General features: G+C 65.5%; 52 protein-coding genes, 1 other RNA gene and 3 pseudogenes (1 of these 56 cut by a window edge). 34 read left to right on the forward strand and 22 right to left on the reverse strand.

Translation table 11 applies throughout. The features are described from left to right. Positions 1-396: 396 nt before the first annotated feature. Both ACVWY5_RS02445 and ACVWY5_RS02450 read right to left on the reverse strand, forming a co-directional pair. On the reverse strand, positions 397-1,425 hold the full coding sequence (locus tag ACVWY5_RS02445) for a peptidoglycan -binding protein (RefSeq protein ID WP_028332799.1): 1,029 nt from the start codon (positions 1,423-1,425) through the stop codon (positions 397-399). A 27-nt stretch (positions 1,426-1,452) separates the two neighbouring features. Further along, positions 1,453-2,439, reverse strand: a complete 987-nt coding sequence (locus ACVWY5_RS02450) for a hypothetical protein (protein ID WP_028332800.1) — start codon at positions 2,437-2,439, stop codon at positions 1,453-1,455. 544 nt (positions 2,440-2,983) lie between these two features. On the opposite strand from ACVWY5_RS02450, the gene ACVWY5_RS02455 reads away from it, so the two are divergent. From ACVWY5_RS02455 to ACVWY5_RS02465, 3 genes and pseudogenes are all read left to right on the forward strand, one after another. Beyond that, the gene (locus tag ACVWY5_RS02455; RefSeq protein ID WP_152977667.1) at positions 2,984-4,189 is read left to right on the forward strand and encodes an efflux RND transporter periplasmic adaptor subunit; all 1,206 of its coding nucleotides are present in this window, start codon (positions 2,984-2,986) and stop codon (positions 4,187-4,189) included. A 6-nt stretch (positions 4,190-4,195) separates the two neighbouring features. Continuing rightward, a pseudogene (locus ACVWY5_RS02460) lies at positions 4,196-7,352 on the forward strand (multidrug efflux RND transporter permease subunit). Positions 7,353-7,459: 107 nt separating this feature from the next. After that, a complete protein-coding gene (locus ACVWY5_RS02465; RefSeq protein WP_028332803.1) occupies positions 7,460-8,605 on the forward strand; it encodes an AAA family ATPase in 1,146 nt (381 codons plus the stop codon). Between the two features lie 14 nt (positions 8,606-8,619). Here the strand turns inward: ACVWY5_RS02465 and ACVWY5_RS02470 are convergent, their stop codons facing one another. From ACVWY5_RS02470 to tkt, 8 genes are all read right to left on the reverse strand, one after another. Next, the gene (locus ACVWY5_RS02470) at positions 8,620-9,414 is read right to left on the reverse strand and encodes an inositol monophosphatase family protein (RefSeq protein ID WP_028332804.1); all 795 of its coding nucleotides are present in this window, start codon (positions 9,412-9,414) and stop codon (positions 8,620-8,622) included. A 228-nt stretch (positions 9,415-9,642) separates the two neighbouring features. Then, positions 9,643-10,725, reverse strand: a complete 1,083-nt coding sequence (locus ACVWY5_RS02475; RefSeq protein ID WP_028332805.1) for an SEL1-like repeat protein — start codon at positions 10,723-10,725, stop codon at positions 9,643-9,645. Between the two features lie 7 nt (positions 10,726-10,732). Continuing rightward, positions 10,733-11,422 (reverse strand): thiamine phosphate synthase, encoded by a 690-nt coding sequence (locus ACVWY5_RS02480; RefSeq protein WP_028332806.1) that lies wholly within the window; start codon positions 11,420-11,422, stop codon positions 10,733-10,735. After that, positions 11,423-12,463: a class I fructose-bisphosphate aldolase gene (locus ACVWY5_RS02485; protein ID WP_028332807.1), complete on the reverse strand. Its 1,041-nt coding sequence runs from the start codon at positions 12,461-12,463 to the stop codon at positions 11,423-11,425. A gap of 190 nt (positions 12,464-12,653) precedes the next feature. Continuing rightward, entirely contained in the window at positions 12,654-13,721 is a 1,068-nt protein-coding gene (fba, locus tag ACVWY5_RS02490) for a class II fructose-bisphosphate aldolase (protein ID WP_028332808.1), read from the reverse strand. A 42-nt stretch (positions 13,722-13,763) separates the two neighbouring features. Then, positions 13,764-14,960, reverse strand: coding sequence for a phosphoglycerate kinase (locus ACVWY5_RS02495; RefSeq protein WP_028332809.1), 1,197 nt, complete (start codon positions 14,958-14,960; stop codon positions 13,764-13,766). A gap of 143 nt (positions 14,961-15,103) precedes the next feature. Continuing rightward, positions 15,104-16,111, reverse strand: coding sequence for a type I glyceraldehyde-3-phosphate dehydrogenase (gene gap / locus ACVWY5_RS02500; RefSeq protein WP_028332810.1), 1,008 nt, complete (start codon positions 16,109-16,111; stop codon positions 15,104-15,106). A 160-nt stretch (positions 16,112-16,271) separates the two neighbouring features. Further along, a complete protein-coding gene (gene tkt, locus ACVWY5_RS02505; protein ID WP_028332811.1) occupies positions 16,272-18,254 on the reverse strand; it encodes a transketolase in 1,983 nt (660 codons plus the stop codon). A 335-nt stretch (positions 18,255-18,589) separates the two neighbouring features. Between tkt and ACVWY5_RS02510 the strand changes: the two genes are divergently transcribed. The 5 genes from ACVWY5_RS02510 (at position 18,590) to ACVWY5_RS02530 (ending at position 21,289) form a co-directional block, all read left to right on the forward strand. After that, positions 18,590-18,910: a DUF4164 domain-containing protein gene (locus ACVWY5_RS02510; protein WP_018269681.1), complete on the forward strand. Its 321-nt coding sequence runs from the start codon at positions 18,590-18,592 to the stop codon at positions 18,908-18,910. Next, complete coding sequence (locus tag ACVWY5_RS02515; RefSeq protein WP_028332812.1) at positions 18,907-19,290, forward strand: cell division protein ZapA; 384 nt, start codon at positions 18,907-18,909, stop codon at positions 19,288-19,290. The genes ACVWY5_RS02510 and ACVWY5_RS02515 overlap by 4 nt, the downstream gene beginning before the upstream one ends. 264 nt (positions 19,291-19,554) lie before the next feature. Next, a non-coding RNA gene (gene ssrS, locus ACVWY5_RS02520) (6S RNA) lies at positions 19,555-19,715 on the forward strand. Between the two features lie 168 nt (positions 19,716-19,883). Beyond that, positions 19,884-20,462 (forward strand): 5-formyltetrahydrofolate cyclo-ligase, encoded by a 579-nt coding sequence (locus ACVWY5_RS02525; RefSeq protein WP_028332813.1) that lies wholly within the window; start codon positions 19,884-19,886, stop codon positions 20,460-20,462. Between the two features lie 2 nt (positions 20,463-20,464). Next, positions 20,465-21,289, forward strand: coding sequence for a TIGR00282 family metallophosphoesterase (locus tag ACVWY5_RS02530; RefSeq protein ID WP_028332814.1), 825 nt, complete (start codon positions 20,465-20,467; stop codon positions 21,287-21,289). 50 nt (positions 21,290-21,339) lie between these two features. Here the strand turns inward: ACVWY5_RS02530 and ACVWY5_RS02535 are convergent, their stop codons facing one another. Then, entirely contained in the window at positions 21,340-22,764 is a 1,425-nt protein-coding gene (locus ACVWY5_RS02535) for a methyl-accepting chemotaxis protein (RefSeq protein WP_028332815.1), read from the reverse strand. Between the two features lie 197 nt (positions 22,765-22,961). Beyond that, positions 22,962-24,728, reverse strand: coding sequence for a methyl-accepting chemotaxis protein (locus ACVWY5_RS02540; protein ID WP_028332816.1), 1,767 nt, complete (start codon positions 24,726-24,728; stop codon positions 22,962-22,964). A gap of 213 nt (positions 24,729-24,941) precedes the next feature. Between ACVWY5_RS02540 and ACVWY5_RS02545 the strand changes: the two genes are divergently transcribed. The 8 genes and pseudogenes from ACVWY5_RS02545 (at position 24,942) to ACVWY5_RS02580 (ending at position 31,085) form a co-directional block, all read left to right on the forward strand. Further along, entirely contained in the window at positions 24,942-25,688 is a 747-nt protein-coding gene (locus ACVWY5_RS02545) for a YebC/PmpR family DNA-binding transcriptional regulator (protein ID WP_028332817.1), read from the forward strand. A 214-nt stretch (positions 25,689-25,902) separates the two neighbouring features. After that, complete coding sequence (gene ruvC, locus ACVWY5_RS02550; RefSeq protein WP_028332818.1) at positions 25,903-26,430, forward strand: crossover junction endodeoxyribonuclease RuvC; 528 nt, start codon at positions 25,903-25,905, stop codon at positions 26,428-26,430. After that, positions 26,427-27,044: a Holliday junction branch migration protein RuvA gene (gene ruvA / locus ACVWY5_RS02555; protein ID WP_028332819.1), complete on the forward strand. Its 618-nt coding sequence runs from the start codon at positions 26,427-26,429 to the stop codon at positions 27,042-27,044. The genes ruvC and ruvA overlap by 4 nt, the downstream gene beginning before the upstream one ends. Further along, a complete protein-coding gene (ruvB, locus tag ACVWY5_RS02560; protein WP_028332820.1) occupies positions 27,041-28,090 on the forward strand; it encodes a Holliday junction branch migration DNA helicase RuvB in 1,050 nt (349 codons plus the stop codon). The genes ruvA and ruvB overlap by 4 nt, the downstream gene beginning before the upstream one ends. A 235-nt stretch (positions 28,091-28,325) precedes the next feature. Then, positions 28,326-29,244 (forward strand): annotated as a pseudogene (locus tag ACVWY5_RS02565) (metallophosphoesterase). A gap of 67 nt (positions 29,245-29,311) precedes the next feature. Then, positions 29,312-29,761, forward strand: coding sequence for a tol-pal system-associated acyl-CoA thioesterase (gene ybgC, locus ACVWY5_RS02570; RefSeq protein ID WP_028332822.1), 450 nt, complete (start codon positions 29,312-29,314; stop codon positions 29,759-29,761). A gap of 181 nt (positions 29,762-29,942) precedes the next feature. Next, a complete protein-coding gene (locus ACVWY5_RS02575; protein WP_028332823.1) occupies positions 29,943-30,410 on the forward strand; it encodes a nuclear transport factor 2 family protein in 468 nt (155 codons plus the stop codon). A 390-nt stretch (positions 30,411-30,800) separates the two neighbouring features. Further along, a complete protein-coding gene (locus ACVWY5_RS02580; RefSeq protein ID WP_321176655.1) occupies positions 30,801-31,085 on the forward strand; it encodes a hypothetical protein in 285 nt (94 codons plus the stop codon). An 87-nt stretch (positions 31,086-31,172) separates the two neighbouring features. On the opposite strand, the gene ACVWY5_RS02585 is transcribed toward ACVWY5_RS02580, so the two are convergent. Continuing rightward, a complete protein-coding gene (locus ACVWY5_RS02585; RefSeq protein WP_028332825.1) occupies positions 31,173-31,817 on the reverse strand; it encodes a glutathione binding-like protein in 645 nt (214 codons plus the stop codon). Between the two features lie 93 nt (positions 31,818-31,910). On the opposite strand from ACVWY5_RS02585, the gene ACVWY5_RS02590 reads away from it, so the two are divergent. Further along, positions 31,911-32,570 carry a TetR/AcrR family transcriptional regulator gene (locus ACVWY5_RS02590; protein WP_028332826.1) on the forward strand — a complete coding sequence of 220 codons (660 nt, stop codon included), beginning with the start codon at positions 31,911-31,913 and terminating at the stop codon, positions 32,568-32,570. 90 nt (positions 32,571-32,660) lie between these two features. Next, positions 32,661-33,314, forward strand: a complete 654-nt coding sequence (locus ACVWY5_RS02595) for a dihydrofolate reductase family protein (protein ID WP_028332827.1) — start codon at positions 32,661-32,663, stop codon at positions 33,312-33,314. 204 nt (positions 33,315-33,518) lie between these two features. Here the strand turns inward: ACVWY5_RS02595 and ACVWY5_RS02600 are convergent, their stop codons facing one another. Next, complete coding sequence (locus ACVWY5_RS02600; RefSeq protein ID WP_028332828.1) at positions 33,519-34,484, reverse strand: 2-hydroxyacid dehydrogenase; 966 nt, start codon at positions 34,482-34,484, stop codon at positions 33,519-33,521. Between the two features lie 530 nt (positions 34,485-35,014). Between ACVWY5_RS02600 and ACVWY5_RS02605 the strand changes: the two genes are divergently transcribed. From ACVWY5_RS02605 to ACVWY5_RS02630, 6 genes are all read left to right on the forward strand, one after another. Then, on the forward strand, positions 35,015-35,383 hold the full coding sequence (locus tag ACVWY5_RS02605) for a YciI family protein (protein ID WP_028332829.1): 369 nt from the start codon (positions 35,015-35,017) through the stop codon (positions 35,381-35,383). Further along, positions 35,380-36,660: an RNA polymerase sigma factor gene (locus ACVWY5_RS02610; RefSeq protein WP_028332830.1), complete on the forward strand. Its 1,281-nt coding sequence runs from the start codon at positions 35,380-35,382 to the stop codon at positions 36,658-36,660. The genes ACVWY5_RS02605 and ACVWY5_RS02610 overlap by 4 nt, the downstream gene beginning before the upstream one ends. Positions 36,661-36,859: 199 nt before the next feature. Next, positions 36,860-38,377, forward strand: a complete 1,518-nt coding sequence (locus ACVWY5_RS02615; RefSeq protein WP_038377289.1) for an arylsulfatase B — start codon at positions 36,860-36,862, stop codon at positions 38,375-38,377. A gap of 181 nt (positions 38,378-38,558) precedes the next feature. Further along, entirely contained in the window at positions 38,559-38,969 is a 411-nt protein-coding gene (locus ACVWY5_RS02620; RefSeq protein ID WP_028332831.1) for a DoxX family protein, read from the forward strand. 33 nt (positions 38,970-39,002) lie between these two features. After that, positions 39,003-39,539, forward strand: a complete 537-nt coding sequence (locus tag ACVWY5_RS02625) for an SRPBCC family protein (RefSeq protein WP_028332832.1) — start codon at positions 39,003-39,005, stop codon at positions 39,537-39,539. Between the two features lie 118 nt (positions 39,540-39,657). Beyond that, on the forward strand, positions 39,658-40,068 hold the full coding sequence (locus tag ACVWY5_RS02630) for a VOC family protein (RefSeq protein ID WP_028332833.1): 411 nt from the start codon (positions 39,658-39,660) through the stop codon (positions 40,066-40,068). A 202-nt stretch (positions 40,069-40,270) separates the two neighbouring features. On the opposite strand, the gene ACVWY5_RS02635 is transcribed toward ACVWY5_RS02630, so the two are convergent. From ACVWY5_RS02635 to cobT, 3 genes are all read right to left on the reverse strand, one after another. Beyond that, positions 40,271-40,693 carry a S49 family peptidase domain-containing protein gene (locus tag ACVWY5_RS02635; RefSeq protein ID WP_028332834.1) on the reverse strand — a complete coding sequence of 141 codons (423 nt, stop codon included), beginning with the start codon at positions 40,691-40,693 and terminating at the stop codon, positions 40,271-40,273. A 114-nt stretch (positions 40,694-40,807) separates the two neighbouring features. After that, positions 40,808-41,038 carry a hypothetical protein gene (locus ACVWY5_RS02640; protein WP_410712141.1) on the reverse strand — a complete coding sequence of 77 codons (231 nt, stop codon included), beginning with the start codon at positions 41,036-41,038 and terminating at the stop codon, positions 40,808-40,810. Positions 41,039-41,269: 231 nt separating this feature from the next. Continuing rightward, entirely contained in the window at positions 41,270-42,283 is a 1,014-nt protein-coding gene (cobT, locus tag ACVWY5_RS02645) for a nicotinate-nucleotide--dimethylbenzimidazole phosphoribosyltransferase (protein ID WP_028332835.1), read from the reverse strand. A 178-nt stretch (positions 42,284-42,461) separates the two neighbouring features. On the opposite strand from cobT, the gene cobS reads away from it, so the two are divergent. Then, entirely contained in the window at positions 42,462-43,214 is a 753-nt protein-coding gene (cobS, locus tag ACVWY5_RS02650) for an adenosylcobinamide-GDP ribazoletransferase (RefSeq protein WP_038377290.1), read from the forward strand. Between the two features lie 67 nt (positions 43,215-43,281). Beyond that, a complete protein-coding gene (locus tag ACVWY5_RS02655; protein WP_028332837.1) occupies positions 43,282-43,848 on the forward strand; it encodes a histidine phosphatase family protein in 567 nt (188 codons plus the stop codon). 234 nt (positions 43,849-44,082) lie between these two features. Here the strand turns inward: ACVWY5_RS02655 and ACVWY5_RS02660 are convergent, their stop codons facing one another. Next, positions 44,083-44,871 (reverse strand): SDR family oxidoreductase, encoded by a 789-nt coding sequence (locus ACVWY5_RS02660; protein WP_028332838.1) that lies wholly within the window; start codon positions 44,869-44,871, stop codon positions 44,083-44,085. Between the two features lie 317 nt (positions 44,872-45,188). After that, a pseudogene (locus tag ACVWY5_RS02665) lies at positions 45,189-46,860 on the reverse strand (methyl-accepting chemotaxis protein). 519 nt (positions 46,861-47,379) lie between these two features. Between ACVWY5_RS02665 and ACVWY5_RS02670 the strand changes: the two are divergent. The 8 genes from ACVWY5_RS02670 (at position 47,380) to ACVWY5_RS02705 (ending at position 52,732) form a co-directional block, all read left to right on the forward strand. Further along, positions 47,380-48,045, forward strand: a complete 666-nt coding sequence (locus ACVWY5_RS02670) for a glutathione S-transferase family protein (protein ID WP_028332840.1) — start codon at positions 47,380-47,382, stop codon at positions 48,043-48,045. A gap of 144 nt (positions 48,046-48,189) precedes the next feature. Further along, the gene (locus ACVWY5_RS02675; protein WP_028332841.1) at positions 48,190-48,561 is read left to right on the forward strand and encodes a nuclear transport factor 2 family protein; all 372 of its coding nucleotides are present in this window, start codon (positions 48,190-48,192) and stop codon (positions 48,559-48,561) included. 134 nt (positions 48,562-48,695) lie between these two features. After that, positions 48,696-49,112 carry a YciI family protein gene (locus ACVWY5_RS02680; RefSeq protein WP_028332842.1) on the forward strand — a complete coding sequence of 139 codons (417 nt, stop codon included), beginning with the start codon at positions 48,696-48,698 and terminating at the stop codon, positions 49,110-49,112. Positions 49,113-49,330: 218 nt separating this feature from the next. Next, on the forward strand, positions 49,331-49,756 hold the full coding sequence (locus ACVWY5_RS02685) for a YciI family protein (protein ID WP_028332843.1): 426 nt from the start codon (positions 49,331-49,333) through the stop codon (positions 49,754-49,756). A gap of 87 nt (positions 49,757-49,843) precedes the next feature. Then, positions 49,844-50,209, forward strand: a complete 366-nt coding sequence (locus ACVWY5_RS02690) for a YciI family protein (protein ID WP_028332844.1) — start codon at positions 49,844-49,846, stop codon at positions 50,207-50,209. Positions 50,210-50,490: 281 nt separating this feature from the next. Continuing rightward, positions 50,491-51,192 carry a TetR/AcrR family transcriptional regulator gene (locus tag ACVWY5_RS02695; RefSeq protein WP_028332845.1) on the forward strand — a complete coding sequence of 234 codons (702 nt, stop codon included), beginning with the start codon at positions 50,491-50,493 and terminating at the stop codon, positions 51,190-51,192. Positions 51,193-51,322: 130 nt separating this feature from the next. Beyond that, positions 51,323-51,814, forward strand: coding sequence for a DUF2852 domain-containing protein (locus ACVWY5_RS02700; RefSeq protein ID WP_026192213.1), 492 nt, complete (start codon positions 51,323-51,325; stop codon positions 51,812-51,814). A 153-nt stretch (positions 51,815-51,967) separates the two neighbouring features. After that, the gene (locus tag ACVWY5_RS02705; protein WP_028332846.1) at positions 51,968-52,732 is read left to right on the forward strand and encodes a serine acetyltransferase; all 765 of its coding nucleotides are present in this window, start codon (positions 51,968-51,970) and stop codon (positions 52,730-52,732) included. A gap of 34 nt (positions 52,733-52,766) precedes the next feature. Here the strand turns inward: ACVWY5_RS02705 and ACVWY5_RS02710 are convergent, their stop codons facing one another. From ACVWY5_RS02710 to ACVWY5_RS02720, 3 genes are all read right to left on the reverse strand, one after another. After that, positions 52,767-53,537: a haloacid dehalogenase type II gene (locus ACVWY5_RS02710; RefSeq protein WP_456671641.1), complete on the reverse strand. Its 771-nt coding sequence runs from the start codon at positions 53,535-53,537 to the stop codon at positions 52,767-52,769. A 240-nt stretch (positions 53,538-53,777) separates the two neighbouring features. Then, positions 53,778-54,851 (reverse strand): tartrate dehydrogenase, encoded by a 1,074-nt coding sequence (locus ACVWY5_RS02715; RefSeq protein WP_028332848.1) that lies wholly within the window; start codon positions 54,849-54,851, stop codon positions 53,778-53,780. A gap of 17 nt (positions 54,852-54,868) precedes the next feature. Further along, positions 54,869-55,729: the 3' portion of an MFS transporter gene (locus ACVWY5_RS02720; protein ID WP_028332849.1), read on the reverse strand. It continues 453 nt past the right edge of the window; 861 of the gene's 1,314 nt are visible here — the last part of the coding sequence; its start codon lies beyond the right edge, outside the window; its stop codon occupies positions 54,869-54,871.

Genomic DNA, 55,729 nt, shown 5'->3' on the forward strand with positions numbered 1-55,729 from the left:
ATCTCAATTGTTGCGCGACGCTGGGGCCGCGGTCCCGTTCATCATCAAATGCGGTGGTTATGGGTCCTTGCTTTCGCCAGGACGACGATCGTGTGTGTGGCATCCGCACTGTAATCGCTCGGCTCGCCGCCTCCGCATGCGCGGGTGATGACACCGCGTGGTGTGAGACGATGAATCGAGAACCATCCTCATCGTCGTCCCGGCGAAGGCCGGGACCCATAACCACCGATGCGAATTGTTAAGTGCGATTGCAACGACGAGTCCCACCTACAATACCCGCCGCGGCGTATGGGTCCCGGCCTTCGCCGGGACGACGGCGGTACGTGCGGCGCGACTTCAGCCTGTCGTCTCGCCGGGATAAGCCTGGCAATGACGGATTCCACGCCGACATGCGGATCATTTTTCCGTCAGCTTCAGCTCGATGCGGCGGTTGCGCTTGTAGGCCTCTTCGGTCTGCGCGGCGTCGAGCGGCTGGAATTCGGCAAAGCCGGCGGCGACCAGACGCTGCGCCGGCACGCCGAGCGAGACCAGGTACTGCACCACCGAGATCGCGCGCGCCGAGGACAATTCCCAGTTCGACTTGAACAGCGGGCTGTTGATCGGCCGTACGTCGGTGTGGCCGTCGACGCGAAGCACCCAGGCGATCTCGGCCGGAATCTGCTTGTCGAGATCGATCAGCGCGCTCGCGACCGTTTCGAGTTCGGTCTTGCCCTCGGGTAGCAGCGTTGCCTGGCCGGTGTCGAAGAACACTTCCGACTGGAACACGAAGCGGTCGCCGACGACGCGGATATCGGGACGGTTGCCGAGGATCGCACGTAGCCGGCCGAAGAATTCCGAGCGGTATTTCGATAGTTCCTGCACCCGCTGCGCCAGCGCGACATTGAGGCGCTGGCCGAGATCGGCGATGCGGTTCTGCGATTCCTTGTCGCGTTTTTCGGAGGCGTCGAGCGCCTCCTCGAGCGCGGCGAGCTGGCGGCGCAGCGCGCTGATCTGCTGGTTCAGCAGCTCGATCTGCGCCAGTGCGCGCGACGATACGGCCTTCTCGGACTCCAGCGCCTTGTTGAGCTCGTTGGCGCGGCCCTGCGCGTCGCTGCCGGAACTCGCGAGCCCCTCATAGAGCCCCTTGATGCGGTCGCGCTCGCCTTCGGCGGAGGCGAGGCCGGCGCGCAGCTGCGCCACCTGGTCGTCGAGCGTCAGCTTGGAGAGCTTCTCCAGCGACAACAGGTCGTTGAGCTGGGCGATCTTGGCGGTGAGCTGTTCCAGCGCTTTGTCCTTGCCCGTGACCTCCTGCGACAGGAAGAACTGCACGACGAGGAACACCGAGAGCAGGAACACGATCGACAGCACCAGCGTCGACAATGCGTCGACAAAGCCGGGCCAGTAGTTGAAGCCGGATTCGCTGCGGCGCGAGCGGGCGAGGGCCATGGGTCTCTCCTTGGGCTTACTCCCCGGCTAGCTCTTCTCGGGTTGGCGGGCGAGGCGTTCGAGCAGCCGCTTGATCTCGCGGTTCTGCTCGCCCTGGCCGTCGGCCCATTCCCGGATCATCTGCTGCTCGGTGCGCATATGCGCGACCAGCCCCTGGATCGCCTCGGCAAGATTGGCCATCGCGGCCGTGGTGCTGCGGCCGCCGCCGCCTTCCTCCAGCGCGGTGCGGAGCCGGTCGATCGCGCCCTGCATGTCGCCGGAGACGCCGGCTTCATCGCCGGAAATGCCGCGCACGGTGCCGGCGAGCCAGTCCTCGAGGTCGGTGTAGAAGCGGTTCTGGGCCTGGCTCGACTGCAGGTCGAGGAAGCCGAGGATCAGCGAGCCGGCAAGGCCGAACAGCGAGGACGAGAACGAGATGCCCATGCCGCCGAGCGGCGCGGCGAGGCCCTCCTTCAGCGTATCGAACAACGCGCCGGCGTCGCCGCCGACCTTGAGCCCGTCGATCACCTTGCCGACCGAGCCCACCGTCTCGATCAGGCCCCAGAACGTGCCGAGCAGGCCGAGGAACACCAACAGGCCGGTCATGTAGCGCGAGATGTCGCGGGCTTCATCCAGGCGGGTTGCGATCGAATCGAGCAGATGCCGCATGGTCTGCTGCGAGATCGACATCCGCCCCGAGCGCTCGCCGCCGAGGATCGCGGCCATCGGGGCAAGCAGCGTCGGGCGGCGCTCGATCGCAAGGCCGGGATCGGCGATGCGGAAATTGTTGACCCAGGCGACCTCGGGATAGAGCCGGATCACCTGGCGGAACGCCAGGATGATGCCGATCAGCAGCACCGCCCCGATCAGGGCGTTCAGTCCCGGATTGGCAAAGAAGGCGGTGACGATCTGCTTGTACAGCACGACCCCGACCAGGCCGCAGAGCACCAGGAACACCAGCATCCGCACCAGGAAGATCCGGGGCGAGGACAGCTTGCTCAATTCGATCTCCATGTCGGAGCGGGAAGGAGGCATTGCCGGGTCATCCGTTCGCGAAGGCCGCATCTGCGAGCAATATGGCACAGCGGCGGAGTGAGGAAAGCCGATTCCAGGGGCAGCAAACAGGACCTTGGGTTGGAATCTCGTGGGCCGTTGCCGCTTTGCACGGCTTTCCGACCGGTCGGCGCATCACCATCCACAGAGCTGCATACCCCACCCGCAGATCGCGAGATGAGGTCGGTTTGCACGCATCCTTGGGTGGGACCAGCGCGACGCAGGGTGATTCGGTCCGATTGTCTCGGTGTCGCGAGGTGCGGCATTCCGCGCAGGGTAAAATGGCCGGATTCCCGTGCACGCAGTCCTTAATGCATTCCCACAGCTTGCGATGGAACCTGCTCACAATGCAGTGAGTCGATAAAACATGCCGAAAAATCAGGGTGATAGGTTTGTGTGACAATGAGCCGCCCGACAAACGCTTTGCGTCGCAGCAAACGGGTTCTATTTTCCACGCAGCAAAACGAGCGGTGTCGCAGTGACATCGCTGTTCGTTTCTTCAAACCAATCAGGGGCGATCATCTCAATGTCTGGACTTCGCGCGCAATCGGCATGCATTGCATTGATGCTGGCTGCCCTCGCGCCAATGCTTGCTGGCTGCGACGAGCCGAACACCGCAACCGCCGCCGTACAAGCACCCGAGCCGGACGTCAGTGTCGTCACCGTGAGGCCGCAGTCGCGCGCGATGGTGCGCGAACTGCCGGGCCGCATTGCGCCGACCCGTGTCTCCGAGGTGCGCCCGCGCGTCTCGGGCATCATCGTCAACCGCATGTTCCATCAGGGCAGCGAGGTGAAGGTCGGCGATCCCCTGTACCAGATCGATCCGCGCCCGTTCGAAGTCGAATTGCAGTCGACCGAGGCGGCGCTGGCGCGCGCCAAGGCCGTGCTCGAGCAGGCCGCGCTGCAAGCTCGCCGTATCGCCACCCTGACCAGCCAGCGCGCCGCGCCGGAAGCCGAGAATGAAAAGGCGATCGCGACGCTGAAGGGAGCCGAAGCCGACGTTCAGGGCCGCGAGGCCGATGTTGCCCGCGCCAAGCTCAACCTGGATTACGCAACCATTCGTGCGCCGATCGACGGCACCATCGGTGCTGCGCTGGTCAGCGAGGGCGCCCTCGTCGTGCAGAACGACGCCGCGAGCCTTGCGACCATCCAGCAGCTCGATCCGATCTACGCCGACTTCCAGCAGTCGGTGACCGAGATGAACCAGCTCCGCCGCGCCTTCGAGAGCGGCGACCTCGACCGCATCGCGCCCGACGCGATGAAGGTGCGCCTCGTGCTCGACGACGGCTCGATCTACCCGCTGCCGGGCAAGCTGCTGTTCTCCGACGCCAAGGTCGACGCCTATACCGGGCAGGTGACGTTGCGCGGCGAGTTCCCGAACCCGCATCGCATCCTGCTGCCGGGCATGTATGTGCGCGTGCTGATCGAGCAGGGCATCGACAGCGATGCGATTGCCGTGCCGCAGCAGGCGATCCAGCGCAATGGCGGCGGCGGCAGCGAGGTGTTCGTCGTCAAGGCCGACAATCACGTCGCGGTGCAGCCGGTGCGCACCGGCTCGCTGCAGGGTGGTTCCTGGTTCGTGACCGACGGCCTGAAGGCCGGCGACAAGGTCGTCGTCGAGGGGTTCCAGAAATTCGCCGCCGGCGACAAGGTCCGGCCGCAGGCCTGGCGCGAGGTCGACGCAGCTGCAGCACCGACGGATTCGCACCAGACCGCGCACGCAGTGCGGTGATCCGAAATGCCTAGCTTCTTCATCGACAGGCCGATCTTCGCCTGGGTCGTCGCGCTGTTCATCTGCCTGATCGGCGCGATCTCGATCCCGCTGCTCGCGGTCGCGCAATATCCGATCATCGCACCGCCCTCGATCTCGATCTCGACCAGCTATCCCGGCGCGTCGCCGGAGAACCTCTACAACAGCGTGACGCGGCTGATCGAGGAGGAGCTCAACGGCGCCGCCAACATCCTGAACTTCGAATCGACCTCCGACTCGCTCGGCCAGGTCGAGATCATCGCCAACTTCAAGCCGGGTACCGACACCAGCCAGGCCTCGGTCGAGGTGCAGAACCGCCTCAAGCGCGTCGAGGCGCGGCTGCCGCGCGCCGTGATCCAGCAGGGCATCCTGGTCGAGGAAGCCTCATCTGCCGTGCTGCAGATCATCACGCTGAACTCGACCGACGGCAGCCTCGACGAGGTCGGCCTCGGCGACTTCATGATCCGCAACGTGCTGGGCGAGGTGCGCCGCATCCCCGGCGTCGGCCGCGCCACGCTGTATTCGACCGAGCGGTCCTTGCGGATCTGGATCGATCCGGCCAAGCTGGTCGGGTACGGCCTGTCCGCCGACGACGTCAACAAGGCGATCACGGCGCAGAACGCCCAGGTCGCCTCCGGCAGCATCGGCGCCGAGCCGAGCACCGATACGCAGAAGATTTCCGCGCAGGTGCTGGTGAAGGGCCAGCTGTCCTCACCCGATGAATTCGGCGCCATCATCCTGCGCGCCAACAATGACGGTTCGACGGTCCGCCTGCGCGACGTCGCGCGGATCGAGGTCGGCGGCCTCAGTTACCAGTTCAACACGCGCCTGGACGGCAAGCCGACCGCCGGCCTCTCGGTGCTGCTGTCGCCGAAGGGCAATGCGCTGGCGACCGCGAGCGCGGTCGAAGCCAAGATGAAGGAGCTGTCGCGCTTCTTCCCGGCCAACATCTCCTACGAAATCCCCTACAACATCACGCCGGTGGTCGAGGCTTCGATCAAGAAGGTGTTGACGACGCTGGTCGAGGCCGTGGTGCTGGTGTTCGTCGTGATGTTCCTGTTTCTGCAGAACATCCGCTACACCATCATCCCGACCATCGTGGTTCCGGTGGCGCTGTTGGGCGCCTGCGCCACGCTGATGATCGCAGGCTTCTCGATCAACATGCTGACCATGTTCGGCATGGTGCTGGCGGTCGGCATCCTCGTCGACGACGCCATCGTCGTGGTCGAAAACGTCGAGCGCATCATGGCGGAGGAAGGCCTGCCGCCGAAGGAAGCCACCAAGAAGGCGATGTCGCAGATCACCGGCGCCATCATCGGCATCACGCTGGTGCTGATGGCGGTGTTCGTGCCGATGGCGTTCTTCCCCGGCTCGGTCGGCATCATCTACCGGCAGTTCTCGGTCACCATGGTGGCGGCGATCGCGTTCTCGGCGCTGCTCGCGCTGTCGCTGACGCCGGCGCTGTGCGCGACCTTGCTCAAGCCGGTCAAGAAGGGCCACGGCCACGCCAGCAAGGGCGTGTTCGGCTGGTTCAACCGCGTGCTCGACACCAGCCGCGCGGGCTACACCCGCACCGTGCAGGGTTCGCTGAAGCGCACCGGCCGCCTGATGCTGATCTACCTCGTGTTGTTCCTCGGCGTCGCCTACGGCTTCGTGCGGTTGCCCGGCGGCTTCCTGCCGGTCGACGACCAGGGCTTCATCACGACCGACGTGCAGACGCCGTCGGACTCGTCCTATGCCCGGACCGAAGCCGCGGTCGAGCAGGTCGAGAAGTACCTCAAGGACCGCGCAGGCATCGAGAACGTCACGTTCCTCACCGGATTCAGCTTCCTCGGCCAGGGTATGAACACCGCGCAGGCCTTCATCACCCTGAAGGACTGGTCGGAGCGCGGCCCGAAGGATTCCGCCGCCGCCATCGTTGCCGACATCAACCGCGACTTGTCGTCGATCCGCGACGCCAGGATCTCGGCGTTGCAGCCGCCGCCGATCGACAACCTCGGCAACTCCTCGGGCTTCTCGTTCCGCCTGCAGGACCGCGGCCAGAAGGGCTATTCGGCGCTGATCGCCGCATCCGATCGCCTGATCGCGGAGGCCAATGCCAGTCCTGTGCTGCAGAAGGTCTATGTTGAAGGCCTGCCGCCGGCGCCGCAGGTCAATCTGATGATCGACCGCGAGAAGGCGGGCGCGTTCGGCCTCACCTTCGAGGACATCAACAACACGATCTCGACCAATCTCGGCTCGAACTACATCAACGACTTCCCGAACCGCGGGCGCATGCAGCGCGTCATCGTGCAGGCCGACAAGACCAGCCGCATGAACGCGGACGATATTCTCAACTACAACGTCAAGAACAGCCGCGGCCAGCTGGTGCCGTTCTCGGCCTTCGCCACCATCGAGTGGACGAAGGGGCCGACGCAGATCGCGGGCTTCAACTACTATCCGGCGGTGCGCATCTCCGGCGAGGCGCGGCCGGGCTTCACCTCGGGCGATGCGATCGCCGAGATGGAGCGGCTTGCCGACAAGCTGCCGCGCGGCTTCGGCTATGAATGGACCGGCCAGTCGCTGCAGGAGAAGCTGTCGGGCTCGCAGGCGCCGTTCCTGCTCGCGCTCTCGGTGCTGGTGGTGTTCCTGCTGCTCGCCGCGCTCTATGAGAGCTGGACCATTCCGCTCGCGGTGCTGCTCACCATTCCGCTCGGCATTCTCGGCGCGGTGGTGGCGGCGACGATGCGCGGGCTCTCCAACGACGTCTATTTCACCGTCGGCCTGATCACCATCATCGGTCTTGCGGCGAAGGATGCGATCCTGATCATCGAGTTCGCCAAGGACCTGCGCGCGCAGGGCAAGCCGCTGGTCGAGGCGACCATCGAGGCGTGCAGCCTCAGATTCCGCCCAATCCTGATGACCGGTCTCGCGTTCGTCTGCGGCGTGCTTCCGATGGCGATTGCGACCGGCGCCGGTGGTGCCAGCCAGCAGGCGCTCGGCACGTCCGTGATGGGCGGCATGATCGCAGTGGTGATCCTTGCGCTGCTCCTGGTGCCGGTGTTCTTCGTCAGCGTGCAGCGCGTGCTGGCCGGCCGACCGGGAGAAGGCCGCGGAGAATGCCGAAGTCTACGGCCCGCCTGCGCCGGCAAGGGGAGGCCGCTGATGTCCGTCGGCGGCGCCCCCGGCTTGCTTTTCCAGCATAGTCAATCCAGATTGCAGCTCTGGATTGAACGGGGAGCGGTCGGGCAACCCGGAGATTGAGAGCATGCGATGCGGCCGAGCGATATTGCGATCTCGAACTATCGCTCGATCCGGCGGCTCTCGATGGCCATTCAACCGCTGTCGGTCTTCGTCGGCGAGAACGGCGTCGGCAAATCCAATCTCTACAAGTCGCTGTCGCTGCTGCGCGACGCGGCGACCGGCCGGATCACGCGCACGATCGCCGACGAGGGCGGATTGAACTCGGTCTGCTGGTCAGGCATGCGCCAGCGCGGCGAGGACGGGCGGCTGCGGTTGGCGGCCAGATTCGACAACATCAAATACGCGATCGAGCTCGGACATCCCGGCCCGGTCGAGGCGGCATTTCCCGGCGAGCCGATGATCAAGTCCGAACGCATCGAGGCGTTCCACGGCAAGCGGAAAGTCCTGATGATGGAGCGGACGAATTCACATGTCAGCGTTCGCGGCGAGAGCGGCGCCTGGAGCGAGCACAAGAATGCGGTGTTGCCATCGGAAACCGCGCTCGCCGATTTCCTCGACGGCCAGACATGTCCCGAAGTCGGCTTGATCAGGAACGCCTTGCAGAGCTGGCGCTTCTATCACGATTTCCGCACCGATCCGGCGTCGCCGATCCGCAAGCCCTGCCTCGCGATCACGACGCCGTCGCTGAGCGCCGATGGCAGCGACCTGGCTGCCGTTTTGGCAACGCTCTACGCGATCAGGGAGGATGCGGCCGACCTGCAGGATGCGATCGAGGATGCATTCCCGGGTGCCGAGCTCCGGGCATGGGAAGCAAACGGGCGCTGCGAATTCGAGTTGCGGCAGGCGGACATGCCGCGCCCGTTCAAGGCGCACGAACTATCCGACGGCACGCTGAAATATATCTGCCTGCTCGCCGTGTTCATGGGCTATCGCCTGCCGCCGTTCATCGCGCTGAACGAGCCCGAGACCAGCCTGCATCCATCGCTGTTGGCGCCATTGGCGAGGTTGATCGCCAAGGCGTCGCGCCGCGCCGACATCTGGATCGTCACCCATTCGGAACAACTGATGGAGGCACTGCGCAGCGAGAGCTCGGTGCCGCTGCGCCGGGTGATCAAGGCGAAGGGCGCCACCACCATCGAGGGCCTGACCGCTGGCGGTGAATTTCGTGACCGGGAAGACGACCAGGATGACGATGACGATGATGACGACGAATAGATCGCGCCGTCGCGCTACTGCCCGAGCGGCTTCAGGATCTTGATCAGCTCGCCGTGCACGAACTCGTTGCCGCAGACCACGTGGCCGGTCTGCAGCGGGTCGTCATTACCTTGGATGCCGGAGACGGTGCCGCCGGCTTCGCGGACCATCAGCAGGCCGGCCGCGACGTCCCAGGCCTGCAGATTGCGCTCCCAATAGCCGTCGAGCCGGCCGGCGGCGACGAAGGCGAGGTCGAGCGAGGCGGCGCCGAAGCGGCGGAAGCCCGCGACCTTGGTCTGCAGCGCGGCCATCTCCTGCAGCGCCAGCTGGTGGTTGCCGCGGCCGATATGCGGCAGGCCGCAGGCGACCACGCATTCGTTGAGCTGGCGGCGGCCGGCGACGCGCAGCCGCTGGTCGTTCAGGAAGGCGCCCTTGCCGCGCTCGGCGATGTAGAGCTCGTCATTGGCCGGATTGTAGATCACGCCGGCGATCACGGTGTCCTCGCGCTTGAGCCCGATCGAGATCGCGAATTGCGGGATGCCGTGCAGGAAGTTGGTGGTGCCATCCAGGGGATCGACGATCCAGGTGTGGCTCTTGTCGCTGCCTTCGCGCTTGCCGCCTTCCTCGCCGAGGAACCCGTAGCCGGGCCGGGCCTTCTCGAGGTCGGTGTAGAGCATCTCCTCGGCGCGCTTGTCGGCGAGCGAGACGAAGTTCGCCGGCCCCTTCAGCGACACCTGGAGATGTTCGATCTCGCCGAGGTCGCGCTTGAGGCTGCGGCCGGCGCGGCGCGCGGCCTTGACCATGACATTGATGAGAGCGGAATAGAGCATGATGGAAGCTGGTGGCTTTCGAGCGTTGGAAATCGATCGGGCAGCGTAGCAAGACCCTGCCCGTCATCCTGAGGAGCGCGGAACGCGCGTCTCGAAGGATCGACGGCCCGGTCCGGGGCCGTCGATCCTTCGAGGCTCGCTCCGCTCGCACCTCAGGATGACGGGAAACGGCCTGTGGCGCCCTTGGTTTCGGACTGGGTGCCCTCTGGAAGTGGCGCCGTCAAGGCGTCATTTGACGTTGTTTCCGATCCATTTTCGCGCGGCTGCCTCGCCCTTGGCGCGGTCTTCCGGGCTCATATCGGCAAGGATGTCGTCGAGATCGGGGTCGCCCTTGCCGGCGGTCTTGGCGACCGTGTGCCATTTCAGTGCCTCGACCTTGTCCACCGGGGCGCCGGCGCCGGTCGCCAGCACATGGGCGAGGCGGTTCTGCGCGATCGCGCTGTTCTGCCGGGCCGCCTTGCGCAGCAGCGCCACCGCCGCCGGCACGTTCCGCGGCGTGCCCGAGCCGTTGTAGAGCGCGATGGCATATTCGACCTCGGCATCGACATTGTCGGCCAGCGAAGCGGCCTGCAGCAGCCGCGCCGCCTTCTCGAGGTCCTTCGGCACGCCGGTGCCTTCCTTGTAGAAGGTCGCGAGCGCGTATTGCGCCTCGGGGCTGCCGGCGTCGGCGGCCATGCGCAAGAGCTCGGCGGAGCGGCGGAGGTCCTGCGGCAGGGTCTGGCCGTCGAGATAGAGCAGCGCGAGATTATAGGCCGCCTTCGGCTCGCCGAGCTTGGCCGACGACGCCAGCAGCTTGACCGCGGCATCCTTGTCGACGGTGCCGCCGCGACCCGCGATCTTCATCATGGCGAGCGCGAACATCGCCTCGCGGTCGCCGGCATCGGAGGCGCGCTTGTACCACTCGTCGGCCTTGACGTAGTCGCGCTTGACGCCGAGCCCATTGGCATAGAGCTCGCCCAGCATCGTCATGGCCTTGGCATCGTTGTTGTTCTGCGCGCGCGCGGTCGCGAGATCGAACGCGGTCTTGTACATGCCGCGCTGATAGGCGCCGTAGACGAGGTCGACATTGGGATCGTCGACGGCCTGGGTCGGGGTCGGCGAGGGAGTCGGAGATGCGGCAGGCTTCGGCGTCGCGGAGGCGGCGGGCTTGGGCGTCGGCTTCTTCGCGACCGGCGAATGCACCTTCGGCTTCGGAGCCTCCTTCTTCGCGGGCGGCGTCTGTGCCGGCGGCGTGATCGAGAGCTGCGCCATCGCGCCGCTCGCCAGCATCGTGCAGCCGAGCGCAACACCTATCGGACGCAGGCATTTCATTCCGGCGTCATCCCTCGGCCTTTCCGTCGGCCTTGGCCTTGCCGAATGTGCCGGCATGCGCCCGCGCAATCGCGTCGCCGATCTCGACAAGCGCCGCCTTGGCGCCGCGCGGATCGGACCAGATGAAGTCTCCGGCCAGCACGAAATCCGCACCGGCCGCCGCGAACGCCTCGGCTTCCTCGCGCGAGGTTGCAAAGCCGACGCAGGGCGGCTCGAACAATTCGTCCCACCATTCCAGCCGCTCGGCGATGGCCTCGCGCGAGGGCCGCTGTCCGTTGGCGTCGGGCTCGCCGAACAGCACATAGTCAGCACCGGCTTCGCCCGCGGCCATGGAATCGTGGCGGGTCGCGAGCCCGCCGACGCCGACAATGCGGTCGGGTTTCAGCGACGGCATCGCCTCTTCCATCGCGGCGATGCCGGTCAGATGCGCGCCGTCGGCGCCGGCGCGGGCCACGATATCGGGCTGGCCGTCGATCAGCAGCGCCGCGCCGGCGTTCTGGATCGCAGGCGCCAGCGCCTTGATGGTGGAGATCATGCTGCGCAGATCGCTCTCGCGCAGCCGCACCAGCACGGCCGCGACATCGGCCGCGGCAAGCAGCTCGGTGAGCTCGGCCGCAAGCCGCGCAGGCTCATCGACCGCCGGCGTTGCCAGATAGAGACGCGGTGCCGGCCGCGGCGGAACGGGCTTGGTCGCCAACTACGCCGCCTGTTTCTCGAGGTCGGCTTCCCAATTGCCGGTGCTCGCGAGCCCGTTCATCCGGGCGCGATGCGAGAAGGCGCGCTGGCCCGCGGGGACGTTGTCGGGCTTGCCGGACCACGCCTTCTGCGGCGCCGCTTGCAGCGCACGGCCGTAGGAGAAGGTCAGTTTCCAGGGCAAATTGCCGATCTTGTTCATGGCGTCGAGGTGGGCGGTTGCTTCCTCGTCGCTCTGTCCGCCAGAGAGGAAGGCGATGCCGGGCACCGCCGCGGGTACGCAGCTCTTGAGCAGGCGGATGGTCTTCTCGGCGACTTCCTGCACCGGCGCCTGCTTGGGGCACTTCTTGCCCGAGATCGCCATGTTCGGCTTCAGGATCATGCCTTCGAGCGCGACGCGCTGCACCCGCAATTCCTGGAAGGTGCGGTTCAGCACGCGCTGCGTCACCTCGTAGCAGCGGTCGATGTCGTGATCGCCGTCCATCAGCACTTCCGGCTCGACGATCGGGACGATCTGCGCGGCCTGGCACAGCGCGGCATAGCGCGCCAGCGCATGGGCGTTGACGCGGATCGCGGTCATGGTCGGAATGCCGTGGCTGCCGGCACCCGAGCCGATGTCGATCACGGCGCGCCATTTCGCAAAGCGCGCACCGCGCTCGTAATATTTCTTCAGCCGCTCGGCGAGCTTGTCGAGGCCGACGGTGACGAGTTCGCCCGGGCAGTTCGGCAGCGCCTGCGTGCCCTCGTCGACCTTGATGCCGGGGATCGCGCCGGCCTGCTCGATCAGCTTGACCAGCGGCGTGCCGTCCTTGGCATTCTGCCAGATCGTCTCGTCGTAAAGGATGACGCCGGAGATGTACTTGCTCATCGCCTCCTGCGAGCGGAACAGCATCTCGCGGTAGTCGCGGCGATTGTCCTCGGTCGAATCGACCTTGATGGCGTCGAACCGCTTCTTGATGGTGCCGGAGGATTCGTCGGCGGCGAGAATGCCCTTGCCCGGGGTGACCATGGCAAGCGCGATTTTGTTCAGGTCGGAGAGGTTCATCGGGGCGTCCTCCAGAGCCATTGCCTTTGCAAACCAAAATAGGCGGTTCTCGGGCAAATGCCTAGAAAACGTTCGTCGCGGCCGGTGTTTGTCGCAGCCGGCGATCAAGCCCTCGGGACACCGTTTCCGACTGCGCCGGAGCCGGTGTCCCGCCGTAATGTTTCAGGCGATATGTTGTCAAGCAACCTTGTCAGGCGACCTTGGGGTCGAGCTGGCCCGCGGCGTAGCGCTTGGCCATCTCCGCCGTGGTCAGCACCTTCTTGATCTTGCTTGCCTGGCCCGCGGTGTTGAACTCCTGCAGGCGCTGCTTGCACAGCTTGGTCATCGCCTCCATCGCGGGCTTCAGGTACTTGCGCGGATCGAACTCTTCCGGATTGTCCTTCAGCACCTTGCGGATCTGGCCGGTCATCGCCATCCGGTTGTCGGTGTCGATGTTGATCTTGCGCACGCCGTTCTTGATGCCGCGCTGGATCTCGGCGACCGGCACGCCCCAGGTCGGCTTCATCTTGCCGCCATTGGCGTTGATGATCTCCTGCAGCTCCTGCGGCACCGACGAGGAGCCGTGCATGACGAGATGCGTGTTCGGGAGCTTGCGATGGATTTCCTCGATCACGTTCATGGCGAGGATGTCGCCGTCGGGCTTGCGTGTGAACTTGTAGGCGCCGTGCGAGGTGCCCATCGCGATCGCCAGCGCGTCGACCTTGGTTTCCTTGACGAACTTCACGGCCTCGTCCGGATTGGTCAGCAGCTGGTCGTGCGACAGCTTGCCCTCCGCGCCATGGCCGTCTTCCTTGTCGCCCATGCCGGTCTCGAGCGAGCCGAGCACGCCGAGCTCGCCTTCCACCGAGATGCCGCCGAGATGGGCCATGCCGGTCACGGTCTTGGTGACGCCGACATTGTAGTCCCAGTCGCCGGGGGTCTTGCCGTCGGCCTTCAGCGAGCCGTCCATCATGACCGAGGTGAAGCCGGCCTGGATCGCGGTCATGCAGGTGGCGGGCTCGTTGCCATGATCGAGATGCACGCAGACCGGGATCTGCGGGTAGATTTCGGTGACGGCATCCATCATGTGCTTGAGCATGACGTCGTTGGCGTAGGAGCGCGCGCCGCGCGAGGCCTGGATGATGACGGGCGCGTCGACCTCGGAGGCTGCCGCCATGATCGACAGCGCCTGTTCCATGTTGTTGATGTTGAAGGCAGGTACGCCGTAATCATGCTCGGCCGCGTGGTCGAGCAGTTGCCGCAACGTAATGCGAGCCATTCCATTTCTCCCTGTAGTGCAAGTTCGCGGATGTGACCTAAATCAACTTTTTTTCAAGACTTCGACGCCTGGCAGCGGCTTGCCTTCCATCCATTCAAGAAACGCGCCGCCCGCGGTCGAGACGTAGGAAAAATCGCCGCCCACGCCCGCCTGGTTCAGCGCCGCGACGGTATCGCCGCCGCCGGCGACCGAGATCAGCTTCTTCGTCTTGGTGCGTTCGGCGGCATGTTTGGCCGATACCACGGTGCCGCGGTCGAACGGCGTCAGCTCGAAAGCGCCGAGCGGGCCGTTCCAGACCAGCGTCGCCGCGTCGTCGATCGCGGCATGGATGCGCGCGATCGATTGCGGACCGACGTCGAGGATCATGCCGTCGGCCGGGATCGCATCGAGGCCATAGGCGTGCGACGGCGCATTGGCGGCAAACTGGTTGGCGACGACAGCGTCGACGGGGAGGATGATCGCACAGTTGGCGGCGTTGGCCTTCTCCATGATCCGCAGCGCGGTCGGGGCAAGATCCTTTTCGGCGAGCGACTTGCCGACGGCGACGCCCTGCGCGTGCAGGAAGGTGTTGGCCATGCCGCCGCCGATCACCAGCGCGTCGACCTTGCTCACGAGGTTTTCCAAGAGGTCGATCTTGGTCGAGACCTTGGCGCCGCCGATGATCGCGATCACCGGCTTGGTCGGCGCTTCCAGCGCCTTGCCGAGCGCGTCGAGCTCGGCCTGCATGGTGCGGCCGGCATAGGCCGGCAGCTTGTGGCCGAGGCCCTCGGTCGAGGCGTGGGCGCGATGCGCGGCGGAGAAGGCGTCGTTGACCCAGATGTCGCCGAGCTTGGCGAGCTCTGTAACGAAGCCGGCGTCGTTCTTCTCTTCCTCCTTATGGAAACGCGTGTTTTCCAGGCAGAGGATGTCGCCGTCCTTGAGGGTCGCGACAGCGGCGGCCGCGGGCTCGCCGATGCAGTCCTCGGCGAAGGCCACCGGGCGCTTGATCACTTTCGACAGCGCGTCGGCGACCGGCTTCAGCGATTCCTTGGGATCGCGTCCCTTGGGGCGGCCGAAATGGGCGAGCAGGATCACCTTGCCGCCCTTGTCGGAAATTTCGGTGATGGTGGGGGCCACGCGCTCGAGCCGGGTGGCGTCGGTGACGCGACCATTTTCCATGGGGACGTTGAGGTCGACGCGCAGCAGCACGCGCTTGCCCTTCAGGTTGACGTCGTCGAGGGTGCGGAACGATTTTGTCATGAGCGTTTCCTGTGCGGCCGGACACCGCCGTCCGACGGACGGCGTCGCTTTCGCTTGCCGATGTCGCGGCCGTTGAGGTCGCGAACGCGGGGGGCAAACACGCAGATGCCCGGCGGTGAGCCGGGCATCACGAACAGTCGAACTTAAACCAGCTTGCCGATCGCGACGGCGGTGTCCGCCATACGGTTCGAGAAGCCCCACTCATTGTCGTACCAGGACATCACGCGCACGAAGTTGCCGTTCTGCACCTTGGTCTGGTCCATGTGGAAGGTCGACGAGTGCGGATCGTGGTTGAAGTCGATCGAGACGTTCGGCGCGGTGGTGTAGCCGAGGATGCCCTTGAGCTGCTGCTCGGACGCACGCTTCATCGCCTCGTTGATCTCCTTGGCGTCGGTTGCGCGCTTGGCGACGATCTTGAGGTCGATCACGGAAACGTTCGGGGTCGGAACGCGGACCGAGACGCCGTCGAGCTTGCCCTTCAGCTCGGGCAGCACGAGGCCGATCGCTTTCGCGGCACCGGTCGAGGTCGGGATCATCGACATCGCCGCGGCGCGGCCGCGATAGAGATCCTTGTGCAGGGTGTCGAGCGTCGGCTGGTCACCGGTATAGGCGTGGATCGTGGTCATGAAGCCGGTCTCGATGCCGACGGTGTCGTTCAGGACCTTGGCGACCGGCGCGAGGCAGTTGGTGGTGCAGGAGCCGTTCGAGACCACCAGGTGATCCTTGGTCAGCGTGTCGTGGTTGACGCCGTAGACGATGGTGGCGTCAGCACCGTCGGCGGGCGCCGAGACCAGCACGCGCTTGGCGCCGGCGGTGAGGTGCGCGGAGGCCTTGTCCTTCGCGGTGAAGATGCCGGTGCATTCCAGCGCGACGTCGACGCCGAGCGCCTTCCACGGCAGCTTGGAGGGATCGCGCTCGGCCGAAACCTTGATCTTGTTGTCGCCGAGGCTGATCGTGTCGCCGTCGACCGTGACGGTGCCGGGGAAGCGGCCGTGCACGGAATCGAAGCGCAGCAGGTGTGCGTTGGTCTCGACCGGGCCGAGGTCGTTGATGCCGACCACCTCGATGTCCTTGCGGCCGGACTCGGCGATGGCGCGCAGAATGTTGCGGCCGATACGCCCAAACCCGTTGATCGCGACGCGGATTGCCATGCTCGTCTCCTCTAATGCTGTTGTCAGCCCCGCGGGAGCGCTCCCACGAGGTTTTTACGGCGGAACGCCCGGTTCGGCCGGGCGCGTACGGAAAAGATGGAGCTTAGGTAATCCTTTTTTGCGACAAGCTCAACCTTGGCCCGCGGGTGTCAGGCCAGCGTCAGACGCGCTTGGCGGCAGCGTTAACGACGGCTTCAGCAGTAATGCCGAAATGCCGGAAAAGGTCCTTCGCCGGCGCGCTGGCGCCAAATCCGTGCATGCCGATGAATTCGCCGTCATGGCCGATCACGGCATCCCAGCCCCAGCGCACCGCGGCCTCGATCGCGATCTTGACCGGAGCATTGCCGATAATGGCATTTTGCCGCTCGGCGGGCTGTGCCAGCAGCAATTCCAGCGACGGGACCGAGACCACCCGCGTCGCGATGCCGCGTCCGGCGAGCTGCTTCTGCGCCTCGACCGCGATCTGGACCTCGGAACCCGACGCGAACAATGACACTTTTGCGTCACCCTGCGCCGCGACCAGCTCATAGGCGCCGTGGCTGCACGGGTTGTCGTTCGGCGCCGTGGTGCGGAGCTGCGGAAGGTTCTGGCGGGTCAGCGCCAGCACCGTCGGTCCGTCGACGCGGTTGAGCGCCAGTTCCCAGCACTCGGCGGTCTCGACCGCGTCGCAGGGGCGGAACACGCGCATGTTGGGCATCGCGCGCAACGCGGACAGATGCTCGACCGGCTGGTGCGTCGGGCCGTCCTCGCCGAGGCCGATCGAGTCATGGGTCATGACATAGACGACACCGGTGCCCATCAGCGCCGACAGCCGCATCGCGCCGCGCGCGTAGTCGGTGAACACCAGGAAGGTGGCGCCGTTCGGCGCGAAGCCGCCATGCAGGAAGATGCCGTTGAGGCACGCCGCCATGCCGTGCTCGCGGACGCCGTAATGGATGAAGCGGCCCTTCGGCGTCTTGGCACCGAACGCCGTCGCCGACTTCGCCTTGTTGTTGTTGGAGCCGGTGAGGTCGGCGGAGCCCGCGACGAATTCCATCGGCATCGCAGCCGCAATCACCTCGATCGCGGCTTCCGACGATTTGCGGGTCGCGACGTTGAGCGGATTTTCCAGGAGCCCCTTCTTGAAGGCGCGCAGCCCCTTGGCGAGCGACTGCGGCCGCTCGTGGCGAATGCGGCGTTCGAACTCGGCGCGCTTGCGGCTGCCGAGCTGCGCGAACTGCTCGTCCCAAGCCTTGTGCTCGGCGGCGCCGCGGGCGCCTGCCTCGCGCCAGGCCTTCAGCACATCGTCGGGCACCGAGAACGGCTCGAGCGAGATGCCGAGCTTCTCCTTGGCCGCCTTGAGCTCGTCGGCGCCGAGCGCCTCGCCATGCGCCTTGGCGGTGCCGGCCTTGTGCGGCGCGCCGTAACCGATCGTGGTCTTGCAGGCGATCATCGAGGGCTTGTTGGATTTCTGCGCGCGGGTGATTGCAGCGGCGATCGCCTGCGGATCGTGGCCATCGATCAATTCGGCGGCCCAGCCTGCAGACTTGAAGCGCTTCACCTGATCGACGGAATCGGAGATCGAGGTCGGGCCGTCGATCGAGATGCCGTTGTCGTCGTACAGCACGATCATCTTGTTGAGCCGCCAGACACCGGCGAGCGCGATCGCTTCCTGCGAGATGCCCTCCATCAGGTCGCCGTCGGAGGCGAGCACATAGGTGTGGTGGTTGACGATCTTCTTGCCGAACTCAGCGGCCAGCATCTTCTCGGCGAGCGCCATGCCGACCGCGGTCGCGATGCCCTGGCCGAGCGGACCGGTGGTGGTCTCGATGCCCTTGGTGTGGAAGTTCTCCGGGTGTCCCGGCGTCAGCGATCCGAGCTGGCGGAAATGCTTGAGCTGGTCGAGCGTCATGTCCTTGTTGCCGGTGAGGTACAGCAACGAATAGAGCAGCATCGAGCCATGGCCGGCCGAGAGCACGAAGCGGTCGCGATCGGGCCACGCCGTGTCGGCCGCATCGAATCTCAGGAATTTTGTGAACAGGACGGTCGCGATGTCGGCGGCGCCCATCGGCAGGCCGGGATGGCCGGAATTCGCCTTTTCGACGGCGTCCATGGCAAGGCCACGGATCGCATTGGCCATACGGGTGTGATCGACCTGCGTCATGATGAAAAGTCCGCCTAAAATGAGGAGCTGATTGCTGGACGGATCGGGGCGGGCAGCCGCGATACGCGCGTGGATGGCCTTACGGGTTGGGGGTGGATTAGCACCTCAATTCCGCAAGTCCAAGGCGATGAAACGCCTCAAAACGGGGAAAAGTGGCCCGAAATCGCCCTATTTCATTCAACGGTGCATAGTTCTGCGCCGCCGTTGCGCTGGGCTCGCTTGCCACGTAAATTTCGTCCCGTAAACGCTTGCCGAACCGCCAGTTTTGCCGTGCGGCAGGCCTGTCTTCCGCAGGCCACCAAGCCAACCGACTTGAAAGGTCCACGCCGCGTGTCATGAGTGATCGTCTCGCCAACGGGTCTGGCAATACCGAGGCACCGCTTGCCGATATCGATGCTGCGACAAAGCGGCTGATGGCAGCGCTCGATGCGCTGGAGAGCTCGGTGGAGCGGCGTCGCGAGGCCGACCGCGACGAGAACGAATTGGCGAGCCGCATCCAGGCGCTCGGCGCCGATCGCTCCAGGCTTGCAGACGAGCTCGACGGATCGCTGGTGAAGACGCGCAAGCTCGAGCGCGCCAATCGCGAAATCGCGGAAAAACTCGACGCGGCGATCGGCAGCATTCGCGCCGTGCTCGACGGCGGAGACAGCAGATGAGCCACATCAACGTCACCATCAATGGCCGGCAATACCGGATGGCCTGCGAGGAGGGCCAGGAGGTGCGGCTCCTGAAGCTCGCGGAAAATCTCCAGCAGCGCGTGGAATCGCTGCGCGGCAAGTTCGGCGAAATCGGCGATGCGCGGCTGACGGTGATGGCGGCGCTCACCGCCTGCGACGAACTGGTCGACGCCAGCGCACGCATCCGCAGCCTTGAGGAGGAGGTCGAGCAGCTGCGCAATGCGCGCGTCGCCGCCATCGACCGCGCCCGCGCGACCCAGACCGCGGTCTCCAACGCGCTCAACGCTGCCGCGGAGCGGATCGAGCGCACCACGCAGGTGCTCAACCGCACCATCGGCGGCGGCATCGCGATCGGGTGATTTATATTTTCCGGCATCGGGTGATCTTATCCTCCCCTGGAGGGGGAGGATCGACGCTCATGAAATGAGCGGCGAGGTGGGGTGACTGTCTTTCCACACGCGCAGTGCCGCGTTGAGAGATCACCCCACCCCGGTTCGCATTCCGCTACGCTTCATGCGTACCGACCCTCCCCCTCCAGGGGAGGGTGGAGAGAAGTGCATGAGTCTCGGCTGCGTCTTCCTTACCGCTGGCGGATTGGGGCAACGATGGCTAGATTAGCCCCCGCGAAGCTGCGTCGTGCGTCAGGAGCCATATATCCCCGGGGCCTTATCGATCCTTTAGGGAACTGTCCCTGGCCGGGTCCGTGGACCCGGACATATGGTGCCCACCTACTTTCGTAGGGAACTCCGGGATCGAGCGCTCCAACGGCCTCTGCGGCTTCGCACTGATTTTTGCTGTTGCCTTGTCGTCGCGCTGCGGCGGTTGAATTGTCTAGTGTTGTGCCCCGCGATACGGGGCGTCCAGCGCGCCGCGGCCTGGCCTTAACGAAAGCTAGCGTCTCTGGAATGATGGATCGTCCGTTGTCGCGGACGACGACAGCGGAAGATGGATCATGCACGCATCTCCATCGAAGGCCGAGCTCCGGGCACTTGCCCTCGCCAAGCGCGATGCGCTGAGCGACGAGCAGCGCGCGACGGCTGCCGAAGCGCTCGCCAAGCGCGGCGCGCCGTTCGAGATCGCGCAGGGCATGATCGTCTCAGGCTATGCGCCGATCCGCAGCGAGCTCGATCCGGCGCCGTTGATGAAGAAGCTTGCCGACAAGGGCGCGCGGCTCGCGCTGCCGTGCATCAACGCGCGCGGCCAGTCGCTGACCTTCCGCAGTTGGTCGCCGCAGGATCGGCTGATGCTCGGGCCGCTCGGCATTCCCGAGCCGTCGCCGGCCGCCGCCGAGGTGCATCCGGACGTGATGCTGGTGCCGCTCGCGGCATTCGACAAGCTCGGTCACCGCATCGGCTACGGCGCCGGCTATTACGACTATACCTTCGCGCATCTGCGCAAGGCCAAGCATGTGATCGGGGTCGGACTTGCCTTTGCTGCACAGGAAACCAAGGCGATTCCGGCGCTGTCGCACGACGTCCCGCTCGATTATGTGCTAACGGAGCGCAAGACGTTCGATTTCCGGAGTAGCTAGCCTTGCGAATTCTCTTCGTTGGTGACGTCGTCGGCAGGACCGGCCGCACCGCCATCGCCGACCACCTTCCCGGCATGATCAGGGACTGGTCGCTCGATCTCGTGGTCGTCAATGGCGAGAATTCCGCCGGCGGCTTTGGCATCACCGAGGCGATCTATCAGGAGCTGCTCGACGCAGGCGCCGATGCGGTCACGCTCGGCAACCACGCCTGGAATCAGAAGGAGGCATTGGTCTTCATCGAGCGCGCGCCGCGCCTGATTCGCCCGCTGAATTTCCCGCGACATTCGCCCGGCCGCGGCGCCACGCTGGTCGATACCAAAAGCGGCAAGCGCGCGCTGGTCATCAACGCGATCGGCCGCGTCTTCATGGAGCCGTCCTCGAACGATCCATTCAGCGCCATCGAGCGCGAGCTCGAGGCCTGCCCGCTGCGCGAGGGCTGTGACGCCATCGTGCTCGATTTCCATGCCGAGGCGACCAGCGAGAAGCAGGGCGTCGGCTTCTTCTGCGACGGCCGCGTCAGCCTCGTGGTTGGCACCCATACCCATGTGCCGACCGCCGATCATCAGGTGCTGCCGGGCGGCACCGCCTATATGAGCGATGCCGGCATGACCGGCGACTATGACTCGGTGATCGGCATGCAGAAGGAGGAGCCGCTGCAGCGCTTCCTCACCGGCATTCCCTCCGGTCGCTTCGAGCCGGCGGGCGGTGTGGCAACGCTGAGCGGCATCGCGGTCGAGACCGACGATGCGACCGGGCTCGCGGTGAAGGTCGCGCCGGTGCGCGCCGGCGGGCGGCTCGAGCCTGCGGTGCCGGGGTTTTGGACGTAGCCCTCGTAGCCCGGATTACGCTTCGCTCCATCCGGGCTACGGAGCTGCCGTCAACTCTGCCTAAAACCCATCCGGAATGCGCCCCAGTGGCGGCCGTTTACGACGATCGGCGATGACAGGTCCTTCATCAGCACGAAATTGCCGCCGCCCATGTCGCGGCGATAGGTCTGCAGCAGGAACGGTTTTGTGTTGGCCGCGACCTTGCTCACCGCGCGATCGTTGAACAGGCGGCGGTTGCGGCAATTGGCGTTGTTCCAGACCGGGTCCGGCCCCTGCGGCTGCCGGTAGTTCGGATTGTGGGTCGGCAGATAGCCGCTGCGCGCCCAGGCGACGCAGAACACGATGCGCGGATCGCTCTTCTGGATCGGATCCTGGATCGCGGGCAACACGCGGTCGGTGAAGGCGACGTAGTCGGTGAGATACTGCTTCGGATTGGTGCCGGCGATCTCGCGATAATTCTCGTCCATCAATTGCACGAGCGTGATCTCGCCGCGCGCGACGGCATTCTCGAACAGCTCGGAGATCCGCCTTGCGGTGTCGATCACGACGCGGATCAGTGGCGTATCACTGGTCTCCACGCCGCTGTCGGCGATGGTCACGATCAGGCTCTCGGAGAGCTCGAGCAGTTTCGCGACGCGGCTGTCGGCATGCTTGAGGTCGCGCGAGGAGAGGTCGACACCCTTGGCCAGCTCGTTCAGCTCCGCGATCACGCTGTCGCAATGGCCGAGATTGGAGGTCGCGGCGCGCGCCACGCTGCCGATCTCGGCGCCGACGGATGAAAAGCCTTCCTGCACGCGCATGATGATGCCCGAAATCTGCTGGGCGCCTTCGCCGGCGCTCTTGGCGCGCAACGAGGCATCGCTGCTCTCGCCGATCAGGCTGCCGATCTGGCCGTCGAGATCGCGCACGGTGTCGGAAATCTGATGCGTCGCCTGGCGCGTCGCTTCCGCAAGGTTCTTGACCTCGCTCGCGACCACCGCAAAGCCGCGGCCGGCATTGCCGGCGCGCGCCGCCTCGATGGTGGCGTTGAGCGCCAGCAGATTGGTCTGCTTGGCGATCGCCTCGATCGAACCGGAAACCTTGGCGACCTGGCTCAGCGCGGAGCCGACCGCGGCGAGCCGCGCCTCGATCCGTCCGACCGCCGCGACGAGCTCCGCGATATGGCTGACCGCCGTCTCGACCACATGGCGGGACTCCGCGATCTGGCCGACCGCGGCGGATGCGGTCGTTTGCACCGCCTGCGATGCGTTGGCGATGTCGTGATTGGCGGCGACCATCGTCTCGGCGGTCGTCTGCAAATGATGGAAGCGCTCGGACTGGCTGCTGACGCGGTTCGCGACCTCCTGGACGTTGCCGGCGATGTCGGCGAGTTCCACCCCGAGGCCGCCGATGCGGTCGGCGAGCTGGTCCACCAGCCGCTCGGCCAGCGTTCGGTCCGATGACGTATCCAGAACTGCAAGTTGCGCGGCCGACATGTCGACGCTTCCTCCGTTACAGCGGCCCGTCGGCCGCCGCAGCATTCCCCATTCCGATCCTAAAGCGTGATTCGCGCTGCCGGTCTTGCCTGAGCGCGCACCCTGTAGCCCGGATGCAGCGCAGCGAAATCCGGGGCTCCTGTCCGTGCAAACACGCATCCCCGATTACACTTCGCCGCATCCGGGCTACGAAGCGTTCAAAGCTTGTAGGCGGTGCGGAACCCGCCCCAATGCCGGCCGCGCACTCGGATCGGTACGTCGATCTCGCGCATCATCACCGTGTTGCCGCCTCCCATGTCGCGCGCATAAGTCTGGATCAGATAGGCGCGCTGGTTGCGGCCGGCGGCGAGGCCCGCGGCGTCGTTGAAGATGCGGCGGTTGCGGCTGTTGGCGGTGTTGTATGTCACGTCGCCCGGCCGCTGCGGCTGCGAGTAGAGCTTATTATGGACCGGCAGGTAGCCGTTCTGGTCGATCATCACACAGAACGCCATCCGCTTGTCCCTGGCGAGGAATGCCTCCTGGAACGCCGGCAGCGTGCGCTCCGCCCAGTCCAGCATTTTGGTGCGGTACTGCACCGGGTTGGTGCCTGCGATCTCGACATAATCGGTGTCGAACATGTCAGATATCGCGATCGCGCCGCTTGCCAGCCCGTTCTCGAACATCTTGCTCAGCGCGCTGCCGGCTTCGATCGCGCGGGTGACGAGTTCGGCGTTCTCCTCGTGGATCGCCCACATCCGGTCTTCGATTTTTTCCCGCAGCTCGGCGGTTGCCGCCTCGAAGCGGGCCTGGCTGCCTGCCTTGGAGCGCTCGCCGATCCGGATCCGGCACGCGCCGACCTCCTGCAATGTCCCGTTCAGGGTCTCCTGCACCGGCAGCTTCCCGGCATCGGGTCCGCCGATCAGAATGCCGTCCATCGCGATCTCGTAGACCGGCGCGGTGACGAGGCCGCGCGCGGTCGTGATCTCGATCTTGAGGCTGCAGGGCAGGCGCTCGTTCTTGCGCGGATCGCCGCGCTCGTCCTGGCGCAACAGCACCGCGCAGCGCGCTTTCAGCTTCTGCGCGAATGCGGTCACCGTCTTGCCGGCCTTGGCGACATTGTCGCCATGCGCGGCGGCTTCGCGTGTTGCCGAGTCGATCTCGCCGGCGCTGGTGCCGACCGAGACGATGAAGTGCGAAGCGGAGGCGGCATTCTGGCCCATCTCACCGGTGATTTCATTCTGCTCGGCAACCGCTCCGTTGACGTTCTCGAACACCGGGCGGATCTTTTCGATCGCCTGGGAGATGCGGTGGACCGCGTCCGCCGATCCGGTGGCGTCCTTCTGCAATACCTCGATCTTGCGGGTGATCTCCTCGGTCGCGCTCTGGGTCTGCACTGCCAGCGCCTTGACCTCAGTTGCGACCACCGCAAAGCCCTTGCCGGCGGCACCGGCGCGCGCCGCCTCGATCGTCGAGTTCAGCGCGAGCAGCGTGGTCTGCCGCGCGATCTGCGCGATCAGATTGACGACGTTGCCGATCGCGGCCGAAGACTCGCGCAGGCGATCGACATTGTCGGTGGCCTCGCGCGCCGCGGCCGCGGCGTCGTCGGCGAGCTGGCTCGCGCTGCGCACCTGCGCGCCGATGCCCTCGGCGGAGTGGGTGAAACGGTCGGCGGCTTGCGAGAACGTCGTCGCGGTGCTCTGCGCATCGCTGCTGCGGCCGGTCAGCGCATCGGTGCGGGCGCGAATGGTGGCGAGCTTGGCTGCCGTCGCCTCGGCGCCGTCGGCGACCGAGCTCGCGGCGCGCTCGAGCTGGCGGATCATCGCCCCGAGCTCGAGTTCCAGCAATTCCAGGATTTCCTTGGACGAATCCTTGGCCAAATCAGTCTCGGTCGAGACCTGAGGGGTGGCGGCCGCGGTTGGAACCTGCGGCGCGACGGCCGGCGCAGCCGGCTCCGGCACTTGCTTTCGAAACAAACCGAACGCCATGTGGGCTCTTTAGGGGCTGTGGAAAGTTGCGGCGGGACGGGGCGATCCTCGCATCCGGGCGTGAAGTCATGGTTAACAAGTGCCTCATATTCCGGCTTGCGGTAGTATTCCTCCGCCGTAGGGCCCCGCCGATCCTTTGATTTTGACCGTGAGGGGCCTATAAGGCCGCGTTTTCCATCCCTGTTCAGACCCTAAGCTCCGAAGAGACGTCGCATGGCCGGCCATTCCCAATTCAAGAACATCATGCACCGCAAGGGCCGGCAGGATGCCCAGAAGTCGAAGCTTTTCGGCAAGCTGGCCCGCGAAATCACCGTGGCGGCCAAGCTCGGCACCCCGGACCCGGCGATGAATCCGCGGCTGCGCGCCGCCGTGGTCGCGGCCCGCGCCGAGAACATGCCCAAGGACAATATCGACCGCGCCATCAAGAAGGCCGCGGGCAATGAGGGCGAGAACTACGACGAGATCCGCTACGAGGGTTATGGCCCCGGCGGCGTCGCCGTCATCGTCGAGGCGCTGACCGACAACCGCAACCGCGCTGCTTCCGACATCCGCTCCTTCTTCACCAAGTCGGGCGGCAATCTCGGCGAAACCGGCTCGGTCGCCTTCATGTTCGATCGCACCGGCATCATCGAATACGACGCCAAGGTCGCCTCCGACGACGCGATGCTGGACGCCGCGATCGAGGCCGGCGCCGACGACGTGGTCTCCAGCGAGGGCGGCCACGAGGTCTACGCCTCGCAGGACACCTTCCGCGAAGTCGCAAAAGCGCTGGAAGCGAAGTTCGGCGAGCCGCGCAAGGCGGCGCTGACCTGGAAGCCGCAGAACACCGTTTCGGTCGACGACGAGACCGGCGAAAAGCTGCTGAAGCTGATGGACCTGCTCAACGAGCACGACGACGTGCAGAATGTGTTCGCCAATTTCGAGGTGTCCGACGCGCTGATCGCGAAGATGGGCGGTTGATCCATTTGCTCCGCTGTCATCGCCCGGCTCGACCGGGCGATCCAGTATTCCAGAGACCTTCATTTGATCCGCGAGGCCGCGGCGTACTGGATCCCCAGCTTTCGCGGGGGACGACGAGCCGAGGCTGGGCGATGGGCCGAGCTGACCGCGACGGAGGCGGGGATGAGGCTCCGTTTGTGTTTCGTTCTCCCGGCGCAGGCGGTATCACTACCCCATGACATCCCAGCCGATTCGCTCTCCCGTCCGCATCATCGGTATCGATCCGGGTCTCCGCCGCACCGGCTGGGGGGTGATCGAGACCGAAGGCAATCGTCTCGTCTATATCGCCTGCGGTTCGGTCGAGCCGCCGGACGATCTGCCGCTGGCGAGCCGGCTGCTTGCGATCCATGAGGGGCTGGCTGCCGTGCTCGCCCACCACCGACCGGCGGAGGCGGCGGTCGAGCAGACCTTCGTCAACAAGGACGGCGTTGCCACGCTGAAGCTCGGCCAGGCGCGCGGCGTCGCCATGCTGGCGCCCGCAATGTTCGGTATCTCGGTCGCCGAATACGCGCCGAACCAGGTCAAGAAGACCGTGGTCGGCGCCGGACATGCCGAGAAGAGCCAGATCCAGGTGATGCTGAAGATCCTGCTGCCGAAAGCCGAGCCGCCGTCCGCCGACGCCGCGGACGCGCTCGCGGTCGCGATCACCCACGCCCATCACCGCCAGAGCACCGCGCTGCGGCTCAAGGTGGCGAACCTATGATCGGCAAGCTGAAGGGCCTGATCGATTCTTATGGCGAGGACTATGTGATCCTCGACGTCGGCGGCGTCGGCTATCAGGTGCATTGTGCGAGCCGCACGTTGCAGGCGCTGCCGTCGCCGGGCGGCGCTGCCGTGCTCTCGATCGAGACCTATGTCCGCGAGGACCAGATCAAACTGTTCGGCTTCCGCAGCGATCATGAGCGCGAATGGTTTCGCCTGCTGCAGACCGTGCAGGGGGTCGGCGCCAAGGTCGCGCTCGCGGTGCTCGGCACGCTGCCGCCGACCGATCTAGCCAATGCGATCGCGCTGCGCGACAAGGCGGCGGTGGCGCGGACGCCGGGGGTCGGGCCGAAGGTCGCCGAGCGCATCGTCAGCGAACTGAAGGACAAGGCGCCGGGCTTCGCCGATGTCGATCCCGCGGTGGTGCATCTGTCGGGCGCGATCGATAACAACCGCGCGCCGCGCCAGGTGACCGACGCGATCTCGGCGCTGGTCAATCTCGGCTACGGCCAGCCGCAAGCCGCTGCCGCCATCGCCGCCGCCTCGCGCAGCGCCGGTGAGAGCGCTGAGACTGCGCAGCTGATCCGGCTGGGCCTGAAGGAATTGTCGAAGTGAACACGCCCTCGCGCATGGTCTCGCCCGAACGCCGCTCCGACGATGTCGGTGACACCGCGCTGCGGCCGCAGTCGCTGACGGAGTTCGTCGGCCAGGCGCAGGCGCGCAAGAATCTCTCGATCTTCATCGAGGCTGCGAAGAAGCGCGGCGAGGCGCTCGATCATGTGCTGTTCGTCGGTCCGCCCGGCCTCGGCAAGACCACGTTGGCACAGATCGTCGCGCGCGAGCTCGGCGTCGGGTTTCGCGCCACCTCCGGCCCTGTCATTGCGAAGGCCGGCGATCTCGCGGCGCTGCTGACCAATCTCGAAGAGCGCGACGTGCTGTTCATCGACGAGATCCATCGCCTCAGCCCGGCGGTCGAGGAAGTGCTCTATCCCGCGATGGAGGATTTTCAGCTCGACCTGATCATCGGCGAAGGTCCCGCGGCGCGTTCTGTGAAAATCGAATTGTCGAAATTCACGCTGGTCGGCGCGACGACGCGTGCGGGGTTGCTCACCAATCCCTTGCGCGACCGCTTCGGCATTCCGATCCGGCTCAATTTCTACACCGAGGAAGAGCTCGAGAAGATCGTCACCCGCGGCGCCCGCGTGCTCAACATCGGCATGAGCCCTGATGGCGCCAACGAGATCGCGCGCCGCGCCCGCGGCACGCCGCGCATCGCCGGCCGCCTGCTGCGCCGGGTGCGCGACTTTGCTTCCGCCGCCGACGCCGATTCCGTCGACCGCGGCATCGCCGACCGGGCGCTGAGCGCGCTCGAGGTGGATAGCGCCGGGCTCGATGCGATGGACCGGCGCTATCTCACGACCATCGCCCTGAACTATGGCGGCGGGCCGGTCGGCGTCGAGACCATGGCGGCGGCGCTGTCGGAGCCGCGCGATGCGATCGAGGACATCATCGAGCCCTATCTGATCCAGTGCGGCTATCTGCAGCGCACTCCGCGGGGCCGGCTCCTGACCTCGCATGCCTTCCGCCATCTCGGCCTCGCCGAGCCGAACCGCGACCCCTCGCAGTTCGGGCTGTTCGGCGGCAATGGCGACGACGACTGACGCATGATCCGGAACAGGGCGAAGCGGTTCTTCATGCTCAAAGGCCTCCGCTCCCGAAGTCGTGAAGAGACGTGTTGATGCAGCGCATCGCACTTGCCGGTAACCTTGCCCGCTGACCATTGCGGCGTCTCTGCAGGCCGTCTGCACAAACGCGGCCCAATTTCGCTCCAATCAAAGGGCCTATGATAGCCCAAAGTGTTTTCGACAAGCGCCAGGCATCACCGATCACACGTCCATGATTTCACGTCGTCATTTTCTGCGCGGGTTCGGCGGGTTGACCGCCGCCACCGCTTCGACCGCGGCCTATGGCTTGAGCGAGCCGGTCGTCCGCCTCGCGCTCACGCGCTACGATCTGTCGCCGCGGCAATGGCCGGCGGACTTTCCGCTCAAGATCGCCGCACTCGCCGACATCCACGCCTGCGATCCCTGGATGTCGCTCGATCGCATCGCTGAGATCGTCGAGCGGACGAACGCCCTGAACCCCGACATCGTCGTGCTGCTCGGCGACTATGTCGCGGGGCTGCGCCACGTCACCCGCTTTATTCCGGCCTCCGACTGGGCCGCGGTGCTGAAGGGCCTGAACGCGCCGCTCGGCGTGCACGCCGTGCTCGGCAACCACGACTACTGGGAAGACAAGGCGGTACAGCGCTTGGGGCGCGGCATCCCGCTCGCGCGTCGCGCGCTGGAGGGGGGCGGGGATTCCGGTCTACGAGAACGACGCGGTGCGGCTCGCCAAGGACGGCCGTCCGTTCTGGCTCGCCGGTCTCGGTGACCAGCTCGCCTTCATGGCGGCGCGGCCCTATCGCCAGGTCACGCGCATCGGCGTCGACGATCTCAACGCGACGCTCGCCAAGGTCACAGACGACGCGCCGGTGATCCTGCTCGCGCATGAGCCCGACGTCGCGCTCCGGGTGCCCTCGCGCGTTGCGCTGCAATTGTCCGGCCACACCCATGGTGGGCAGGTCCGGTTGCTCGGCTGGTCGCCGGCGGTGCCGGTGAAGCACGGCATGCGGCTCGCCTATGGTCATATCAAGCTGAAATGCGACGTCGTCGTCTCCGGCGGCCTCGGCTGCAGCATCATGCCGTTCCGCCTCGGCGTGCCGCCCGAGATCGTGCAGGTCACGCTCGGCGCAAAGGGGCCGGTGGTGTCCTGAGCGCGCTTGCGCCAGCTGGCGATTTTGCGCAATACGAACCAAAGTTTTGCGCAATCGGGGGCTGCAAATGACCTCACCCATTCTCGACGGCCAGATCCGCGACGGCCGCCACCATATGCAGGTCCGCGTCTATTACGAAGACACCGATTTTTCCGGCATCGTCTATCACGCCAATTATCTGCGCTTCATGGAGCGCGGCCGCACTAATCATCTCCGCCTGATGGGCGCCGAGCAGCAGGCACTGTTCGATGAAGCGCAGGAGGAGACCGGCGGCTTCGCCTTTGTCGTGCGCTCGATGACACTCGACTTCCTCAAGCCGGCGCGGATGGACGACGTGCTCGACGTCGTGACCTGGCCGATCGCTGTGAAGGGCGCCTCCATCATGCTCGCTCAGGAAGTCCGGCGCGGCGATGACGTGCTTGTGAAGGCCGAGGTCCGCGTCGCCTTCATCAGCGGCGGCCGCGCGCAGCCGATTCCGAAGGCTATTCGCGCGCTGATGAAGGCCGATCTGGCTTAGAGCGTTTTCGAGCGAAGTGGGTAGCGGTTGGCGTGAAGAAAGCGCGTCAAAATAAGAGGCTAGAGCCCGTTCCGGTATAATCGGAACGGAATAGGCTCTAGCTATTGGCCGATAGGAAACGCCCCATCGACTCTCGACGGCGCGGCGCTAGATTTGCGTGCCGAACAACGAGGGATCGCCAATGTCACGCCCGCCGCTGCCACCCTTCACCCGCGAGACCGCCGCGCAGAAGGCGCGCATGGCGGAAGACGCCTGGAATTCGCGCGACCCCGTTCGGGTTGCCGGCGCCTATACCGAGGACAGCCGTTGGCGCAACCGCTCCGAGGTGTTTCAGGGCCGCGAGGCGATCGTGGCCTTCCTGACCCGCAAATGGGAAAAGGAGCTGGAGTATCGCCTGATCAAGGATCTCTGGGCATTCGATGAGAACCGTATCGCGGTGCGTTTCCAGTACGAATGGCACGATGCCGGCGGCAACTGGTTTCGCTCCTACGGCAACGAGCAGTGGGAGTTCGACGAGCACGGCCTGATGCGTCGCCGCGAGGCCTCGATCAACGACATCGCGATCTCCGAGAAGGACCGCCGCTTCCACTGGCCCGCCCCGGGCCCGCGTCCGGCCGACGTGCCGGGCTTGGGGCCGGAGCCGTTCTGATCGGCTCGTAGCCCGGATGGAGCGAAGCGAAATCCGGGGTAGTCTCGCCTGCGGTAATACCGTTCCCGGATTGCGCTGCGCTCCATCCGGGCTACGGCGCGTTTGTGGCGGCTCATCGAAAACGATTGCGAGTCTCGATGAGGGGCGGTTTATTCTGGTTCGCGTTGCAACCTCACCGCGTCTACCAGACTCCATTACATGCGTATTAAACGTTCTGCCGCCGTTGCGCTCGCAGGCTTCCTTCTCGCGACCGTCTTCATAGCCGTTCCTATCCAGCCAAGCGCAGCGAAAGGTAAAATGCACGGGCCCGAGACATGGGGACCGATCTTCAGGCATCAGGTCGAGAGGTGTTGGCGGAAACCCGTACGCGTCGAAAACGATACCGGGAGCATGAAGGCCGAGTTCGTGATCGAGCTGACGCGAGAGGGCAAGCTGGATGGCCAACTTATCCTGTCTTCGGGGAACAGTTCAGCAACATCAGAGTCGGCTCGGGTCTATCAACAGAGCGCGCTCAGAGCGATTGCTGACTGCCAACCTTACACCTTGCCGGCGGAATACTACCATCAGTGGAAGAAGTTCATGCCGGTCTTTACTGATACGCCACTCGATCGGGCAGGGAAGCCTACCGGTGGGGAGCTTGATACTCGCAAGCTTTCAATTTGCCGAGGATGCTGACGCAACACCAAACGGCGCATTTGCGGACGCATCCCCTCACCCCAGCCCTCTCCCCGTGAAAAACGGGGAGAGGGAGCGGAGAGAGCCCTACGCCGCCGCCTTGTGCCGCGCGATCTCGGCCTTGTAGAGTTCGAACTCCTCCGCGATCGCCTTCGCGACCGAGGGCCGGGCGCGCAGCCGTTCGTAATAGGCCTTCAGCGCCGGCCATTTCGCGAGCTCGATCGGCGGCGTTGCCATGGTCCAGTTGATGACGGTGACGAGATAGGCGTCGGCGACGCTGAAATGATCGAGCAGGTACTCGCGACCCTTCAGGTGGTCCTCGAGATAGTCGAGCCGTGAGACGTATTTCTCCACGGCATAGGTCTTGGCCTCCGGCGGCGCCTTCTTGTCGAGCAGGGGCAGGAACAGGCCCTTGTGCAGCTCGGTGCCGATGAAGCACAGCCATTGATGCAGCTTTGAACGCTCGGCGTTCGACGCCGTGCCGATGCCGGCGCGCGGAAACTGGTCAGCGACATATTGCAGGATCGCGGCGTTCTCGGTCAGCACGACGCCGTCGTCGGTGCGCAGCGTCGGCACCAGGCCGAGCGGGTTGACCTTGTTGAAGTCGGAGCCGTCGTTGCGCACCGCCTTGGTCTTCGGGTCGACCTCGAGATAGTTGGCCGGCTGGCCGGCTTCATAGAGCGCGACGCGGGTCGCCATCGAGCAGGCGAGGGGCGAGAAATAAAGGTCCATGGGTGCCTCCAGTGTCTGGCGCGGGTGTCCGGCCGTTGTTGATTTTTGTACTGTCTTGGATAATATTGATGGCGTCAAGGAATTAAATGCGAAATGGTACAAAAAAGTAAGAAGCCGCCAACTGCCGCCAAAATCGCGGCGCCGGTCACCCCGAAGCGGCGCGGGCGGCCGCGCGCCTATGAGCCCGATGTCGCGCTCGGCAAGGCGCTCGATCTGTTCCGGCGCGACGGCTTTGCCGCGACCTCGCTCGATGATTTGAGCGCCGCGACCGGCATGAACCGGCCGAGCCTCTATGGCGCGTTCGGCGACAAGCGCGAGCTCTACATCAAGAGCTACCAGCGCTATCGCGACGACGCGCGCGCCGCGATGGTCGACATCTTCCGCGCCGACGCGCCGCTGCGCGAGCGGCTCGACCGCATCTATCGCATCGCGCTCGACATCTATCTCTCCGGCGAGTCCGGCCCGCGCGGTTGCTTCACCGTGATGACGGCGGCGTCGGAGGCGGTGTCGGATCCGGACATCCGCACCATGGTGGTCGAGGGCCTGACCGAGCTCGACAAGGCGTTCGGCATCTGCTTCCGCCACGCCAAGGAACGCGGGGAACTGCCTGAGGGGACCGATCCGGCGTCGCTGGCGCATCTGGCTTCCGCCACCATCCACACCATCGCGATCCGCGCCCGCGCCCGGGTGCCGCGTAAGGAGCTCGAGGCGATCGTGAAGGGTGCGATCGACGTGCTGTGCGGGGCGAAATAGCCGCCGCGAACTTTCTTGCGCAGCAAATGTCGGGCGCTGGCTTTCCCGCCCGTCTTCCGTAAGGTCTCCCACTCACGGAAGCGGAACATCATGGGAAAAGTCAGGACTTCAGTATTCACGGTCTCGATCGACGGATTTGGCGCGGCGCCGAATCAGAGCCTCGAACATCCGTTCGGCGTCGGCGGCCTGGCGCTGCCCGCCGCCTGGTTCTTCGAGACGCGAACCTTTCGCGCGATGACCGGCCAGGACGGCGGCACCACCGGGCTCGACGACGAGATCGCGCGCAAGTCGATGGAGGGGATCGGCGCCTGGATCCTGGGCCGCAACATGTTCGGCCCGATCCGCGGGCCGTGGCCGGATCATGCCTGGAAGGGCTGGTGGGGCGACAATCCGCCGTACCACACGCCGGTGTTCGTGCTGACCCATCACGCGCGGCCCGACATCGCGATGGAGGGCGGCACCACGTTTCACTTCGTGACCGACGGCATGCTCGCGGCGCTCGAGCGGGCGCGCGCCGTTGCCGGCGACAAGGATATCCGCGTCGGCGGCGGCGTCTCGGTGGTGCGGCAATTCCTGCAGGCGCGTCTGCTCGACGAGCTGCAACTGGTGCTGCCGCCGGTCGTGCTCGGCGCCGGCGAGAGTTTGTTCGCGGGCCTTGATCTGCCCGCCCTCGGCTATGCCGTCGTCTCGCATGTCGCGAGCCCGCACGCGACCCACGTTACCTTCGCGCGCAAGGCGTCTTAGTCAGCCGTGCATCTTGTCCGTCATTGCGAACGTTACGCGGTAGGATGGATTGCTTCGTCGCTGCGCTCCTCGCAATGACGTTCAAGCGCGATTCCGCACCGCCGGTTTCGTAGCCCGGATGGAGCGCAGCGCAATCCGGGAGCGGTTTGTCCGGCGCAAAGAACCCCGGATTTCGCTTCGCTGCATCCGGGCTACACGCAGGTGTCAATACCCCCGCTTGCGGTCGACCAGGTTTTCCAGCGCGCCGCCGGCCTCGAAGCGCGCGATCTGCTGTGCGACATATTTCGAGATCTCGTCGGCGTCGGTGTCGGCGGCGTTGTGCGGCGTCAGCACCACCTTCGGGTGGCTCCAGAACGGACTCGCCTCGGGCAGCGGTTCGGTTTCGAAGACGTCGAGCGAGGCGGCGCCCAGCGTGCCGTCATCGAGCGCGCGCAGGATGTCGGCCTCGTTCTGCAGGCCGCCGCGGCCGGCATTGATGATGACGGGCGCGCCGAGCGGGCTCTCGCGGTTCAGCTTCGCGAACGCATCGCGGTTGAGCACGTGCCTTGTGTCCGGCGTCAGCGGCAGCAGGCAGACCAGGATGTTGGTCTCGCGCAGGAATGCGTCGAGCCCGTCCGCGCTGTGATAGCAGGCGATGCCGTCGATGCGCTTCTCGCTGCGGCTCCAGCCGACGACGCGAAAGCCGAGCGCGCGCAGCGCCTGCGCCGAGGCGGCGCCGAGCGTGCCGAGCCCCATGACGCCGACGGTGATCGCGCTCGCCGCCCACTGGTAGTCCGGCGCCCAGCGCTTCACCCGTTGCGACTCGCGCAAATAGAGCTCCTGGCGGTGATGCATCAGCACGTGCAGCACGACATATTCGGTCATGCGCTCGGTGAGATCGGAGACCGCGACCCGCACCAGCGGCACGTCGGGCAGCGAGCGATCGGCCATCAGCGCGTCGACCCCGGCGCCGAGATTGAAGATGACGCGCAGGTTCTTGAATGCCGCGAGTTCGCCCGGCTTCGGCTTCCACACCGCGGCGTAGTGCACCTCGGCGGGATCGAGCGCGCCGTCCGGCAGCAGCACCACGCGGCGATCCGGGCAGACCGCGTCGAACCGCGCCTTCCAGCGCGCCGACGACCAGTTTTCCGAGCCGCCATTGATCAGCAGCGCGAGCGCGCCCTTACCCATCCCGATACCTCCAACGTCTATGTGATTTAAGTCACATAACGGGTCCGACCCGCTTCCTTATCTCCTGCCATCAACAGGGGAGAACTTCCATGCGCAAACTGATCCTGGTGTCGGCTTTCATCCGCTCCGCCGTCGCCACGGTCCACGCCCGTGCTCGCAAACGCTGACACGCCGGCTCAGGCTCAACCGGCCGTTGCTCCAACGCAGAACGAGGCCCAACCGGCCTCATCGCAGGCTCAGGCGCAACCCGTGGAGTCTCCGCGGCGGCAGGCGTCCCGTTCGGTGGGGAGGAGCCACATCCGCCATCGAGAGAGCGATGAAGCCAAGGCACGCCGGATCGCCGCCCGCTACGGCGTCTATTGGTAACCGCACGTTCATCGTCGCCGCGACAAACGTCCCGTCCGTCGAAGCTCGCCATGAAGTCCCGATCAAAATCCACCGTCGGCACCCGGAACCTAAATTTCTTTCGCGCCCCCTGTCGGCAGCGGGCATAATCGTTCGTTCTTGCAATGAACGGAGATGCCTTTTCGATGCTGTACGCCATCCTCTGCTATCATGACGAAGACATGGTCGGCTCCTGGAGCAAGGAACACGACGCCTCCGTCATGCAGAAACTGTCCGTTGTGCAGGACAAGCTCGCCAAGCAGGGCAAGCTCGGCCCGGTGGCGCGGCTGTTGCCGACCACCGCGGCGACCACGCTGCGCAAGGAAAACCCGCCGCTGGTGCTGGACGGCCCGTTCGCCGAAACCAAGGAACAGCTGCTCGGCTTCTATCTGGTAGAGGGCAAGAACCTCGACGAGGTGCTCGACATCGCGCGCGACCTCGGCGAGGCCAATCCCGGCGGCACCTATGAGATCCGCCCGGTCGGCTACTTCAATCAGGGAGGTACCAAGGCGTGAGCGTGACCGACACCGCCTGGATCGATGCTGCGTTGACGTCGGCGCGTCCCCAGGCGGTCGGCGCATTGCTGCGCTACTTCCGCAATCTCGACACCGCCGAGGAGGCATTCCAGAACGCCTGCCTGCGGGCGCTCAAGAGCTGGCCGCAGAACGGCCCGCCGCGCGATCCCGCGGCGTGGCTGATCATGGTCGGCCGCAACGTCGCGATCGACGAGGTCCGCCGCAACAAGAAGCAGCAGCCGCTGCCCGACGACGACCAGGCGATCTCCGACCTCGACGACGCCGAGGACGAGATCGCCGAGCGGCTCGACGGCTCGCATTACCGCGACGACATCCTGCGGCTGCTGTTCATCTGCTGTCACAAGGATCTGCCGGCGACGCAGCAGATCGCGCTCGCGCTGCGCATCGTCTCAGGTCTCACGGTGAAGCAGATCGCGCGCGCCTTCCTGGTCTCGGAAGCCGCGATGGAGCAGCGCATCACGCGGGCCAAGGCGCGCGTCGCCGATGCCAACGTGCCGTTCGAGACGCCGGGCGCGGTCGAGCGCAGCGAGCGGCTCGCCTCGGTCGCGGCGATGATCTATCTGATCTTCAACGAGGGCTATTCGGCGAGCGGCGACACCGCCGAAATCCGCGCGCCGTTGTGCGAGGAGGCGATCCGCCTCGCCCGCCTGCTGCTGCGGCTGTTCCAGAGCGAGCCGGAGATCATGGGGCTTACCGCGCTGCTGTTGTTGCAGCACGCCCGCGCCGAGGCGCGCTTCGATGCTGACGGCGAGGTGATCCTGCTCGACGACCAGGATCGCAGCCTGTGGAACCAGAAGCAGATCGCCGAGGGCCTCGCGCTGATCGACAAGGCGATGCGCCACCGCCGCAGCGGGCCGTATCAGGTGCAGGCGGCGATCGCAGCGCTGCATGCCCGCGCGGAAAAGCCCGAGGATACCGACTGGACCCAGATCGATCTGCTGTACGGCGCGCTCGAGGTCATGCAGCCGTCGCCGGTGATCACGCTCAACCGCGCCGTTGCGGTCTCCAAGGTGAAGGGGCCGGAAGCCGCGCTCGAGATGATCGAGCCCTTGGCACCGCGGCTTGCCAACTACTTCCATTATTTCGGCGTCCGCGGCGCCTTCCTGATGCAGCTCGGCCGCAACGAGGAGGCCCGCATCGCCTTCGACCGCGCCATCGCGCTTGCCAACACCACCGCCGAAGCCGCCCACATCCGCATGCATATCGACCGCCTGATGCGCGACAGCCAGCCGCGCAGCGCGAAGGCGGGGAAATAGTCGTCCAAGTCGTCGCGCGGCCGTCATGCGCGGCCCTGAGCCGGTATCGCTTCCTCCTCGAACGCGACGCTTCCCTCGAAGCCCCGATTGCCGCCCGGCGTCGAAACGACGCCGGCTGCCGCCATTGCCTGCTTCCCTGCGGCGCGCCTCCGCAGTAGCCTGCGTGAATTGCACACAAAACCATTGCTCGGAGAATGAAATGATTGATCGCCCGCTCGACGAATCGGTGCATTCAGCGCAAGGCAATCGCCAAATGAATCGCCGCGATCTCCTGCTGAACGGCAGCTCGGTCCTGGCCATGCTTGCGTTGGCCTCGATTGCGCCTGCGAACCCCACGTCTGCCGCCGCGCAATCGACCGCGCCGCGCCCGCACATCGTTTACATCGTCGCGGACGACCTCGGATGGAAGGACGTCGGATTTCACGGCTCCGACATCAAGACCCCAAATATCGACAAGCTTGCGCAGGACGGGGCCCGGCTCGAGCAATTCTACGTCCAGCCGATGTGCACCCCCACCCGCGCAGCATTGATGACCGGCCGTTATCCGTGCCGCTACGGCCTGCAAACCCTGGTCATTCCGACGCCCGCCAAGTACGGATTGCCGACAGATGAATGGCTGCTGCCGCAGGCGCTGAAGGAAGCAGGCTACAGGACCGCCATGGTCGGAAAGTGGCACCTTGGGCACGCCGACCGCAAGTTCTGGCCACGTCAACGCGGGTTCGACTACCACTATGGATCGATGGTGGGCGAGGTCGATTACTTCACCCATTCATCGGCAAATGTGCGCGACTGGTATCGCAACGACAAGCCGGTGAATGAGCCGGGCTACGTCACTCAATTGTGGGGTGCGGATGCAGTCGCGCAAATCGACGCCCATGATCCAAAGACACCGTTGTTTCTCTATTTGGCCTTTACCGCTCCGCACTCGCCTTACCAGGCTCCCAAAGAATATATCGACAGGTACCGGCATATCGAAGATCCAACGAGGCGCACCTACGCCGCCATGATCACGTGCATGGACGACGAGATCGGCAAGCTGGTCTCCGCGCTCGAACGGAAGAGGATGCGCGAGAACACCTTGATCGTCTTCATGAGCGACAACGGCGGCAACCAGACCGCGCTCCTTGCCGGGGATGCCGACGTGTCGAAGCTGAAGCTGCCAGCCGACAACGGTCCTTACCGCGGCGGAAAGGGCATGTTGTACGAAGGCGGGACGCGCGTCGCCGCATTCGCGAACTGGCCCGGGCAGATCAGAGCTGGCGAGGTGAGGGAGATGATGCACGTCGTCGACATGTTCCCGACGCTCGCCGGTCTCGCCGGCGCCGACCTCGCCAAGGGAAGCAAGGGAAAGCCGCTCGATGGGCTGGACGTCTGGGCCACCGTCAGCAAAGGCGCCCCCTCGCCCCGGCAGGAGGTGGTGTACAACATCGAGCCGTTCCGCGGCGGCGTACGCGTAGGTGACTGGAAGCTGATCTGGCGGACGCCGCTTCCTTCCGCGATCGAGCTGTACAATATCCCGCAAGACCCGTCGGAAAAAACCAATCTGGCCGAAAGCAATCCCCAGAAGGTTGCGGAGTTGCAGTCCCGCATCACGCAGCTCGCGAGGGAAAGCGCCAAGTCGCTGTTCCTTACCGATGCGTTCGCGGCGGTCATGGGGGCTTCACACGGACCGCCGTCGCTGCCCAGCGAGGATGCCTTCTTCACGCAAGGTGATTGAGGGCGGGGGCTGCCAGGCAAACCTCATCGAATTGGGCCGGATGCCCGTGAATCAAGCTCCCGTACCGGGAGCTTCGACCGTGCATCGCGACGGCATCCAAAAATCTTCACCGGGGGTGTCGGCCCCGCATTCCGCCGTTCGTCTTGATGACAGAGCATCACCAAGCGTTACGGAGCCTGTCATGCCGACGATCGTCGACACCGAAGTCTCAAAGCCCGCCCGCATCACCGGCCGCGTCATGAGCGGCGTGGTCGTCCTGTTCCTGCTGTTCGATGGCGCGATCAAGCTGGTGCCGCTGTCTGTCGTCACCGAGACCATGGACAGGATGGGTTTCGGCGCGAGCGATGCGCTGGCGCGCAGCCTCGGCATCATCACCATCGTCTGCACGCTGCTCTACTCCGTGCCGCCGACCTCGATCCTCGGCGCCATCCTGCTCACCGGCTATCTCGGCGGCGCGATCGCATCGCATGTGCGGATCGGCAACCCGCTGTTCACCCACACGTTGTTCGGGCTCTATCTCGGCCTGATGCTGTGGGGCGGGCTCTATCTGCGCGACGGCAATCTGCGCGCAATGCTTCCATTTCGCCGGTGAACTATTGTTCAATTCATCCTTGTGGAGACTGTCATGTTGGAGATGATTGCCATCATCGCGATTGTCCTCGGCGTCGCGATCGCCGTCATCCTCATCCTCGCGGCGACCAAGCCGGGCACGCTCCGCGTCACGCGTGCGATCAGCGTCAACGCGCCGGCCGAGCGGATATTTCCGTTGATCGACGATCTCCATCAGTGGACGCTCTGGTCGCCCTACGAGAACCGGGATCCGGCCATGAAGCGCATCTATGGCGGCGCCGGGCGCGGGCAGGGAGCGGCCTATGCCTGGAACGGCAACAAGAATGTCGGCGCCGGCCGCATGGAGATCCTGCAATCCTCCGCGCCGTCGAAGATCGTCATCAAGCTCGACTTCATCAAGCCGTTCGAAGGCCACAACACCGCCGAGTTCACAATGCTGCCGCAGGGAAATGCGACCACCGTCACATGGACCATGTATGGTCCGGCCGTCTTCATGTCGAAGGTGATGCAGGTGTTCATGAACCTGGATCGCATGATCGGCAGGGATTTCGAGGTCGGTCTCGCCAATCTGAAGAAACTGACTGAAAAGTAGCGCGTTTTCGAACGAGGTGGTTACCGGTTCGTGTCAGGAAAACGCGTCAAGATAACAATCCGGAGCCCTCGTTCCGATATGATCGGGACGAGGCTCGAATGACCCAAGGGAGCATGCGATGCAGGTCAACCCCTATCTCTCCTACGACGGCAATTGCGGCGCCGCGCTGAAATTCTACGAGAAGGTTCTCGGCGCCCGGATCGAGGAAACCTTCCCCTACGGCGAGGGCAGTGCGGAGATGCAGACGCCGCCCGGCTGGAAGGACAAGATCATGCACGCCCGCCTCACGATCGACGGCGAGATCATCATGGCCTCCGACGCCCCGCCCGGCCACTTCCAGAAGCCGCAGGGCTTCCACGTCGCGTTGCAGGTCGAGGATCCCGCGGAGGCGGAACGCCGCTTCAAGGCGCTGTCCGACGGCGGCACGGTGACGATGCCGTTCGGCAAGACGTTCTTCTCCAACGGCTTCGGCATGTGCGTCGATCAGTTCGGCATCCCCTGGATGGTGAACTGCCCGCAGGGGATGTAGGCCGCGGTAGTTGGACAGTCATCCCCGCGCAACGGCTCCGCCGTTGTCGCTGAGGTGGCCGCTTCTTCAGCGGCCCTCGAAGGTTCGACGGCTCGGCTGTGGCCGTGCATCCTTCGAGGCTCGCCCAGCGGTGCAAGTGCACCGCGGGCTCGCACCTCAGGATGACGGGTCGGACTACGTCAGTTGTTTGGTCAAGGCGCCGCTACCTACACCGCGGATAGATCGCCGCGAGCTCGCGGCCGCGCAGCAGCAGCAGGCGCGAGGTCAGGCCGCCGCGGCGGACGATCCAGCCGCGCACCGGTGCCGGATAGGCTTGCAGCACCGCCACGGACGCTTCCGGCTCGGCATAAGTGTGGCCGCGCCGGTCGATCGAGCGGGCGGCGTGAAAGCCGAGCACGGCGCGCCGCGTCACGCAGATGCGGTCGCTCGGCACCATCGAGAGCACCAGCGTGCAGGCCGACAGGCAGGGCCCGTCGATCACGACGCGTTCGCCCGATTCGCGCACCTTGTCGAACAGTTCGATGAACGGGCCGACCTGCCCGCCGGGGCTGGCGAGGATATGAACGTCGGCCTGCGCGCAGCTGACGGTTGCGCAGAGAGCTACCGCCGCGACAAGTATTTTCATGCGCGCAATCCCTGCCCACGATGCGACCGAGGTGCTGTCGCATCTGAAGTCGCAAGGCTCGCGCCGGAATGGGGCATCGTCAAGACCGATGACCCGGTCGCGACAGCAGGTGGCTCAGGCCGCCCGATTCTTGAGCGCGCCAACGATCGCAGTGAGCACTGCGCCGGCAACGCCGCCGCCGGCGACCTGACCGATGATGCTGCCGATGTCAGGCGCAGCGCCGGAATTGGCGAGTAGCGGGATCAGCATGCCCAGAAGCTGTCCGCCCGCGCCGCCACCGATGGCGCCTGCGATGGTGTTTCCGAGCGTGCCGAGATCGATGCTTGGCTGCTCCGGCAGCGACATTGCCGCCAACGGCTCCGCTGATGACTTGAATGATCAGATTGATGAGGACGCCCGACATGACGTGATTTCTCCTCGGTATCTGGTGCAACGCGGCTGAGGCGCCGGCCGGCGCTTCACCGACAAGGTTAGACCTCCAGAGCGCAAAGATCATGCTGCGCACGCGAAGATTGCGGCTCGTGCCGACGGTATGCACCGGCTTTTTGAGGGAACCGCCGGGCGACCCCGAGGGCTTCAGCCCGCGCCGGAGACGCCGGCCTCGGCAAAGGTCGCCATGCCGCCATGACAGGCGAGCGCCGCGCGCAACAGCAGGATCGCAACCCCCGCGCCGGAGCCTTCGCCGAGCCGCATGTTAAGGTCGAGCAAGGGGGCGAGTTCGAGCTCGCGCAGCAATTCGCGGTGGCCGAGCTCGGCCGACACATGCCCGGCGCGGCAATGCGCGAGGCTATCGGGCGCAAGCCGCGCCAGCGGCAGCACCGCCGCTGTCGCCACGAAGCCGTCGAGCAGTACCGGAATGCAGCGTGCGCGCGCTGCCAGCACAGCCCCCGCGATCGCCGCGAGCTCGCGTCCGCCGAGCGACATCGCGGTGACGAGCGGATCGTCGTTCACGCCGCGATGCACCTTGAGCGCCGCATCGATCGTGGTGCGCTTGCGTATCAGCCCGGCATCGTCGACGCCGGTGCCGCGGCCGGCCCAGCGTACGCCGCGCCCGCCCATCAATGCCGCGCACAGCGTCGCGGCGACCGTGGTGTTGGCGATGCCCATCTCGCCGACCACGAGCAGATCGCATTGCTCGGGCACCGTGCGCCAGCCGGTATCGAGCGCGACGAGGAAGTCGGCGGCGTCCATCGCCGGCCCGGTCGTGAAATCTCGGGTCGGGCGCGCCAGCTCGAGCGGCTCGACGCGCAGCTCGGCACCGGCAAGCCTGGCGATCTGGTTGATTGCAGCGCCGCCGGCGGCGAAGTTCGCCACCATCTGCGCGGTGACCTCGGAGGGATAGGCAGAGACGCCGCGCTCGGCGATGCCGTGATTGCCGGCGAACACGGCGATCGTGACCTGGTCGAGCCGGGGCAGCTCGCGCCGCTGCCAGCGCGCCAGCCAGATCGCAACCTCCTCCAGGCGGCCGAGGCTTCCCGGCGGCTTGGTCAGGTTCTGCTGGCGCTGCGTGGCGGCCGCGGCACTGGCCTCGTCGCCCTGCGGCAGGTCGCGACAAAAGCCGCGGATGTCGTCTAGAGTACTGAACTGCATGCGATTCCCTCGTCGAGCGGGCCGCAAGCTAATGCATGATCCGGAAACGTGTGAAGCGGTTTTCCCTCGCGACAAATGCGTAGCATTTGCGCGGAGATCATGCCCTAACAAGAAGCTGAAGCGCGATCAGATCGAGCCCGATCTCGTCGCGCTTTAGCCCAATTTCCAGGCCTTCACCATGAATCAATGGCTCGACGATCTCCGGACCGCGACCGCCTTCCTGACCCGCCTGCCGATGCCGCATCCGGACGGCGCGCGGACGGAGAGCTTTGCGCGGGCGCAGCGGCTGTTTCCCCTGGTCGGGGCCGCCATCGGGGCGGCGATCGGCCTGTTTTGCCTGCTGCTGCGGGCGATCGGTGTGCCGGATCTCGCCGCCGCGGCGCTCGCGCTCGGTGGCGGTGCGCTGCTCACCGGCGCGCTGCATGAGGACGGGCTCGCCGATGTCGCCGACGGGTTCGGCGGCGGCAGCGATGTCGCGGCCAAGCTCGAGATCATGCGCGACAGCCGGCTCGGCACTTACGGCGCGCTGGCGCTGGTGGTGAGCTTTGCCGCCAAGCTCGCGGCTCTCGCGGCAACTCCGAATGGTCTCGTGGTGCAGAGCCTGATCGCGGCGCACACGCTGGGCCGCGGCGTGCTGCCATGGATCGCGATCAGCCTGCCTTACGCCCGCAAGGACGGGCTCGCCGCCAATGCCGGAAGGCCTGATGGGACAATTGCCGTGGTCGCGGCCGGCATCGCGCTGCTGATCGCAATCCTCGCCTTGCCGTTCAGCAGCGCGCTGACGGCCGCGATCGCGGCCGCTGTGAGCGCGCTGGTCATGACGCTTGTGGCAAAGCGGCAGATCGGCGGCCAGACCGGCGATGTGCTTGGCGGTGCGGAGCAGGTCGCGGAAACCACGATCCTGGTACTGCTCGCGGCGCGGTTAGGTTAGACCGTTCGAGCGAAGTGGATACCGGCTCAGTGAAGAAAACGCGTCAAAATGAAAGCGTAAGCGGAACATGGATCGCGAAACGCGTCTCTGGCTAACCCGTCATGCGCCCGTGGACGGTCCGCGCGGCGTGATCCACGCGCCGGATGCGCCCGCCGACCTCAGCGATGCCGCGGCATTCGCGTCGTTGCAGGCGAGGTTACCGGCTCACGCTCGCGCGGTCTGCAGTCCGGCGCGGCGCACCCGTGAGACCGCAGCAAAGCTCGGTCTCACGGCAACGGAGGACGACGCCTTTCGCGAGCAGGATTTTGGCGATTGGACCGGCCGGCGTCACAGCGAGATCGAAGCCGAGCTCGGCGCGGCCTATCGCGCGTTCTGGCAATCGCCGGGCAGCAACCGGCCGCCGCGCGGCGAAAGCTTTGCCGATCAGATCGCGCGGGTGCGGGCAGGGCTCGCGCGCTTGCCGGCGGGCGACGTCGTGCTGGTCGTGCATTCCGGTACCATCCGCGCGATCCTTGCGATCGCGCTCGAGCTTGCGCCGGAGCTCGCGCTGCGCTTCGTCATCGATCCGCTGTCATTGACGCGGATCGACCGGCTGCCGAACGCCTGGCGCGTGGTCGCGGTGAACGAGCGCTGATAGCGCAGTGACTCTGCTTTACCTCGCCCCGCGTGCGGGGAGAGGGCGGAACGCATCGACAGATGCGTTCCGGGTGAGGGGGAGTTCCCGCGAGACTAACTGATACTGAGCGCGGGGAGAGGGCCCCTCACCCCGACCCTCTAAGAGCGAGCTTCGCTCGTCTCGACCCCGTAAGAACGGGGCGAGGGAGCGCAGTCCCGTCGCGGCGGTGACATTAGTTCATCCGATCAACCGTTACCCATTCCGCCGCGCGCCGCGCAGGGTCGGCAGGCCGATGCCGGCGGCGTCGAAGCCGCCGTCGACGGCGAGGATCTGTCCGGTGATGTAGCTGGCGCGATCCGAGCACAGGAAGAAGATCGCTTCCGCCAGCTCCTCCTCCAGCCCATAGCGGTTGAGCGGGATGGCGTCGTGATAGTCGGCGCGGATCTCCGGCGTGTGAACAGCCTTGGCCATCGCGGTATCGACCGGCCCGGGCGCGACGCCGTTGACGCGGATGCCGAGCGAGGCGAACTCGACCGCGAGCTGCTTGGTGAGATGCGCGAGGCCGGCCTTGCTGGTGCCGTAGGCCGAGCGCAGCGTCGAGGCGCGCACCGCCGAAATCGAGGTGATGTTGACGATCGCACCGCCGCCATGCTCGCGCATCACAGGCGCGGCCGCCTTGGTGCACAGGAACGGGCCGGTGAGGTTGACCGCCATGATCCGGCTCCAGTCGGCGTCCGAGGTCTCCAGCACCGGCGTGAACACAGCAATGCCGGCATTGTTGACCAGCGCGTCGAGCCGGCCGAACCGGTCCGTGATCGCAGAGATCGCGGCTGCCACGCCAGCGGCGTCCGATACGTCGCAGGTCAGCGCCAGCGTGTCGTCGGGCTGCTTCAGCGCCGCGACTGCCGCGCGCAGCAATTCACCCTCGATGTCGAGCAGCGCGACGCGCCAGCCGTCGGCGAGAAAGCGTTTCGCCGCGGCAAGCCCGATGCCACGCGCGGCGCCGGTCACGAGTGCGACTTTTTGTGCAGAGGGAGTCATCGGATGGTCCATCGGTTCGGGCAGGAAGTCCCGACCGTCTGCGACCTTAACCTGGTGATGTCAACCTGAGAGGCGCTCAACTGGCTCGGCCGTCATTGCGAGGAGCGATAGCGACGAAGCAATCCATTCTTCCCGTGTGGCGAGGTGGATTGCTTCGCGGAGCCTGTCATCGGGCGCGCTTTCGCGCGACCCGTTGGCTCGCAATGACATGGGTGCGACGGCCGTTCTATACTCTTTCAACACGGGAGGAAGGCGCGTCTCGAAGGATGCACGGCCCCCAGCCCGGGCCGGCCATCCTTCGAGGATCGCACCGTGGCTTACGCTGCGAGTTCGGCAGAGGCGCGCTGCATGTTGGTGGACATGTCCTGCGTCACGATGCTCTGCTCCTCGACCGCGGCGGCGGTCGAGGCGATGTATTCGTTGACGCCGGCGATCGCCGCCTTGATCTCGGACAGCGAGCTCACCACTTCGGCGGCGATCGAGTTCAGCGCGTCGATTTCCGAGGAGATCGTGTCGGTCGCCTGCTTGGCCTGATTGGCGAGGCTCTTCACCTCGGAGGCGACCACCGCGAAGCCGCGCCCGGCTTCGCCCGCACGCGCCGACTCGATCGTGGCGTTGAGCGCCAGCAGGTTGATCTGCCCGGTGATGCTCGAGATCATCTCGACGATGCCGCTCATCGCCTGCGCTGCGGCATTGAGCTTCTGCGCTTGCCCGTCGGCAGCCTCGACCCGGCCGGTGGCGACCGCGGCGTTCTGCTTCGACTTGGTCATGGTTTCCGAGATCTCGCGGATCGAGGCGCTCATCTCCTCGCTGCCGGCGGCGACCGCCTCGATCAGGCCGCGCGCGCTGTCGGCCTTCTTGCGGCCGATCGCCTGCGCGGTGATGTCGGTGGCGTACTTCACCACCTTGTAGGGGTTTGCCGTTGAGATCGAGGATCGGGTTGTAGGAGGCCTGGATCCAGATCTCGCGGCCACCCTTGGCGATGCGCTTGTATTCGGCGGCCTGGAATTCGCCGCGGTTCAGCGCGCCCCAGAACTCGCGGTAGCCGGCCGCGCTCGCTTCAGTGGGCTCGACGAACATGCTGTGATGCTTGCCCTGGATCTCGGCAAGCGAATAGCCCATCGCGGCGAGGAAGTTTGGGTTCGCGGTGCGGATCGTGCCGTCCATGTTGAACTCGATCACCGCCTGCGACTTGCCTATCGCATCGATCTGGCCGTCATTGTCGGCGGTTTTCACCTTTTGCTGCGTGACGTCGGTGGCGAACTTGACGACCTTGAACGGCTTGCCGCGGTCGTCGAGGATCGGGTTGTAGGTGGCGAGGATCCAGATTTCCTTGCCGCCTTTGCCGAGCCGCTTGAATTCGCCGGCCTCGAACGCGCCCCGGTTCAGCCGCGCCCAGAAATCGCGATAGGCCACGCTGTCGCGGTCGGCGGGCGGCACGAACATGCTGTGGTGCTTGCCCTGGATCTCGGCGAGCGAATAGCCCATAGCGCCGAGGAAGTTCTCGTTGGCCTTGACGATGGTGCCGTCCATGCCGAACTCGATCACCGCCTGCGCCCGGCCGATCGCGGCGATCTTGCCCGCATCCTCCATGCTGTGGATCTTCTGCGCGGTGATGTCGGTGGCGAACTTGATCACGCCGACCGGCTTGCCACCCTTGTCCAGCATCGGGTTGTAGGAGGCCTGGATCCAGATCTCGCGGCCGCCCTTGGCGATGCGCTTGTATTGTGCGGCCTGGAATTCGCCGCGGTTCAGATCGGCCCAGAACGCGCGATAGTCCTGGCTGTCGCGCGTGGCCGGATCGACGAACATGCTGTGGTGCTTGCCCTTGATCTCGTCGAGCGTGTAGCCCATCGCATTGAGGAAGTTCTCGTTGGCGTCGACGATGGTGCCGTCGAGCTTGAACTCGATCACCGCCTGCGACTTGCCGATCGCGGCAGTCTGCGCCAGCGCATTCTCGATCTTGGCCTTGTTGCTGAAACTGAACATCAGGGCTCCGTGAAGGTTCAAATAAAAGGGATGGGGAAAAGCGGATCGCGGCAACTCACGGAAAGGTTGCAGTGAGCCGTTTAGCATCGGTAAAGCCTGTTGCTCGCGTGCGCCTGGCACGAACTGCATAACGCCAAGTTCCGCGCATGCATCCGCCTCAATTCGCAAAGGTTTTTTTCAGAATGCACGTTATCATCCATAGGTAGCACGCGATGTTCACCGTAATCATACGGGCGAAAATCGATGATGACTTTCGTCTGATGCGGGATGATGAAGCGCGTCGACTTCAGCGATGCTGATGGGTCTATTACGAAGCCTGATATCGCCGGCCGCTTTTTACCGATCGATGCAGCGACTTGATTCGCGTCCTCGATGAATGTGCGTCGCGTTCGATGCTTGGGTCTCCACGCCCGCCGACCCCAATAAAGTATCGCCATACGAAAAAATATCGCCGCACGAGATGTCGGAAGTGCGGTCCTGGCCTCGTCCTCCGGTCACTCATTCCATGATGGAGTTCCGATGTCGCTTACCCTGCATTACCACCCGCTGTCCTCGTTCTGTTGGAAGGCGCTGATTGCGCTCTACGAGAACGGCACGCCGTTCACGCCGAACATGGTCAATCTCGGCGATCCCGCCGAGCGCGCGGCGCTGCTCGCGCTGTCGCCGATCGGCCGTTTTCCGGTGCTCCGTGACGAGATGCGAGACGAGACGGTGCCGGAATCGAGCATCGTCATCGAATATCTCGACCGGCATTATCCCGGTGCCGTCAGGCTGATCCCCGAGGATCCGGACCTCGCGCTGCAGACCCGGCTGCGTGATCGTTTCCTCGATCTCTATGTCCACCTGCCGATGCAGAAGGTCGTTGGCGATCGACTGCGGCCTGCGGACAGCAAGGATCCGCATGGCGTCGCCGAGGCGCGGGCGCAACTCCGCACCTCCTATGCGATCCTGGATCAGCAGCTCGATCCGCGACGCGTGCATGGCGGCTGGATGATGGGCGAGCATTTCTCGTTGGCCGATTGCGCGGCCGCGCCGACGATGTTCTACGGCAACAAGGTCGAGCCGTTCGGAGATGGCCATCGGCATCTGGCCGCCTATCTCGAGCGGCTGATGGCGCGGCCGTCCTTCGCGCGCGTTCTGAAGGAGGCCGAGCCCTATTTCGGCATGTTCCCGCGGGAAGCCTGACGCAAGCCGGCCTCCGATCCGGTTCCGAAAATAAATCGTGGCGGGATGTCGCTTTCGCGCCGCCCCGTTCGTCTTCTCCCTGAGGCCCGGGTTTCCGGAGCGCTGGTCGCTCCGGAGGCCCGGGCGATACGTGTGGGAGACGACATGGCTGCAGCTGGCAACAGGGCGGAGATCATCCGCTCCCTCTTCGCCGCCTACCTCGCCAACGACCGCGCGAGAGTCGAGGCGGCGTTCGCGGAGGATTTCCGCTTCTCGACGCCCTATGGCGAGAACATCGACAAGCCGACCTATTTCGCCGAGTGCTGGCGCGACTCCGGCTGGATCGGCCGCCACGAGATCGAGCGCATCATGGTCGACGGCGTCGAGGCCTTCGTCACCTACCGCTGCGTCGCCCGCGACGGCAAGAGCTTTCGCAACACCGAGTTCTTCGTGTTCGACGGCGACAAGGTGTCGCGCATCGACGTCTATTTCGGCCCGTCGCACCAAGACCGCGAACTTGTCAGGCAGGACCGCTGAGGGGTGTGGCACGCGATGCAATGACCTCCGAAATAATTTCGCTTGACCTGTCGGCGTGGCAAGCCCCGCGTCGTCCTTGAGACGAGCACCGGAGATACCGGCAAAGCAGCTGAACAAGACAACGGAGCAGGACGATGAAGTTCATGGTGATCGTGAAGGCGAACAGGGACACCGAGGCCGGCGTGATGCCGAGCACTGAGCTGCTCGCGGCGATGGGCAAGTTCAACGAGGAGATGGTCAAGGCCGGCGTGATGCAGGCCGGCGAGGGGCTGCATCCGACCAGCAAGGGTGCCCGCGTCAAATATGCCGGCGGGCAGAGCACGGTGTCGCGCGGCCCGTTCGGCCTCAGCGGCGATCTGGTCGCCGGCTTCTGGCTGATCGAGACCAAGTCGCTCGATGAAGCGATCGACTGGATGAAGCGCGCGCCGTTCGACGGCGGCTCCGAGATCGAAATCCGGCAGGTGTTTGCCGCGGAGGATTTCGGCGAGGCGCTGACGCCGGAGCTGCGCGAGCGGGGAGAGCGCCTGCGCGCGCAGGTGGCCCGGAAATGACACCCGACGTCATTCCGCGATGTCGCGCCGGCGATGCGCCCGGAATACATGATCCCCGTCGCAAGTCGTGGATTCCGGGCCGGCGCACCAAGTCGGCTGTTGCCGACTTGGACAAATACCTAGAGCCGAACTCGGGTAAACCCAAGTTCGGCGTGGGGCTTCCCGGCATGACGAGGGTGAAGATTGCGAGTGATTCAACAGGCAAGGAAATCCGACCAATGCGTTTCATGATGCTGATGATCCCGCTCGGCTACGAGTCCGCGCCGGCCAAGCTCGAGCTCGACCCCGAACGGGTCGCCGCGATGATGCGGTACAATCAGGCGCTGAAGGACGCCGGCGTGCTGATCACGCTGGAAGGCCTGCATCCGCCGGCTGCCGGCGCGCGCGTCAAGTTCGACACCGGCGTGCCGGTCGTGATCGACGGCCCGTTCACCGAGGCCAAGGAAGTGATCGGCGGCTTCTGGATGATCGAGGTCGCCTCGCGCGCCGAGGCAATCGAATGGGCCAGGAAGTGCCCGGCCACCGCCAACGAGATGATCGAGATCCGCCAGGTGCAGGAGATGGCCGATTTCTCCGAAGAGGTGCAGCAGGCCGCCGCCACCTTCGAGCATCCGCAGGGCGGTTGGGGCAAGGCGCTGCGCTGAACCTTCACCGAAAAGCGATGCCGCTTCAAAGCGTCATCGCATCACCGAACTATCGTCCACCAGCAACGACCACAACGGAGACGCAACATGAGCACCAACACTTTCCTCGCCGTCTATCTCGGCGGCGGCAAGACCGGCTCGCGGATGGAAGCCTGGAACGCGCTGCCCGAGGCCGAACGCCGCGCCAAGGAGCAGCAGGGCATGGCGGCCTGGGGCGCCTGGGTCGAAAAGCATCATGACGTGATCGTCGAGATGGGCGGACCGCTCGGCAAGACCAAGAAGGTCGGGCAGGGCGGCGTCACCGACATCGCCAATCTGATGACCGGCTTCACCGTGGTGCGCGCGCCCTCGCATGAAGCAGCGGCAAAGCTGTTCGAGAACCACCCGCATTTTTCGATCTTCCCGGGCGAAGCCGTCGAGATTATGCCGGTGCTGCCGATCCCAGGGCGCTAAGGCGGGCCGCAGGCTCCCTGAACCTCTGCCGCTTGCGGGGGAGGTCGCTGCGCTCGAAGAGCGCGGCGGGTGGGGCTCTTTCCACGATGCGATTCGCGGAGAGAGAGCCCCCAGCCCAACCTCGAGTCTCACTCGCCACGAGCGGGAGAGAGGGCGCAGTTTCTCTCGGGCCGCCATCGATGTTCGGCGGCGGTAATCACCCAAGCAGTCCGTTAATCTTGATTGACGCGACGCTGCCCCGCTAGTGACCTTTACCGCCGGTTCATGTAAAAGCCGTTCACATGAGCTGGCGCAAGGACCAAGGCCGCGCCGAGCGCGGCTATCATCACGGCAATCTCAAAGAGGCGTTGCTGCAGGCCGCGCTCGACCTGATCTCGAAGAAGGGGCCGGCCGGCTTCACCTTCGCCGATGCCGCGCGGATGGCCGGCGTCAGCCCCGCCGCGCCGTACCGACACTTCCGCGACCGTGACGAGCTGATCGCCAGCATCGCGCAGCGCGGCTTCGAGCAGTTCGAATCGCTGCTGACGCAGGCCTGGGACGACGGCCGCCCCGACACCGTCACGGCGTTCGAGCGGGTCGGCAAGGCCTATCTCGCCTTCGCCCGCGAGGAGCCCGCGTTCTATTCCGCGATGTTCGAATCCGGCCTGCCGGTCGATTCCAATCCGACCCTGATGGCGGCAAGCGAGCGCGCCTTCGCGATCATTCGCGCCGCAGCCGAGCGGCTCGCGGCACTGGCGCCGCCCGGCATGCCGCGCCCGCCGGCGATGATGATGGCGCTGCACATCTGGGCCATGTCGCACGGCGTCGCTTCGCTGTTCGGCCGCGGCGATGCCGCGCGGCGCAAGCTGCCGATGTCGCCGGAGGATCTGCTCGAGGCCGAAGTGCTGATCTATCTGCGCGGCCTCGGCTTCCCGACCGACCGCCGGCCTGGAACCGCGGCCGCCGGCGACAAGCCGGCCGGTCCGTGGGGGAAGCCGAAATAAGGTTCAACGGCCAAGCCAAAAATAATCCGAGGGGTGCGTCACCCGCGCTGCTTGACTTTCCCAAGGGATCGGCTACCTATGTAAATGTTATTTACATTCACAACGGCGTGATGCCGTGATGGAGAAGGAAATGGCCTACACCGCTGATGTCAATCGCTGGCGCGGCCCCGTCGAAGAGCCCTACCGTCCCTACTTCTACGCGACGCCGTGGCATCCCCTGAAGATCGCCGGGATCATCCTCGGCTTCATGATCTGGTGGCCGATCGGCCTCGCCCTTCTCTTTTTCACACTCGGGAGCAGAAAGATGGCCTGTTGGAGTCACAACGACATGGATCGCTGGCAGAACAAGATGGAGCGGATGCAGGACAAGATGGAGCGGATGAAGAGCCGCATGGAGCGCCGCGGCTTCCCGTTCGGCGGCTTCGGTCCGCCCTCCAGCGGCAACCGCGCCTTCGACGAGTACCGCCAGGATACGCTGCGCCGTCTCGAGGAGGAGCAGGTCGAGTTCAAGAACTTCCTCGATCGCCTGCGTCACGCCAAGGACAAGGAAGAGTTCGACGCCTTCATGGCGCAGCACAAGACCCGTCCGACCCCGCCGACCGACCAGCCGCCGCAGGGTTGATCGCGCGAGGCAATAGCTGGCCTTCAGGCGATGTGCCCCCATAGAACCTGATGGCCCTGAGCCGCCCGTTTGCGATGAGCAAGCGGGCGGTTTGCATTTTGGGATGGTGACGCCCACTCTATCGTTTGGGATCCGGACGATGAGGTGAAGACCATGGCGGGATCAGCGACAGTGACGGCCGGCGAGCTCTGGCTTGCGATCCGGCGCGAGGCGGAGGCGGCGATCGCGGCCGATCCGTTCCTCGAGGCGTCGGCCGCCTTCATCCTAGATCAGGGCGACCTCGGCGGTGTGCTCGCTTTTTTGATCGGTCGGCATATCAGCCGCGCGGAAGAGGATCGCGCGCAGTTCGCGCGGATCGCCCGCGAAGCCTATGCGGCCGAGCCCGTGCTGGTCGATGCCGCGGCCACCGACCTCACGGCCATCGTTCGCCGTGATCCCGCGATCACGGGCTTCCTGCCGCCGCTGCTCAACTTCAAGGGCTTTGTCGCGCTGCAGGCCTGGCGGGTGTCGAATTGGCTATGGCGCGAGGACCGCCCCGACCTTGCGCTGATGATGCAAAGCGCGGCGGCAGACCAGTTGCAGATCAGCATTCACCCGTCGGCCCGGATCGGAACCGCGGTTTTCCTCGATCACGGCACCGGCATCATCATTGGCGCGCTGGCCTCGGTCGGCGACGAGGTCACGATTTTGCAGAACGTCACCATCGCGCGGCATCAGGATGATCCGCGCCGCGCGCCAAAGATCGGCCGCGGCGTGCTGCTCAGCGCCGGCGCCACCGTGATCGGACATCTCTCGATCGGCGATTTCGCCAGGATCGGCGCCGGCGCGCTGGTCACGTCGGATGTGCCCGCCGGCTGCACCGCCGTCGGCGTGCCGGCGCGGCTGACCAATTGCGCCGAGGCGGGCACGTCATCGTGAGGTGAGCGCACCGATCGGGGCGCCCCTTGCGTCGCTACGCCGGCACGAGCATATCGGCGAGTTGCGTAAAACTGTCCGCGTGGAGGTCGATCCAGGATTCCGGCGCCACGTCGAGTTTCGCGGCCGGCCCGAACTCGAGCGGACGGGCGATGAACGCCGTGCGCATGCCAAAGGCGCGAGCCGCCTTCAGGTCGTATTTGTGGCAGGCGACCATCAGGATCTTGTCGGCGGGATAGCCGAGGTAGTCGACGGCGAGTTGATACACCGCGGGTGACGGCTTGTAGCTGCGTGCAAGCTCTGCGGTCAGCACGGCGTCGAAGGGCAATTTGGCGTGCTTGACCACCGCCACCACCGCGGCCATGCCGGCATTCGACAATGTCGAGGTCACGAACCGACCGCGCAGGCGCCCAAGTCCTTCGACGCTGTCGGGCCACGCGTCGAGCTTGGTCCACACCGTGTTCAATTCGTCGCGCTCGTCCCTCGACAAGGCCTCCGAGAGGCCGTGGCGATCCAGCAGCACATCCAGCGCCTCGCGATAGATGCGGTCGACCCGAATCCACGGGCGCTTGCCCCCGATCACTTCGTCGAGCGCGGCACGATAAAGATCGCGCCATTCGCTTGAGAGCTTGGCCCAGTCGAGCGCGAGCCCCTTCGCGGCGTTGACGGCCTGCCCCACACGCAGGATCGGCTGATAGAAGTCGACGCAGGTCCCCTGGACGTCGAACGTGATGGCGCGGATCTCATCGCGCCATGTCGCAGCGCCTGCCGGCTGTATCCCCGTCATCGCGGCCATGATCGTCGACATTCCTCCAGCGGTCACGAAGCTTCGTCTGGTCAGATCGGGTAGCACGGTTTGTTCCCCGGTTGCGGGTATCGGAAGCAGGTGCACCAGGTCCTTCGTGAGGTGAGCACTCTGCTCAGGCTCCCTCTCCCGCGTGCGGGGGAGGGTTGGGGTTGGGCTCTCTCCGCGGGTCACGCTGTGGAGAGAGCCCCCACCCGCCGCAAGCGGGAGAGGCGGACGGAGTTCGCGGTAAGCTAACGCACCCTACACATTCGATCCATGGATCGCGTCGATCACCGCGTCGGTCACTTCCTTCGTCGTCGCCTTGCCGCCGACGTCGGGCGTCAGTACGCCGGCCGCGCACACCTTCTCGACCGCGGCCATCAGGCGCGCCGCGGCGTCCTTCTCGCCGAGATGCTCCAGCATCTGTGCACCGGTCCAGAACGTCGCGACCGGGTTGGCGATGCCCTTGCCGGTGATGTCGAACGCCGAGCCGTGGATCGGCTCGAACATCGAGGGATAGCGGCGCTGCGGATCGATGTTGCCGGTCGGCGCCACGCCGAGGCTGCCGGCCAGCGCACCGGCGAGGTCGGAGAGGATGTCGGCGTGCAGATTGGTCGCGACGATGGTGTCGAGGCTCTTCGGATTGAGCGTCATCCGCACCGTCATGGCGTCGACCAGCATCTTGTCCCAGGTCACGTCGGGGAAGTCCTTCGCCACCTCGGCTGCGATCTCGTCCCACATCACCATGCCGTGGCGTTGCGCGTTCGACTTGGTCACCACGGTGAGGAATTTGCGCGGCCGCGACTGCGCCAGCTGGAACGCATAGCGCATGATCCGCGTCACGCCGACCCGGGTGAAGACAGCGACTTCGGTGCCGACTTCTTCCGGCAGGCCCTTGTGCGCGCGGCCGCCCATGCCGGCATATTCGCCTTCGGAATTCTCGCGCACGATCACCCAGTCGAGATCGCCGACGCCGACATTGCGCAGCGGCGAGGCGACGCCGGGCAGGATCTTGGTCGGCCGCACATTGGCGTACTGGTCAAAGCCCTGACAGATCGGCAGCCGGAGGCCCCACAGCGTGATGTGGTCGGGCACGTCGGGCGCGCCGACCGCACCGAAATAGATCGCGTCGAAGTTCTTCAGCTCCGCGAGGCCGTCGGCCGGCATCATCACGCCGTGCTTCTTGTAATAGTCCGAGCCCCAGTCGAAGGTTTTGACGTTGAAGCTGATGTCGCCGCTGCGTTTTGCAAGAGCCTCCAGCACGCGGATGCCCGCGGAGATCACTTCGGGGCCGATGCCGTCGGCGGGAATGGCGGCGATGGAATGGGTACGCATGGGTTGTCTCCGGATCATTAGTGAGTTCGCACGGGATTGGGTTGCGGTTCGGATTGCGCGGGCGCGCTCTGCGCACGCGACAGCAGCAGCGTGAGCGCGGCCGAGAGCACCAGGAGGCCGGCGACGAAATAAAGACCGCCGTCGAAACTGCCGGTGCGTTCCTTGATGAAGCCGATCATCGCCGGCCCGACGAAGCCGCCGAGATTGCCGATCGAGTTGATGGTGGCGATTCCGGCCGCGGCGGCCGAGCCGGACAGGAACATGGTCGGCATGCTCCATAGCGGCGGCTTCGACGAGGAGATACCGATATTGACCAGCGTCAGCGCCGCGATCACGGCGGCAAGGCCGGTCCACAGCCCGGCAAGCGCAAGTCCCGCCGCGGCCATCAGGCAGGCCAGCACCACGTGCCAGGTGCGCTCGCCGGTGCGGTCGGAATGCCGCGCCCATAGCACCATCGCGATGACGGCAATGGTCGCCGGTACCGCGTTGAGGAAGCCGACCTGGATCGACGACAGGCCGAACGCCTTGATGATCTGCGGCGCCCACACCCCAAGTGTGTAGAGCCCGGCCGAGGTGCCGAAATAGACCAGCGCCAGCGCCAGCACCCGCGGGTCGGCGAGGCCGCGCCAGATGCTGTGGCTTGCGGTCGTGGCCTTGCCGTCGTTCTCGGCCTTCATGGTCTTGACCAGCCAGGCGCGCTCGTCGTCGGCAAGCCATCCGGCCTGCTCCGGCCGGTCGGTCAGGAAGCCCAGCACGACGAAGCCGAGCAGCACGGCGGGCACGGCCTCCAGCACGAACAGCCATTGCCAGCCCTTGAAGCCGAGCATTCCGTCCATCTCCAGCAGCGCACCCGAGAGCGGCGAGCCGAGCACGGTCGA

This window comes from Bradyrhizobium sp. USDA 3256 (assembly GCF_054058275.1).

Excerpts from the sequence above, each read along its gene's own strand:
- ACVWY5_RS02615 (WP_038377289.1), top strand. The coding sequence starts at position 36,860 with ATGATTGATCGCCCGCTCGACGAATCGGTGCATTCAGCGCAAGGCAAT.
- ACVWY5_RS02670 (WP_028332840.1), top strand. The coding sequence starts at position 47,380 with ATGTCGCTTACCCTGCATTACCACCCGCTGTCCTCGTTCTGTTGGAAG.
- ACVWY5_RS02445 (WP_028332799.1), bottom strand. The coding sequence starts at position 1,425 with ATGGCCCTCGCCCGCTCGCGCCGCAGCGAATCCGGCTTCAACTACTGG.
- ACVWY5_RS02675 (WP_028332841.1), top strand. The coding sequence starts at position 48,190 with ATGGCTGCAGCTGGCAACAGGGCGGAGATCATCCGCTCCCTCTTCGCC.
- ACVWY5_RS02580 (WP_321176655.1), top strand. The coding sequence starts at position 30,801 with ATGAAGGCCGAGTTCGTGATCGAGCTGACGCGAGAGGGCAAGCTGGAT.
- ACVWY5_RS02635 (WP_028332834.1), bottom strand. The coding sequence starts at position 40,693 with ATGAAAATACTTGTCGCGGCGGTAGCTCTCTGCGCAACCGTCAGCTGC.
- ACVWY5_RS02535 (WP_028332815.1), bottom strand. The coding sequence starts at position 22,764 with ATGTCGGCCGCGCAACTTGCAGTTCTGGATACGTCATCGGACCGAACG.
- ACVWY5_RS02680 (WP_028332842.1), top strand. The coding sequence starts at position 48,696 with ATGAAGTTCATGGTGATCGTGAAGGCGAACAGGGACACCGAGGCCGGC.
- ACVWY5_RS02620 (WP_028332831.1), top strand. The coding sequence starts at position 38,559 with ATGCCGACGATCGTCGACACCGAAGTCTCAAAGCCCGCCCGCATCACC.
- ACVWY5_RS02600 (WP_028332828.1), bottom strand. The coding sequence starts at position 34,484 with ATGGGTAAGGGCGCGCTCGCGCTGCTGATCAATGGCGGCTCGGAAAAC.
- gap (WP_028332810.1), bottom strand. The coding sequence starts at position 16,111 with ATGGCAATCCGCGTCGCGATCAACGGGTTTGGGCGTATCGGCCGCAAC.
- ACVWY5_RS02695 (WP_028332845.1), top strand. The coding sequence starts at position 50,491 with ATGAGCTGGCGCAAGGACCAAGGCCGCGCCGAGCGCGGCTATCATCAC.
- cobT (WP_028332835.1), bottom strand. The coding sequence starts at position 42,283 with ATGCAGTTCAGTACTCTAGACGACATCCGCGGCTTTTGTCGCGACCTG.
- ACVWY5_RS02655 (WP_028332837.1), top strand. The coding sequence starts at position 43,282 with ATGGATCGCGAAACGCGTCTCTGGCTAACCCGTCATGCGCCCGTGGAC.
- ACVWY5_RS02640 (WP_410712141.1), bottom strand. The coding sequence starts at position 41,038 with ATGTCGCTGCCGGAGCAGCCAAGCATCGATCTCGGCACGCTCGGAAAC.
- ACVWY5_RS02450 (WP_028332800.1), bottom strand. The coding sequence starts at position 2,439 with ATGCCTCCTTCCCGCTCCGACATGGAGATCGAATTGAGCAAGCTGTCC.
- ACVWY5_RS02525 (WP_028332813.1), top strand. The coding sequence starts at position 19,884 with ATGCACGCATCTCCATCGAAGGCCGAGCTCCGGGCACTTGCCCTCGCC.
- fba (WP_028332808.1), bottom strand. The coding sequence starts at position 13,721 with ATGGCTCGCATTACGTTGCGGCAACTGCTCGACCACGCGGCCGAGCAT.
- ACVWY5_RS02700 (WP_026192213.1), top strand. The coding sequence starts at position 51,323 with ATGGCCTACACCGCTGATGTCAATCGCTGGCGCGGCCCCGTCGAAGAG.
- ACVWY5_RS02710 (WP_456671641.1), bottom strand. The coding sequence starts at position 53,537 with ATGTCGACGATCATGGCCGCGATGACGGGGATACAGCCGGCAGGCGCT.
- ACVWY5_RS02515 (WP_028332812.1), top strand. The coding sequence starts at position 18,907 with ATGAGCCACATCAACGTCACCATCAATGGCCGGCAATACCGGATGGCC.
- ACVWY5_RS02485 (WP_028332807.1), bottom strand. The coding sequence starts at position 12,463 with ATGAACCTCTCCGACCTGAACAAAATCGCGCTTGCCATGGTCACCCCG.
- ACVWY5_RS02455 (WP_152977667.1), top strand. The coding sequence starts at position 2,984 with ATGTCTGGACTTCGCGCGCAATCGGCATGCATTGCATTGATGCTGGCT.
- ACVWY5_RS02715 (WP_028332848.1), bottom strand. The coding sequence starts at position 54,851 with ATGCGTACCCATTCCATCGCCGCCATTCCCGCCGACGGCATCGGCCCC.
- ACVWY5_RS02540 (WP_028332816.1), bottom strand. The coding sequence starts at position 24,728 with ATGGCGTTCGGTTTGTTTCGAAAGCAAGTGCCGGAGCCGGCTGCGCCG.
- ybgC (WP_028332822.1), top strand. The coding sequence starts at position 29,312 with ATGACCTCACCCATTCTCGACGGCCAGATCCGCGACGGCCGCCACCAT.
- ruvC (WP_028332818.1), top strand. The coding sequence starts at position 25,903 with ATGACATCCCAGCCGATTCGCTCTCCCGTCCGCATCATCGGTATCGAT.
- ACVWY5_RS02685 (WP_028332843.1), top strand. The coding sequence starts at position 49,331 with ATGCGTTTCATGATGCTGATGATCCCGCTCGGCTACGAGTCCGCGCCG.
- cobS (WP_038377290.1), top strand. The coding sequence starts at position 42,462 with ATGAATCAATGGCTCGACGATCTCCGGACCGCGACCGCCTTCCTGACC.
- ACVWY5_RS02465 (WP_028332803.1), top strand. The coding sequence starts at position 7,460 with ATGCGGCCGAGCGATATTGCGATCTCGAACTATCGCTCGATCCGGCGG.
- ACVWY5_RS02495 (WP_028332809.1), bottom strand. The coding sequence starts at position 14,960 with ATGACAAAATCGTTCCGCACCCTCGACGACGTCAACCTGAAGGGCAAG.
- ACVWY5_RS02630 (WP_028332833.1), top strand. The coding sequence starts at position 39,658 with ATGCAGGTCAACCCCTATCTCTCCTACGACGGCAATTGCGGCGCCGCG.
- ruvA (WP_028332819.1), top strand. The coding sequence starts at position 26,427 with ATGATCGGCAAGCTGAAGGGCCTGATCGATTCTTATGGCGAGGACTAT.
- tkt (WP_028332811.1), bottom strand. The coding sequence starts at position 18,254 with ATGACGCAGGTCGATCACACCCGTATGGCCAATGCGATCCGTGGCCTT.
- ACVWY5_RS02545 (WP_028332817.1), top strand. The coding sequence starts at position 24,942 with ATGGCCGGCCATTCCCAATTCAAGAACATCATGCACCGCAAGGGCCGG.
- ACVWY5_RS02470 (WP_028332804.1), bottom strand. The coding sequence starts at position 9,414 with ATGCTCTATTCCGCTCTCATCAATGTCATGGTCAAGGCCGCGCGCCGC.
- ACVWY5_RS02590 (WP_028332826.1), top strand. The coding sequence starts at position 31,911 with ATGGTACAAAAAAGTAAGAAGCCGCCAACTGCCGCCAAAATCGCGGCG.
- ACVWY5_RS02575 (WP_028332823.1), top strand. The coding sequence starts at position 29,943 with ATGTCACGCCCGCCGCTGCCACCCTTCACCCGCGAGACCGCCGCGCAG.
- ACVWY5_RS02585 (WP_028332825.1), bottom strand. The coding sequence starts at position 31,817 with ATGGACCTTTATTTCTCGCCCCTCGCCTGCTCGATGGCGACCCGCGTC.
- ACVWY5_RS02660 (WP_028332838.1), bottom strand. The coding sequence starts at position 44,871 with ATGACTCCCTCTGCACAAAAAGTCGCACTCGTGACCGGCGCCGCGCGT.
- ACVWY5_RS02690 (WP_028332844.1), top strand. The coding sequence starts at position 49,844 with ATGAGCACCAACACTTTCCTCGCCGTCTATCTCGGCGGCGGCAAGACC.
- ACVWY5_RS02595 (WP_028332827.1), top strand. The coding sequence starts at position 32,661 with ATGGGAAAAGTCAGGACTTCAGTATTCACGGTCTCGATCGACGGATTT.
- ACVWY5_RS02475 (WP_028332805.1), bottom strand. The coding sequence starts at position 10,725 with ATGAAATGCCTGCGTCCGATAGGTGTTGCGCTCGGCTGCACGATGCTG.
- ACVWY5_RS02705 (WP_028332846.1), top strand. The coding sequence starts at position 51,968 with ATGGCGGGATCAGCGACAGTGACGGCCGGCGAGCTCTGGCTTGCGATC.
- ACVWY5_RS02510 (WP_018269681.1), top strand. The coding sequence starts at position 18,590 with ATGAGTGATCGTCTCGCCAACGGGTCTGGCAATACCGAGGCACCGCTT.
- ACVWY5_RS02625 (WP_028332832.1), top strand. The coding sequence starts at position 39,003 with ATGTTGGAGATGATTGCCATCATCGCGATTGTCCTCGGCGTCGCGATC.
- ACVWY5_RS02605 (WP_028332829.1), top strand. The coding sequence starts at position 35,015 with ATGCTGTACGCCATCCTCTGCTATCATGACGAAGACATGGTCGGCTCC.